This is a genomic window from Paenibacillus xinjiangensis (genome assembly GCF_059686975.1).
Genome location: NZ_JCAALS010000017.1, coordinates 1 through 57,671, shown reverse-complemented (window position 1 = coordinate 57,671; position 57,671 = coordinate 1). Strand labels below are relative to the sequence as shown.

At 47.3% G+C, this 57,671-nt stretch carries 55 protein-coding genes, 1 tRNA gene, 1 rRNA gene and 1 riboswitch (1 of these 58 running past the window's edge); of the genes, 20 read left to right on the top strand and 37 right to left on the bottom strand.

The annotated features are described in order from the left end of the window. From AC6ESP_RS17565 to AC6ESP_RS17545, 5 genes are all read right to left on the bottom strand, one after another. Positions 1 to 941 carry the start of a DHH family phosphoesterase gene (locus tag AC6ESP_RS17565; protein WP_497098030.1) on the bottom strand. Its footprint begins 1,021 nt before the window's first position, so 941 of the gene's 1,962 nt are visible here — the first part of the coding sequence; its start codon is at positions 939 to 941; the stop codon falls past the left edge of the window. A gap of 18 nt (positions 942 to 959) precedes the next feature. Beyond that, entirely contained in the window at positions 960 to 1,850 is an 891-nt protein-coding gene (locus AC6ESP_RS17560; protein ID WP_497098029.1) for a DUF2232 domain-containing protein, read from the bottom strand. Between the two features lie 241 nt (positions 1,851 to 2,091). Further along, positions 2,092 to 4,026 carry an amidohydrolase family protein gene (locus AC6ESP_RS17555; RefSeq protein ID WP_497098028.1) on the bottom strand — a complete coding sequence of 645 codons (1,935 nt, stop codon included), beginning with the start codon at positions 4,024 to 4,026 and terminating at the stop codon, positions 2,092 to 2,094. 131 nt (positions 4,027 to 4,157) lie between these two features. Further along, entirely contained in the window at positions 4,158 to 4,580 is a 423-nt protein-coding gene (locus tag AC6ESP_RS17550) for a CBS domain-containing protein (RefSeq protein WP_497098099.1), read from the bottom strand. Positions 4,581 to 4,633: 53 nt separating this feature from the next. Continuing rightward, entirely contained in the window at positions 4,634 to 5,692 is a 1,059-nt protein-coding gene (locus AC6ESP_RS17545) for an LCP family protein (protein ID WP_497098027.1), read from the bottom strand. Positions 5,693 to 5,897: 205 nt separating this feature from the next. On the opposite strand from AC6ESP_RS17545, the gene AC6ESP_RS17540 reads away from it, so the two are divergent. Next, a complete protein-coding gene (locus tag AC6ESP_RS17540) occupies positions 5,898 to 6,251 on the top strand; it encodes a DUF4870 domain-containing protein (protein WP_497098026.1) in 354 nt (117 codons plus the stop codon). 54 nt (positions 6,252 to 6,305) lie between these two features. On the opposite strand, the gene AC6ESP_RS17535 is transcribed toward AC6ESP_RS17540, so the two are convergent. Both AC6ESP_RS17535 and AC6ESP_RS17530 read right to left on the bottom strand, forming a co-directional pair. Further along, the gene (locus AC6ESP_RS17535) at positions 6,306 to 6,650 is read right to left on the bottom strand and encodes an MmcQ/YjbR family DNA-binding protein (RefSeq protein WP_497098025.1); all 345 of its coding nucleotides are present in this window, start codon (positions 6,648 to 6,650) and stop codon (positions 6,306 to 6,308) included. Between the two features lie 18 nt (positions 6,651 to 6,668). After that, positions 6,669 to 7,442, bottom strand: coding sequence for a DUF1836 domain-containing protein (locus AC6ESP_RS17530; RefSeq protein ID WP_497098024.1), 774 nt, complete (start codon positions 7,440 to 7,442; stop codon positions 6,669 to 6,671). Positions 7,443 to 7,705: 263 nt separating this feature from the next. On the opposite strand from AC6ESP_RS17530, the gene AC6ESP_RS17525 reads away from it, so the two are divergent. After that, entirely contained in the window at positions 7,706 to 9,010 is a 1,305-nt protein-coding gene (locus AC6ESP_RS17525) for a hemolysin family protein (RefSeq protein ID WP_497098023.1), read from the top strand. 278 nt (positions 9,011 to 9,288) lie between these two features. Here AC6ESP_RS17525 and AC6ESP_RS17520 read toward each other — a convergent pair whose 3' ends face one another. The 6 genes from AC6ESP_RS17520 to rpsF all read right to left on the bottom strand — a co-directional run bounded on the left by AC6ESP_RS17520 (position 9,289) and on the right by rpsF (position 13,887). Then, entirely contained in the window at positions 9,289 to 10,437 is a 1,149-nt protein-coding gene (locus tag AC6ESP_RS17520; protein WP_497098022.1) for an AI-2E family transporter, read from the bottom strand. A gap of 165 nt (positions 10,438 to 10,602) precedes the next feature. Continuing rightward, complete coding sequence (locus AC6ESP_RS17515) at positions 10,603 to 11,781, bottom strand: NAD(P)/FAD-dependent oxidoreductase (RefSeq protein ID WP_497098021.1); 1,179 nt, start codon at positions 11,779 to 11,781, stop codon at positions 10,603 to 10,605. A gap of 29 nt (positions 11,782 to 11,810) precedes the next feature. After that, entirely contained in the window at positions 11,811 to 12,242 is a 432-nt protein-coding gene (locus AC6ESP_RS17510) for a helical membrane plugin domain-containing protein (RefSeq protein ID WP_497098020.1), read from the bottom strand. A 487-nt stretch (positions 12,243 to 12,729) separates the two neighbouring features. Further along, entirely contained in the window at positions 12,730 to 13,014 is a 285-nt protein-coding gene (gene rpsR, locus AC6ESP_RS17505) for a 30S ribosomal protein S18 (RefSeq protein WP_497098019.1), read from the bottom strand. Positions 13,015 to 13,032: 18 nt separating this feature from the next. Further along, complete coding sequence (gene ssb, locus AC6ESP_RS17500; RefSeq protein ID WP_497098018.1) at positions 13,033 to 13,566, bottom strand: single-stranded DNA-binding protein; 534 nt, start codon at positions 13,564 to 13,566, stop codon at positions 13,033 to 13,035. A gap of 36 nt (positions 13,567 to 13,602) precedes the next feature. Next, a complete protein-coding gene (rpsF, locus tag AC6ESP_RS17495) occupies positions 13,603 to 13,887 on the bottom strand; it encodes a 30S ribosomal protein S6 (protein ID WP_494848645.1) in 285 nt (94 codons plus the stop codon). Between the two features lie 209 nt (positions 13,888 to 14,096). Here rpsF and AC6ESP_RS17490 point away from each other — a divergent pair, with 209 nt between their 5' ends. Next, positions 14,097 to 14,279 (top strand): YjzC family protein, encoded by a 183-nt coding sequence (locus AC6ESP_RS17490; protein WP_497098017.1) that lies wholly within the window; start codon positions 14,097 to 14,099, stop codon positions 14,277 to 14,279. Between the two features lie 299 nt (positions 14,280 to 14,578). On the opposite strand, the gene AC6ESP_RS17485 is transcribed toward AC6ESP_RS17490, so the two are convergent. Both AC6ESP_RS17485 and AC6ESP_RS17480 read right to left on the bottom strand, forming a co-directional pair. Beyond that, positions 14,579 to 14,932 carry a hypothetical protein gene (locus tag AC6ESP_RS17485; RefSeq protein ID WP_497098016.1) on the bottom strand — a complete coding sequence of 118 codons (354 nt, stop codon included), beginning with the start codon at positions 14,930 to 14,932 and terminating at the stop codon, positions 14,579 to 14,581. Between the two features lie 16 nt (positions 14,933 to 14,948). Continuing rightward, positions 14,949 to 15,071, bottom strand: coding sequence for a hypothetical protein (locus tag AC6ESP_RS17480; protein WP_497098015.1), 123 nt, complete (start codon positions 15,069 to 15,071; stop codon positions 14,949 to 14,951). 352 nt (positions 15,072 to 15,423) lie between these two features. Between AC6ESP_RS17480 and AC6ESP_RS17475 the strand changes: the two genes are divergently transcribed. The 6 genes from AC6ESP_RS17475 to AC6ESP_RS17450 are packed head-to-tail and all read left to right on the top strand — an operon-like array spanning position 15,424 to position 22,650. After that, complete coding sequence (locus AC6ESP_RS17475) at positions 15,424 to 16,614, top strand: amidohydrolase family protein (RefSeq protein ID WP_497098014.1); 1,191 nt, start codon at positions 15,424 to 15,426, stop codon at positions 16,612 to 16,614. A gap of 28 nt (positions 16,615 to 16,642) precedes the next feature. Then, the gene (locus AC6ESP_RS17470; protein ID WP_497098013.1) at positions 16,643 to 17,890 is read left to right on the top strand and encodes an ABC transporter substrate-binding protein; all 1,248 of its coding nucleotides are present in this window, start codon (positions 16,643 to 16,645) and stop codon (positions 17,888 to 17,890) included. 47 nt (positions 17,891 to 17,937) lie between these two features. Then, positions 17,938 to 18,819 carry a branched-chain amino acid ABC transporter permease gene (locus AC6ESP_RS17465; RefSeq protein ID WP_497098012.1) on the top strand — a complete coding sequence of 294 codons (882 nt, stop codon included), beginning with the start codon at positions 17,938 to 17,940 and terminating at the stop codon, positions 18,817 to 18,819. Between the two features lie 25 nt (positions 18,820 to 18,844). Next, positions 18,845 to 20,683, top strand: coding sequence for a branched-chain amino acid ABC transporter ATP-binding protein/permease (locus tag AC6ESP_RS17460; protein WP_497098011.1), 1,839 nt, complete (start codon positions 18,845 to 18,847; stop codon positions 20,681 to 20,683). Then, on the top strand, positions 20,670 to 21,386 hold the full coding sequence (locus tag AC6ESP_RS17455; RefSeq protein WP_497098010.1) for an ABC transporter ATP-binding protein: 717 nt from the start codon (positions 20,670 to 20,672) through the stop codon (positions 21,384 to 21,386). Before AC6ESP_RS17460 ends, AC6ESP_RS17455 begins: the two co-directional genes overlap by 14 nt. A 49-nt stretch (positions 21,387 to 21,435) precedes the next feature. After that, on the top strand, positions 21,436 to 22,650 hold the full coding sequence (locus AC6ESP_RS17450) for an amidohydrolase family protein (protein WP_497098009.1): 1,215 nt from the start codon (positions 21,436 to 21,438) through the stop codon (positions 22,648 to 22,650). 64 nt (positions 22,651 to 22,714) lie between these two features. On the opposite strand, the gene atzF is transcribed toward AC6ESP_RS17450, so the two are convergent. From atzF to AC6ESP_RS17430, 4 genes are read right to left on the bottom strand one after another with little or no spacing between them, the layout of a single operon-like run. Next, a complete protein-coding gene (gene atzF / locus AC6ESP_RS17445) occupies positions 22,715 to 24,448 on the bottom strand; it encodes an allophanate hydrolase (protein WP_497098008.1) in 1,734 nt (577 codons plus the stop codon). Further along, the gene (uca, locus tag AC6ESP_RS17440; RefSeq protein ID WP_497098007.1) at positions 24,448 to 28,056 is read right to left on the bottom strand and encodes an urea carboxylase; all 3,609 of its coding nucleotides are present in this window, start codon (positions 28,054 to 28,056) and stop codon (positions 24,448 to 24,450) included. Before uca ends, atzF begins: the two co-directional genes overlap by 1 nt. Continuing rightward, the gene (locus tag AC6ESP_RS17435) at positions 28,049 to 28,717 is read right to left on the bottom strand and encodes an urea amidolyase associated protein UAAP2 (RefSeq protein WP_497098006.1); all 669 of its coding nucleotides are present in this window, start codon (positions 28,715 to 28,717) and stop codon (positions 28,049 to 28,051) included. The genes uca and AC6ESP_RS17435 overlap by 8 nt, the downstream gene beginning before the upstream one ends. Before the next feature lies 1 nt (position 28,718). Next, on the bottom strand, positions 28,719 to 29,441 hold the full coding sequence (locus AC6ESP_RS17430) for an urea amidolyase associated protein UAAP1 (protein ID WP_497098005.1): 723 nt from the start codon (positions 29,439 to 29,441) through the stop codon (positions 28,719 to 28,721). Between the two features lie 94 nt (positions 29,442 to 29,535). After that, positions 29,536 to 29,642: riboswitch (guanidine-I (ykkC/yxkD leader) on the bottom strand. Positions 29,643 to 29,905: 263 nt separating this feature from the next. Here AC6ESP_RS17430 and AC6ESP_RS17425 point away from each other — a divergent pair. Continuing rightward, complete coding sequence (locus tag AC6ESP_RS17425) at positions 29,906 to 31,240, top strand: APC family permease (RefSeq protein ID WP_497098004.1); 1,335 nt, start codon at positions 29,906 to 29,908, stop codon at positions 31,238 to 31,240. 122 nt (positions 31,241 to 31,362) lie between these two features. Here the strand turns inward: AC6ESP_RS17425 and AC6ESP_RS17420 are convergent, their stop codons facing one another. The 5 genes from AC6ESP_RS17420 to AC6ESP_RS17400 all read right to left on the bottom strand — a co-directional run bounded on the left by AC6ESP_RS17420 (position 31,363) and on the right by AC6ESP_RS17400 (position 33,568). Continuing rightward, positions 31,363 to 31,581: a DUF4181 domain-containing protein gene (locus tag AC6ESP_RS17420; protein ID WP_497098003.1), complete on the bottom strand. Its 219-nt coding sequence runs from the start codon at positions 31,579 to 31,581 to the stop codon at positions 31,363 to 31,365. A gap of 164 nt (positions 31,582 to 31,745) precedes the next feature. Beyond that, positions 31,746 to 31,836, bottom strand: a tRNA-Ser gene (locus tag AC6ESP_RS17415). A 391-nt stretch (positions 31,837 to 32,227) separates the two neighbouring features. Next, entirely contained in the window at positions 32,228 to 32,446 is a 219-nt protein-coding gene (locus AC6ESP_RS17410) for a DUF951 domain-containing protein (RefSeq protein WP_497098002.1), read from the bottom strand. Further along, on the bottom strand, positions 32,436 to 33,308 hold the full coding sequence (locus AC6ESP_RS17405) for a mechanosensitive ion channel family protein (RefSeq protein WP_497098001.1): 873 nt from the start codon (positions 33,306 to 33,308) through the stop codon (positions 32,436 to 32,438). Before AC6ESP_RS17405 ends, AC6ESP_RS17410 begins: the two co-directional genes overlap by 11 nt. A 17-nt stretch (positions 33,309 to 33,325) precedes the next feature. Continuing rightward, positions 33,326 to 33,568, bottom strand: coding sequence for a putative Se/S carrier protein (locus AC6ESP_RS17400; RefSeq protein WP_497098000.1), 243 nt, complete (start codon positions 33,566 to 33,568; stop codon positions 33,326 to 33,328). Between the two features lie 110 nt (positions 33,569 to 33,678). Between AC6ESP_RS17400 and yyaC the strand changes: the two genes are divergently transcribed. Beyond that, on the top strand, positions 33,679 to 34,296 hold the full coding sequence (gene yyaC / locus AC6ESP_RS17395) for a spore protease YyaC (protein WP_497097999.1): 618 nt from the start codon (positions 33,679 to 33,681) through the stop codon (positions 34,294 to 34,296). Positions 34,297 to 34,303: 7 nt separating this feature from the next. On the opposite strand, the gene AC6ESP_RS17390 is transcribed toward yyaC, so the two are convergent. The 12 genes from AC6ESP_RS17390 to rpmH all read right to left on the bottom strand — a co-directional run bounded on the left by AC6ESP_RS17390 (position 34,304) and on the right by rpmH (position 45,447). Then, positions 34,304 to 34,786 carry a DUF4446 family protein gene (locus AC6ESP_RS17390; RefSeq protein WP_497097998.1) on the bottom strand — a complete coding sequence of 161 codons (483 nt, stop codon included), beginning with the start codon at positions 34,784 to 34,786 and terminating at the stop codon, positions 34,304 to 34,306. Between the two features lie 31 nt (positions 34,787 to 34,817). Further along, the gene (locus AC6ESP_RS17385; protein ID WP_497097997.1) at positions 34,818 to 35,990 is read right to left on the bottom strand and encodes an aminotransferase class V-fold PLP-dependent enzyme; all 1,173 of its coding nucleotides are present in this window, start codon (positions 35,988 to 35,990) and stop codon (positions 34,818 to 34,820) included. 111 nt (positions 35,991 to 36,101) lie between these two features. After that, positions 36,102 to 36,962 (bottom strand): ParB/RepB/Spo0J family partition protein, encoded by an 861-nt coding sequence (locus tag AC6ESP_RS17380; protein ID WP_497097996.1) that lies wholly within the window; start codon positions 36,960 to 36,962, stop codon positions 36,102 to 36,104. Beyond that, positions 36,943 to 37,716: a ParA family protein gene (locus tag AC6ESP_RS17375; RefSeq protein ID WP_497097995.1), complete on the bottom strand. Its 774-nt coding sequence runs from the start codon at positions 37,714 to 37,716 to the stop codon at positions 36,943 to 36,945. Before AC6ESP_RS17375 ends, AC6ESP_RS17380 begins: the two co-directional genes overlap by 20 nt. 137 nt (positions 37,717 to 37,853) lie before the next feature. Further along, positions 37,854 to 38,672 (bottom strand): nucleoid occlusion protein, encoded by an 819-nt coding sequence (gene noc / locus AC6ESP_RS17370; protein WP_497097994.1) that lies wholly within the window; start codon positions 38,670 to 38,672, stop codon positions 37,854 to 37,856. A gap of 411 nt (positions 38,673 to 39,083) precedes the next feature. After that, the gene (rsmG, locus tag AC6ESP_RS17365; RefSeq protein ID WP_497097993.1) at positions 39,084 to 39,806 is read right to left on the bottom strand and encodes a 16S rRNA (guanine(527)-N(7))-methyltransferase RsmG; all 723 of its coding nucleotides are present in this window, start codon (positions 39,804 to 39,806) and stop codon (positions 39,084 to 39,086) included. A gap of 3 nt (positions 39,807 to 39,809) precedes the next feature. Then, complete coding sequence (mnmG, locus tag AC6ESP_RS17360) at positions 39,810 to 41,696, bottom strand: tRNA uridine-5-carboxymethylaminomethyl(34) synthesis enzyme MnmG (RefSeq protein WP_497097992.1); 1,887 nt, start codon at positions 41,694 to 41,696, stop codon at positions 39,810 to 39,812. Positions 41,697 to 41,784: 88 nt separating this feature from the next. Continuing rightward, the gene (mnmE, locus tag AC6ESP_RS17355) at positions 41,785 to 43,164 is read right to left on the bottom strand and encodes a tRNA uridine-5-carboxymethylaminomethyl(34) synthesis GTPase MnmE (RefSeq protein WP_497097991.1); all 1,380 of its coding nucleotides are present in this window, start codon (positions 43,162 to 43,164) and stop codon (positions 41,785 to 41,787) included. Positions 43,165 to 43,246: 82 nt separating this feature from the next. Beyond that, on the bottom strand, positions 43,247 to 43,879 hold the full coding sequence (jag, locus tag AC6ESP_RS17350; protein ID WP_497097990.1) for an RNA-binding cell elongation regulator Jag/EloR: 633 nt from the start codon (positions 43,877 to 43,879) through the stop codon (positions 43,247 to 43,249). After that, entirely contained in the window at positions 43,876 to 44,655 is a 780-nt protein-coding gene (locus tag AC6ESP_RS17345) for a YidC/Oxa1 family membrane protein insertase (RefSeq protein WP_497097989.1), read from the bottom strand. Before AC6ESP_RS17345 ends, jag begins: the two co-directional genes overlap by 4 nt. A 191-nt stretch (positions 44,656 to 44,846) precedes the next feature. Next, on the bottom strand, positions 44,847 to 45,206 hold the full coding sequence (gene rnpA / locus AC6ESP_RS17340; RefSeq protein ID WP_497097988.1) for a ribonuclease P protein component: 360 nt from the start codon (positions 45,204 to 45,206) through the stop codon (positions 44,847 to 44,849). Positions 45,207 to 45,312: 106 nt separating this feature from the next. Next, complete coding sequence (gene rpmH / locus AC6ESP_RS17335; RefSeq protein ID WP_497097987.1) at positions 45,313 to 45,447, bottom strand: 50S ribosomal protein L34; 135 nt, start codon at positions 45,445 to 45,447, stop codon at positions 45,313 to 45,315. 536 nt (positions 45,448 to 45,983) lie between these two features. Between rpmH and dnaA the strand changes: the two genes are divergently transcribed. From dnaA to gyrB, 6 genes are all read left to right on the top strand, one after another. Further along, positions 45,984 to 47,336: a chromosomal replication initiator protein DnaA gene (gene dnaA, locus AC6ESP_RS17330; RefSeq protein WP_497097986.1), complete on the top strand. Its 1,353-nt coding sequence runs from the start codon at positions 45,984 to 45,986 to the stop codon at positions 47,334 to 47,336. Positions 47,337 to 47,602: 266 nt separating this feature from the next. After that, positions 47,603 to 48,745, top strand: coding sequence for a DNA polymerase III subunit beta (gene dnaN / locus AC6ESP_RS17325; RefSeq protein ID WP_497097985.1), 1,143 nt, complete (start codon positions 47,603 to 47,605; stop codon positions 48,743 to 48,745). Between the two features lie 41 nt (positions 48,746 to 48,786). Further along, positions 48,787 to 49,002, top strand: coding sequence for a S4 domain-containing protein YaaA (yaaA, locus tag AC6ESP_RS17320; RefSeq protein WP_497098098.1), 216 nt, complete (start codon positions 48,787 to 48,789; stop codon positions 49,000 to 49,002). A gap of 32 nt (positions 49,003 to 49,034) precedes the next feature. Then, complete coding sequence (recF, locus tag AC6ESP_RS17315) at positions 49,035 to 50,144, top strand: DNA replication/repair protein RecF (RefSeq protein ID WP_497097984.1); 1,110 nt, start codon at positions 49,035 to 49,037, stop codon at positions 50,142 to 50,144. 27 nt (positions 50,145 to 50,171) lie between these two features. Beyond that, positions 50,172 to 50,423: an extracellular matrix regulator RemB gene (gene remB / locus AC6ESP_RS17310; protein ID WP_497097983.1), complete on the top strand. Its 252-nt coding sequence runs from the start codon at positions 50,172 to 50,174 to the stop codon at positions 50,421 to 50,423. Positions 50,424 to 50,478: 55 nt separating this feature from the next. Continuing rightward, positions 50,479 to 52,395 carry a DNA topoisomerase (ATP-hydrolyzing) subunit B gene (gene gyrB, locus AC6ESP_RS17305; protein WP_497097982.1) on the top strand — a complete coding sequence of 639 codons (1,917 nt, stop codon included), beginning with the start codon at positions 50,479 to 50,481 and terminating at the stop codon, positions 52,393 to 52,395. Between the two features lie 33 nt (positions 52,396 to 52,428). On the opposite strand, the gene AC6ESP_RS17300 is transcribed toward gyrB, so the two are convergent. Continuing rightward, positions 52,429 to 53,190: a YheC/YheD family protein gene (locus AC6ESP_RS17300; protein ID WP_497097981.1), complete on the bottom strand. Its 762-nt coding sequence runs from the start codon at positions 53,188 to 53,190 to the stop codon at positions 52,429 to 52,431. A gap of 291 nt (positions 53,191 to 53,481) precedes the next feature. On the opposite strand from AC6ESP_RS17300, the gene gyrA reads away from it, so the two are divergent. The 3 genes from gyrA to AC6ESP_RS17285 all read left to right on the top strand — a co-directional run. After that, positions 53,482 to 55,980 carry a DNA gyrase subunit A gene (gyrA, locus tag AC6ESP_RS17295; RefSeq protein ID WP_497097980.1) on the top strand — a complete coding sequence of 833 codons (2,499 nt, stop codon included), beginning with the start codon at positions 53,482 to 53,484 and terminating at the stop codon, positions 55,978 to 55,980. Positions 55,981 to 56,021: 41 nt separating this feature from the next. Beyond that, positions 56,022 to 57,086 (top strand): HD-GYP domain-containing protein, encoded by a 1,065-nt coding sequence (locus AC6ESP_RS17290; protein ID WP_497097979.1) that lies wholly within the window; start codon positions 56,022 to 56,024, stop codon positions 57,084 to 57,086. 497 nt (positions 57,087 to 57,583) lie between these two features. Continuing rightward, positions 57,584 to 57,671 (top strand): 16S ribosomal RNA (locus AC6ESP_RS17285); the annotation flags it as partial.

Genomic DNA, 57,671 nt, shown 5'->3' with positions numbered 1-57,671 from the left:
TCCACGGCATTGGACTTGCCCCCGTAGAAGGACTGCCTGCCGCCTACCTTAACAGCCGCCTGATCGCCGCCGCGGCCGAGGGCAATATCAAGGCTCGATTGCGCCCATTGCCCAAGCTCCACAATCGTCTCAGCACCCGCAGCGAAGCCTATACTGAGCGTGATCGGGATTTTCTGATCGCCTGTCATCTCCCGTACTTCATCGAGAATGACGAACCGGGACTGCTCCAGCTGTCTCAGCGTCTTCTGATTCGTAATAAGGAGGAAGCGATCCGAGGTGAGCCGTTTCAGGTACACCTGATAACGCTGTGCCCACTCCGTAATCTCCGTCGTTACCTTCGACTGAAGAGAGCTGCGCTGATTATCGTCCATCCCCTGAGTAACCTCATCCAGGCTGTCGATCATCACAACCCCAAGGGCAAGCTTCTCTTCATCATATTTCTTGCTAAGCTGCCACAGCTCCGTAATGTTCTGTACGTACAGAATCCGTTCCTTCTGCTTGAATATGAGCTGATAGATGTGATTGCCGACCGTAGCCTCAACCGTTCCTTCACGGTCCTTCACCTGCTGAAGCGTAGGGAACAGTTCAATTAGCGGCATGCCAACAACAGACTCCTGCGCCATAATTTCCGCAATGAACGGATTATGCCACTCTACTGCTTTATCATCATTATACAGAATAATTCCGAAGGGCAGCTCGCCAATGACGTCATTGCCCGCTTTCTTCACCCGATAAGACAATGTACCTAGATAAGACTTCAGATCTTTGCGGAATGCCCGCTCCGCAAGCACCGTATAGACGCCTGCGGCAATCGTGAACAGCAGAGCGATAAGTCCGATTACCCACTCAAACCATGCAAGCGTCACAGTCATCATAACCATTAATACGAAAGCCCAGATTTGATGCATTCCGTGCCAACGCGTAACGAGAAACTTCGGCATTTCCTAATCGCTCCTGTGCTATGATTTCGTAAACGACTTGCGGATCGGAAAAGCAGCATCCAGCACGCCGATCAAGCTAAGCGGCGGGAACAGCAGAACCGGAATAGCGATAAGCACGGGAACTGCTTTGTTCCATTTGCGCTGATGAGCAATGAAGAAGAAGAACCCAACCGCCTGAACCGCGAAGGCATACCGTAATAACGGCAGTAAATTCATCAATGCAACAGAGAAGAATGACGTATCCTCGCTTGATACGAACAAAGCCATCACATACAGAATTAAGTAATACACGACAAGCACCCGCGGCAGTCTCCAATCTTTGGCTGGAGGCACACCCGGCAAGTCCATGCCGCTCGCGTTCAATATTTTACGTGAAAGATAATGTGTAATAATCGTGTAGAGGACCGCTACGATAATCAAAGCCATCGGAATTGAATTGACCATCATCTGAATCACGAGCTCTATGTAGTCGTCATTCAAGACGGTTGAGAAGAGTGGATCCTTAGCAGTTTCATTGAACATCGTGCGTGCTGTCGTCCCCATCTCGTCGATGATCGATATATCCATAATCACTTGGAGAACTAAGAACTCGGCAAGTATTAGCGCTAGCAACGTAAGGATCGTGCGCTTCATAACCGTGGCTGCCGGCAGCCGCTTACGATACATATGTCCCATATAGATTGCTGGAATCAGGAAGAACAATCCAATGATCAAGACAGCGGGGCCTAATATAACGGCAGCGATGATCCAGACGGGTACAAGATGCAGCAGGAACGAACGATTCGACAGCATCGTGTACAGCACCACATAAGGCACCATCAAGAGCAAGACGGTCAATATATTCAATCCAGGTACCGCTACTGACAAAATAAGGAGCAATGCCGCTACGCTCCAAAGTACTGACTTCAAACCAGGCTTCAAACCTTTCACCTCTTGCGCATATAATCGTTAGCTAATTACACAAACTTTCCACACCCCATTATAGCATAAAAGCTCAACATATCACGTACAATCCCATCGCTGCCTGAGTGCCTGCTGCCAAAGTCCTCGAGATACAAGTGTACATACCTTATCCGAATGAAGCGGCAGGGCCGAGACTGCGCAAGCCCGCTTCCCAAGCACCGCTGCTTCCATCCACATCACGAAGCCATTATTCTATGGTCCACACGTCTCCGTCATTAGCTACGTTGTAGCCAAGCCTTGTCAGCAGAGACAATGGTACAAAAGCCCGCTGTCCAATCGATAAAAGCTCAGCTTGAACACCATCTGCCGTTAAGTGATACCCGCGCTCCAGCATTAGCTGTCCGAGCGCGGGGGCTATGCCCGCCCTGCGACCTGCCTCTGATAGCTGCGAGGATTCGCTCTTAGCCGCTGAGAAGGTATGCTGGATGTCATTCCAGCTCAGCTGGTAGCCATGCTGCTCCAGCGCATATACGTCGACATAATGTCCTTCCTTATACGTCACTACCGGATAACTCGTGCTTCCCCATTGAAGCTGTCCAGACTTCTCCGTTAATCGTACAAACTCGCTGCGAATCGGCTCACCTACCCGAATCTGCTTATTCAGCTTGCCATTATCCATTGCCAGCTTGCCACCAATGAAGACATACCGGATTCCTCCTGACAGCTGATCCGGCTTATCTACGGTCGATCGGTCGATTATCGTCTTGTAATCGAACACGACGATATCCGCATCCATCCCCTTCGATAGTCTGCCCTTCTTGCGAAGCAATGGAGCTTGCTTCTCCAGCCGCTGGGCAGGCAATAAGCTCATCTTCGCAATCGCATCCATGAGGGACATCGTTTGCTTCTCCCGCACATACAGCCCTATCGTCCGAGCGAAGGTGCCTGAGGCGCGCGGATGATTGTTCAGCCCCGGCTCCAGAATCGCATCACTGCCAATCATGACATAGGATGCCTTCAGCGCGTCTACCACATCCTGAGCAGGTATAGCATAGGCGACAGCAAGCTTGCCCTCTGAGCGGTATTGGCTGAAGGTCTGCTCCGTCAGTCTCTCCATCGTGCCGGCGATCTGCAGATCCTCGAAGGAGATACGGAACCTCGACTGCCACCCCTTATCGAATCTTGCGGAGTTGAGATAAGTGCCCCAGTAATCATACGGATACACGCAGGCCGTCAGATCCAGCCCCTTCTTGCGCGCTTCGTCTACCAGCTTCAAGGACTGCCCCATCGAGAAAGTCCCGCCCGTGCTGTTAATATGATCAATATGTACGGCTGCGCCCGTTAGCTCTGCATATTCAATCAACTCATTGACTGCCTCGATGTTCGTGCCTGGAGGCTCCATATCCGAATACCGCGCATGAAAATAGACAGGCACATTGTACTCGCTTGCCAGCTCCATAAGCGGAATAATCTCCGCCGCCGAGATGCCCGGCACATATTCCAGGCTGAAGGAAATGCCCAGCGCTCCATCATTCAGGGCTTGCTCGGCCTGCTGCACAAGCAGCCCAATCTGCTCTGGCTGCGCACTGTCATAACGGCCCAGACGGAACTGATTGCGTGCCTGCGTATAGAAGAAGGAAGCGCCGAAGTGCACGGGCGTTTCATTACGCTCGTAATAGCTGTACCACTGCTTGGGTGTGGACGTGCCGCCATGCATAGCGATATTCGCCGTAACGCCATCTCCAATCTTCTGCCATACACCAAGTGGATTCGGGTCATAGGATAGATTGTCGATGAACCCTGGGGCCACAACGAGACCTTCAGCATCAATGATGCGTTTGCCTGTCAGAGGCTGTGAGGTTACAATCGCGATCTCTCCTCCTGTAATCCCCACATTCCAGCCTGTCTTGTCCAGCCCGGACTCAGGGTCCATCACTCTCCCACCCTGAATGACGGTATCATATTCCTTCGCCAGCTCTGCCTCTGTCCATTGCTGCTGGGCAACTAAGGCTTGCTGAGCACTGCTCAGCCTGTTGGAAGCATAGTCACCTCCTGCTGCGCCTCCGCTATCTCCACCGCTGCGATACCAGCCGGTATAGCAAGCAATAATGACGACCGCTAATAAACCAAAAAGACGGAACCTCTTTCGGTTTCCGCCTTTTTGGTGCTCTTTCTCTTTCATGCGAGCCCCTCCTGAAGTTAATTCCGACTATATGACCACATTTTTCCCATATGTAGGAAGAAATATGACCCCATGTCAAAACTTCAGTACCGGCACTCGATTGCTGCTATGCCTAAACAGCTAATCAGCATTTATGCTTCAAGCTTCATCGTACCCTGCATAATCGTCTGGCAGTAATCAATAATTTCACTTCGGCGCACAATACCGATGAATCGTCCCATATCATCAGTCACAGGTACGAAGTTCTGTACCTTAGCCAGCGTAATCAAATCCGCCATGTTGGCGTCAATCTGGACTGAGCGATTATTCAGCCGCAGCGGCACCTCGGACAGCTTGACCTTATTCGTTAACTCGAACGTGAGATCTGCCCGATTCTTCATAAACCACAGCAAATCGCCCTCTGTGACAGTTCCTGCGTATCCACCCTGCTCGTCAATAATAGGAACAGCTGTATAACGGTGGTGCTCCATCTTCTCCAGGGTCTGCCTGAGCGTTGCTTCTTGTGTTACTGTGACCACTTCCTGCTTAGGCAGCAGAAAAAAAGCAATATTCATCCGTCCTTCAACTCCATTCCTCGTCACTTCATATACGTCCTGCATAATAATTCTTAATGTACGGCCCGTTCTGTGCTGCTCTCGCTCGATAAGGATGAGACCGGCTTACTGGATTTCGATACGTACTTGTCAGGCAGGATAAGCTCATTCTTCACTGTGTCCGCATTCATCCAGCTGTCGATCATCAACTGTGCCTTAGACAAGTCCTCTTCATCGGAGAAATAGTACCATGTACCGCCAGCAACAAGCCGGTGCCCGTCACCCTTCAGCGTATGACTGTAGATGGTGCGAGTATCTGTCTGCAGCATCGCCTGTGCCAAGTTAATCATTTGCTCAGGCCGCAGGTCCGTGCTGAAATTATCACCCATGATGTCGATCAATTCAGGAATTTTCGCCCATTGCCCCACTCCAGAAGCTTTATCCAGCATAGCGCCCACGAACTCCTGATGCCTGCCCGTGCGGCTCATGTCACCTCCGGCATCTTCCCGGAATCTCACATAATTGAGCGCATCCGTACCATTATATACACTCTGACCCGCTTTCACGACAAAATGCTCATGATCAGGATCATCATTTACTAGATCTTCTTCAATGGGAAGCGCGATTCCTCCCATGGCGTCAATAACATTCCGGAAGCCCTCGAAATTAATCGTGGCATAATGATTAACCGGAGCAGCGAACAGCTTCTCTACCGTTTCTACTGCCATCTTCGCCCCGCCGAAGGCGTAAGCGTGTGTAATTTTGTCCTTCTTGTCTTTACCCACTATATCCACATACATATCTCGAGGAATTGACAGCATTAAGATAGCCCCATCCTTCGGCCGTATGACCGTGTAGATCATCGTATCCGAACGCCCTATCTCTTTGCCCCGCTGGTCCACACCGAGCAACAGGAGAGAAAGTGGCTGCTTATCTTCCTCATTGCTAACGATGGGAACAGGCTCTCTTCCCTCTATTGGCTTGTACGTCTGCTCCAGCTTAGCAGCTACCGAATCCTCCAGAAACCATTCGAACCCGAGCATGGCAAGTGCCCCGCGATTGAAATAACCCGCTGTGCCAAGCACAACAATAATTGCCGCTATCGTATAGATCCATTTTTGTTTTTTGTTCATCTTCATATAGGAAGCTTGCTCCTCGCTCAATTGTCGTCTAGTGCGAATATCACACACTTCTACATTTTAGACGAGTGAAGAGAGCGGCAGGTTACAAAAGCTTTACAAAATCTGTCTTCCAGTTGTGGGAATAAAAAGGAATATAGGTGCTTGACCACGAATACACTCAATGCAGGAATAACAATAGAGAGGGTGACCTTCTTCTATGCAATCCCCTTCGCTCGAGCCAGATCAATCATCAACTGGACTAGACCCCAAGGTTGTTGGGTTATTATGCTATCTGGGAGTATTTGTAACCGGCATTATATTCATTGCTATCGAGAAACAGAGTCGGTTCGTCAAGTTTCATGCGATGCAGTCTATTGCTACGTTCGTTCCTTTGTTCGTGCTTAATCTTGTATTTCAGTTCATTCCGTTTATTGGGTGGCTGCTGAATCTTATACTAGCGCCCGTGAGCTTCATATTATGGATAGCGCTTATGCTGCTCACCTTGCAGGGCAGAACGTATAAGCTTCCAATTATCGGGGATTGGGCGGAGCAGCAAACGAATAAGTTCTAAGGAATAGAGGCGGAGCCGGTCCAATCGGCATCTGCCTTTTGCAGTTCTTCTAGGCTATGGCCGAAGAACTGACAGCTCGGACCGCGCTGCTTTCGTTAAGCTAGCCACTACAAGCTCGTAAGAATGATCTATCATGCTGCTCAGCTCATCCTCTGTCAGCGAACCGTCGCAGTCGACCGTGTTCCAATGCTTTTTATTCAAGTGGTAGCCCGGCTTCACAGCTGCGTACTGCTCACGCAAATTCTCAGCAATGACGGGGTCGCATTTCAGTGAGATCGAATCTTCATTTAGTAAGGCATACATTTTGCCTGCAACCTTCATCACTAAGGGCTGAGGTCCGAATGGATAGTCCTCATAAGCTCCTGGCTTGCTTTTGCAATACTGTATAATTCTCTCCACTACTACTTGCTCCCCCTTCTATTGCTGCTCCTTAAGGAACAGTGTGGCATTGCAATAGCGCCTTGCTAAGGAATGGAAGTAAGACGTCTGAATCGAGATCGCGGCGATGAATAGAATGTTGCGCAGCGCTTCTGTCTGTTCCTCTGTCAAATGCGGAATTTGATCAACGAAGCGGTCTGCCGATGAACGAATCGCATTCTCTGTAAGGGAATCCTGGTTGCGTCCGCCCTTCACATGACCGACGATATCCAGCACCTGATCATTATTCGCATCCATTTCTTCGAACATCGTGGAATAGGACGCATACAGCTCGAGTGGACCGATGAGATCATCATGCTCGTCTTCGGGCTTGTTGAACAAGATTTCGAATAACTTGCGAATGGAGTCGAAATCCAGATTTGACTTCAGATCTTCAATAACAAACAATAATGCGGCTTGATTCAGCGAATATTTTTTGCCTATTTTCGGACAATCGAAATAAGCCTTGAAGTCTCTCTTCACCCAATTCTGCATAGAGGTAATAGACATATGGGAGTACTCAATTAATTGGCCCAGGGCCGCTATTTCCTGTAGCGAGAAGCCGCGCACCTCATTGCCTTTTATCATCTTAACTAAGACGGGTGGCAGTGCCGTAGACAAAAAAGCCGGCAGCGGCGAACCCGATTCATAGGCGTCACGATGTGATTTTTTCCAAGCCTGCTGCAGCACTTGCAGCGGATTGTCGCTATATCGGCCATGCAGAGCAAGCAGCAGATTAGCCATTTCTTTGCGAGTAAGCGTGAAAGATTGCATGTCGCCTTCCTCCTACATCTGTATTTCAAGTTCAATTGAACTCATCATACGCTCATATACATACCCTTGTAAAGACGAGATATTTGCTAATAATGTGTTCTCAGTATCGTTTTTTGCGTTAAATTCGAAGGTAATAGACTTGTATAGTTAAATAGAGAGATTGCAAAGTATACGATAAGTTCGTTATAGTAGTTCATAAGAACTTAAAATAAAAAAACAAAGGATTGTGAACGAGGACAATGGGTATAGGATTCAGTCTATTTATGATTGCCGTATTAATATTATTGACCGCTTTTTTCGTAGCTACAGAATTTGCTATTATTAGGCTTCGTGCGAGCCGTGTGGATCAATTGGTCCTTGAAGGAAAGAAGAACGCACTTGCCGTACAACAAGTAACAAGCAATCTGGATGCTTATCTGTCAGCGTGTCAACTTGGTATTACGATCACGGCTCTCGGACTTGGTTGGCTGGGTGAACCAACGGTAGAACTTATTCTTCTCCCTTTATTCGAGAATTTCAATGTAGACAGCAGTATCAGCCATATTTTATCCATAGTCATTGCATTCGTAGCTGTAACCTTCCTGCACGTCGTGATTGGTGAGCTTGCTCCTAAATCATGGGCGATCCAAAAGGCAGAATTCATCAGCTTTATGGTTGCAAAACCAATTATCTTGTTCCACAAAATTTTGTTTCCCTTCATTTGGATTCTCAATGGTTCGGCCAACGCTCTAGTTCGTCTATTCGGACTGAAGCCAGCCAAAGAGCATGAAGAGGCCCATTCTGAAGAAGAAATTCAGATCATTCTGAATGACAGCTATCAGAGCGGTAAGATCAACAACACGGAATATGGTTATGTAAGCCGCATCTTTGCATTCGACGAAATGCTGGCCAAAGAAATTATGGTTCCACGCACAGACATGATTTGTTTATACTCCAACAATTCATTAATAGATAATATGGAAATTATTCGTAGAGAACAATATACTCGCTTCCCGGTAGCTACCGAGAGCAAAGACAATATTATTGGTATGATTAATACGAAGCAGCTCTTCCTTGAATTCCAAGAGAACAAAGAGTTCGACTTCAAGAAGCTTGTTCATCCTGTACTGACGGTATCCGAGGTGCTTCCGGTCAAAACGCTTCTTAAGCGCATGCAGCAGGAACGTGTTCATATCGCTATTCTAATGGATGAATACGGCGGAACCTCTGGTCTCATTACGATCGAAGATATTCTTGAAGAGATCGTTGGTGAGATTCGTGATGAATTCGATGGCGACGAACGCAAAGATATTGAGAAGCTTGAAGATAACTGCTACCTGCTCGACGGTAAAGTATCCCTTGATGAGCTCAGCCATCTAACTGGCGTTAATCTTGAGCATGAAGAAGTTGATACCGTTGGCGGCTGGTTATATAGCGAGATTCAAGATCCTAAGCCAGGCAAAGAGCTTCAACATCAAAATATGCGATTCATTGTTCGTGAGATCGGCAAGCACCGCATTAAGAAGGTCGAGCTCATTATTGAGAACGAAGACAATAGCAATGAAGAAGCTATTGTTGAAACAGCCTAATAAGCGGAAGTCATCCGCTTCTCTATATAGTCACCTTAAGGAACTCCCTCGATACGTCTTATAGACGTTCGGGGGAGTTTTTAATAATGAATAAACAAAATGAACGTCATACTGTTTCAAACCCCTCTTGTTCATGCATAACAAAAAGAGCCTGCAACGAAACGATACAGGCTCTCTCATAATAAAGGGATAGAGCTGGCCTGTTATGACAGGCCCCTCCGGTATTTGCTTATTCGATTTGCTTCGTTCCTTATAACACATGAAGCCTTTCACTCAATCTAAGTCTTATTCTCATCCTTATACAACGCAGACTTGGATGTCATATAGCCGAACAAATGATTGAACATCACCTTCAATACAGCATACCCTGGAACGGCAAGGACAACACCGACTACTCCAAATAAATTACCTGCTGTTAGAATAACGAAGATAATCGTAATCGGATGAATCTGTAAGCTTTTGCCCATAATCTGTGGAGAGATGAACTTGCCCTCAATTAGCTGTACAATCGTCCAGATGACGATCATGCTGAGCAGCATGACCGGTGAGGTAACAGCAGCTACGATTACCGCAGGAGTAATCGCGATAGCAGGCCCCAGATAAGGGATGACCGCGGTACAAGCGGCGATCAGCGCCAGCACCAGCGAATATTTCAGGCCAATAATCACATAACCGATATAGAGCAATATCCCGATGCAGAAGCTTACGACGATCTGACCGCGGATATAGCTGCTGATCTGACTATTCATTTCTCCCATTACACGAAGCGTCGGAGTACGCATGGCAACAGGCATGAAAGATACAATTTTGTCTGGAAGCTTCTTACCATCCTTAAGCAAATAGAACAAAATGAATGGAAGTGTAATGATGGCAAGAACGATTTCCTTGAGCGCACCTACGAATGAACCGATGCTGGTCCATGCATTATTAAGCACAGACGTAATTCTGCCAGTCAGCTCTCCCATTACATCGGTTGTATTCACATCGAACCAGCTCTGCAGCTGACTCGATAGAGAGCTACCCATAATAACGTCAAATTCATCTCTAATCTGCTCCGTGTATTTCGGCAAATTGTTAATCAGCTCTGTCACTTGTTCAGAGATAAGCGGAATTACTGCAACTAGAAGGATTGTAATAATGCCGATTATAATAATGAATAATAACAGAATCGAATACACTCGTTTGATACCCTTGCGTTCGAGCAGATCAACCACTGGGTTCAATAAGTAATAGACGATACCTGCCAGAATAACAGGCAATACAATAGTTTTGAGCAGAACTGTAATCGGTGTGAATATGAACGAAACCTTCGTGAAGACCATAATATTCAGTCCGACCAGCAGCAAGACCAGCAGGAATAGAACAAACTTATTATTCAATATGAAGCGTTTGAATCTCCCGGTGCCTGTACGTATGTGATCCTCCATCTAACAACCCCCCTATTTTGCCATAACCTTCAATATGTTAAAGGGTATTATACCATTAATAAAAGTTCAATTGCGAATCAGAGGCGTAATGGACAGCACTGATTCAGACCCAATAAAAAAGCCCCCGTCACGAATGACGAGAGCTTAATCCAATGGATATTGGAATTAGTGTACCAAGGAGAACAATCCGTTAACATGCGACAGGTAGCGCACGTTACTTGCTTCCTTCATAAGGGAAGCTGCTGTTCCTTTGAGACGAAGCTGGCTAGCACCAACTGTTCCGATTCCGTCTTTTCTACCCAAGCTTGCAAGTACGCCCGAGTTAACGAATTGGAATGTCTTCATCGGAATGCCTTTGGAGCTTGCATAGATGTTGTAGCCAATAGCCTCGCCCATTTGCCAAGCGATTTGTGCACTTGGAGGGAACGGACGGCCTTCAGCGCCCATAACGACTGCGTTATCTCCAGCAAGGAAGATGTCTGCATGCGATGTGGATTGCAAGAACTCAGTAACCGTAGCACGACCACGGTTCACTTCGATACCACAGTTCGCTACTACAGGGTTGCCTGTAACGCCGCCTGTCCATACGAATGTGTTCGTCTCGATCGTGTTGCCGTCTTTCAGCATAACAACATTGCCTTTCACTTCTGTAACCGCAACGCCCATGATCAGCGTTACGCCACGTTTCTCAAGGCTAGCTTTTGCACGGTCAACCAGCTCGGCTGGGAAGCCTGCAAGGATGGAAGGACCAGCTTCGATGTTATACAGCTTAATGTCGTTAACGTCAACGCCTCTAGCTGCACACCATTTTGGAAGCATATCTGCGAACTCACCGATAAGCTCGATACCAGTCAAGCCGCCGCCGCCAACAACGATTGTTGCGTCAGCTGGGTTTTTGGATTTGCTGTAAGCTTCGATACGAGCTTGAACATGAGAAGCAATCTTTTTCGCTTCTTCAACGGATTTCAGCGTCATGCTGTTCTCTTCAAGTCCTGGAATACCGAAGAATGCTGTTTCTCCGCCAAGTGCGACAACGAGTGTATCATACTTGAAAGTGCCGCCTTTAGCCAAAGTCACTTGTTTTTTATCCGGTGCGATGTTATCAACTGTATCGATAACCAGATTGATTGATTTGCCTTTCAACAGCTTATCAAGAGGCAATGCAATGTTCTGCTCGTTCAGGCCTCCAACAGCCAGACGGTGCAATTCAGTTACGATCTGATGATAAGGGACGCGGTTAACGACTGTAATCTCCGCTTCCTCAGGTGAGAAATGTTCACGGGACGACAGTGCGCTCAGCAAGCCGCCATATCCGCCACCTAGAATAAGAATTTGTTTAGCCATGGTTATCCTCCGTTCTTGTATTATTGGAATTAGTTGCTTTTACGCTCGGACAATACGCTTAGGAATGATTGCGCAAAACGCAATGTTTTTTGAACTTCTGGATCTTTCAGCATTTTCAACATACCGAAAAGACCAATTGTCGAAGAATCAGCTTGCGCACGGTCAGTAGCTTCAATAGCTGCAGCAGCGATGCCTTTTGCTTTGTCAGTAATTGGCTTAGCGAATTCAGCGATTCCGTGAGTCATGTCATTCATAAGAACTTTGTCGTTAGCTACAGTTGTTGCTACATCATAAGCTTTCGTCATAAGAGTAACCATTTCTGCCAGCTTCGGTAGATTGTCTACCAATACAGTAAGCGACTTCTGAACTTCTGGGTTAAGCAGCTGCTCCAATACATCGACTTGGACAGATGCTGCTTCTACTGCACCATTCTCGGGTTGTTGCGTTACGGTTTCGGACATACGAATTATAGCCTCCCTTTCCCTTGCCTTAATTTAAACTGATGACAACTTCACTTCATGAACAAGTCGAACTGTTGAAAATACGATCCTACGTGAAATATTTCACAGGCACGAGCATACAAACAATTCAGCTTCCCATTTCTATAGTCAATTGTAGTCCTGTTTCACAAAATGTTCAATAACCTATTTTTATGAATTGACACAAAAACAGCTTGAAATTGATTAGTTGACAGGTAATGTCACCAAAAAAACGATGATTACATAGTTAATTCGACATATTTATGAGAAAATGAATTAAAAAACCATTGGTTACAAATGGAAGTCATCCATTACTCATCATTATTTTATAAATAGTATTTCACAATCACCATTAAATTCACGATGCAATTTGTGGTGCTTGATGAAATTCCTTACTAGTCAGCTGACCTGAGCACATAAAAAAGCCTGCAGAGAATAATCTCAGGCAGGCTCTAAAGAGCAGTACATACTACTCAGTTGTATAAGGTAGCAATGCTACTGTACGCGAACGTTTGATCGCAACAGTGAGCAGGCGTTGATACTTCGCGCTCGTACCAGTTACACGACGTGGCAAGATTTTGCCGCGCTCGCTGATAAACTTTTTGAGCAGATCAGTATCTTTATAGTCAATGTGAGTGATTTTGTTTACAGTGAAGAAACATACTTTACGACGCTTGTTGCGGCCGCCTTTACGGTTGCCGAATTTGCGTTCTGGACGTTCTCCATCTCCACCATCTCTTGGCTTAAAGCTCATTCGAATCCATCCTTTCAATTAAAATGGCAAATCATCTTCTGATATATCGATCGGTCGACCATCATCCGAGAACGGATCACGGTTGTCGTTACGTGAGTTATTACCGGACCGGCTACCGCCACCGCTATTAGAAGCGTTGCCGCCGCCGAAAGATCCGCCACCACCGCTATTGCCGCCTGAACCGCCGCCGCTATTGCCACTGCCGCCCTCTTCGCGTGGAGCTCCGCCTTCACGGTTAGATTCCAAGAAACGAACGTTATCCGCTATGACTTCCGTCACATAGACACGTTTACCTTCGTTATTCTCGTAGTTACGCACCTGAATGCGACCTTCTACCGCTGTTAAGCGTCCCTTACGCAAATAGTTCGCACATGTCTCAGCAAGCTGCCGCCAAGTCACAACCGGAATAAAATCCGCTTCGCGTTCGCCCTGACCGCTAGTAAAAGGCCGGTCTACTGCTATCGTAAATTGCGTAACTGCTACACCAGCAGGTGTATAGCGCAATTCGGGGTCTCTCGTCAATCTGCCAATCAGTATTACACGATTCAACATCGTTATAGACCTCCCAATCGATCAATCAAACGTGGACTAAGCGACGTCTCTGACGATCAATGTACGGATAACTTCATCCGTAATCTTCATGATGCGGTCGAGTTCGTTCACAACTTCTGTCGTTGCGTTGAAATGAACCAGAACGTAGTAACCATCACGAATCTTATTGATCTCATACGCAAGACGACGTTTACCGATCACATCAGTCTTAGTGACCTCTCCGCCGTTGTTGATAATGCCATTGAATTTGTCGACGATGGCTTGAACGTTTTCTTGCTCAACATCTGGACGAATAATGTACATCACTTCATATTTGCGCATTTTATTTCACCTCCTTTTGGACTAACGGCCCCATAAATGGGGCAAGGAGCGAGGTTCTTACATACTCGCATCTGTTCATTATATCAAATCGCCTACCTTCTGACAAGTCTTGTTGACTCCCGTTTTCTGGTGTTCATGATCCTCACAGCTGCAGCCCATACTAAAGCTTGGGACAGCATTCGTTTGTCTCTTCGAGGAGGTGAACAAGAATGGGTGAATGGACATTGTTTTCTCCAGGAGATAAAGCTCCGAACGACGGTACTTATATCGAAGACGGCGTGAACTCCTTCCATATGGGCATTAACAACCCTAAGAAGGTGCATCTGGAGAAGGGCCAGCGGTTTCCAGAAACAACGAATCATGAGCGCAAGTGGAAGAAGATGGGTCATTAATCAAGTCATCAGAAAAAAAATAGGTGATATGCTGTATAAAGCCCAAGACCTTCGGACATTATAATTAAGGACGACGCGAAGAGAGGTGTGGTTCCGTTGAACCTTACGGTGCAAGGGCTACAAGAGGATTTAGTCCACTCAGTATAGAAGCGGAGGGTTGTGCCAAAGACACGTTCCGTAACACACGCGCATTCTAGTGCAAGCTCATATGGAAACATATGAAATTGAAGCAGTCGGTTCACGATGAAGCATTAGTGGAATTGTACACCGATTGCAAATAGTTGCTCCATCGATTTCTGTTACCGTGTGAAATCTAATAACTCAAACCAATAACCGCTGTCGTCAGGAAAAGGAGCTCGCAAGAGCTCCTTTTCTGTTGTTTCTATACTCGGTTTAGTCTCTTCTGTATTCGCTTCGCTTGTACAGCTCTTTGGTCTGGGTCTCCGGCTCGATTCAAAGCTCTCTCCCCACCAGCTCCTCGATGCCCTCATAATATAACGCTGCAAGGCTGCTCTATCCTGCAAATTCTCGTATGCCAGGAGCGTATACCGGTAGATCTCATCAGAATAAGGCTCTCTTTCCTGAAGCTCGGTGAGTCGTAGTACAGCCTGAAGCCCCTTCCCGTTAACAGTCCAGCTCCTCCAAATAATCACCGCGATACATAGCGAGCTAGCCTTCATAATCCTGTTTCCGGTCGAATTCAACCTTCATATTGGGTTTCCGATTCGTCAGCATCTTAATCTCCGCAAAATGATCGCCCGCTACCGATGGATCATTAGCATCAATCGTCATGACCCCGTTCTGTTGATAGTTTGATCGGTCGCACCGCCCGTTTGGAATAAGAATTCGATAATGGGCTTCTGATTATCAATGGAAGCTTCCTATTACCCATAAACCAGTGCGGGAAATCCACTTGTGTTAGCTGTAATGAAAGCTCACAACAAGAATGAAGTTTATGTTGTTACATAAGTCCAATGTTTCAGGAAATCTTTGTACGATGAGGACAATGACAGTGTCGACCTCACTATGTATAATTTTGCCATAAGAAGTTCTGTGTTAGATAATATGACATTTTTGTTGGCGGGGTGGACATATGCTGGATTTACTGCTTGAAAATGTTCGGCTTCCGGAGGAGTCTCGTTTCATGAACATCGGTGTGAAGGATGGGGTTATAGCATCAGTATCCGCAATAGGCTCACCCACTCTGGAGGCGAAAGTTCGGGAGCAGGGTCATGGCGGGATGCTCCTGCCAGGTCTGGTCGAGCCTCATATCCATCTGGACAAAGCTTACCTGCTCTCACGAATGGATGGAGAAGCTGACTCTCTGCAGAAAGCCATCCAGATGACGGCAATGATGAAGCATGGCTTCACACGTGAAGATATTCAAGCACGTTCGGAGGCAGTTATTCGACAGGCGATTAGAAACGGTGTCACGCACATGCGCTGTCATGCCGAGGTCGATCCGATTCTAGGACTCACAGCGCTCGAGGCGGCACTGGAGCTTCAGCAGCAGTTCAAGCCGTTCCTTGATTTGCAGGTGGTTGTATTCCCTCAGGAGGGGATATTCGCAAGCCCTGGCACAGCTGAGCTCATGGATGAAGCCATGCGGATGGGCGGCAATGTGGTGGGGGGCATTCCTTATCAGGATCCTGATCTCGTGGAGGAGCATCTGCAGTTCGTCTTCGATCTCGCAGAGAAGTATCACAAGCCGATTGACTTCCATGCTGATTTCTCGGATAACCCGCAGCAGCTAGCCATTAAACAGATTGCGGAGCGTACGATTGCCGCTGGCATGCAGGGACTTGTCTCCGCTGGTCACGTTACCTCGCTTGGATCACTGCCCTATGAGGAAGCAGCTAACATGGCTGATTTCATTCGTACAGCGGATATCCATGTGATGTGCTTACCGGCAACGGATTTGTATATTAACGGGAGAGGGGACCGCGAGAAGCATCGACGGGGACTTACACCAGTGAAGCTGTTGCTGGAGCGCGGCGTGAATGTAACGATCGGCGTGAATAATGTGCGCAATCCATTCACCCCCTTCGGCAAAGTAGATCCGCTGGAAGTCGCTTGGCTGCTTGCCGTTACCGCTTATATGGGAGGCGACTCAGATGCGAGGCAGCTGCTTCGCATGCTGACGGATGGAGCAGCAAGGGCGCTGGGACTAGCGCATTACGGCATTAAGACTGGTGCGTCAGCTGATATGGTGCTGTTCCCTGTATCATCTGCTCGTGATGTCCTGCTTGATCGACCAGAGCATCGAACGGTCTGGAAACGCGGCCTGAAGGTCGCTCAAGCCCAATCTGAGTATGTTCCACTGGGTCTACACTAAACAAACAAATAAAGGGAGCTGGGGAAGAATGAAAGGAATAATGTTGAAGAAATGGTCACTAGTCGCAATGATGGTTGTTATGGCATGGACATTGGCTGCTTGCGGCAGCACGAATAACAACGCGGGAACGACGACAGCTAACACCACAGGAGATACCACTGCACCAGAAGTGAGCACCGACCCAATCTACATCGGGATGTCTACAGAAGCTACTGGCGATAACGCGATGAACTCCGTCAACCTCTATCAGGGCGTGCAAGTAGCTGTTGATCAAATAAATGCCAAAGGCGGCATTCATGGACGTCTGGTTGAGCTAGTGGTTCGTGACACGGAGCAGAATCCCACACGCGGCATTAGCATTATCCGTGATTTTGCACAGAAAGAAAAAGTGCTTGGCGCGATTGGCGGTTTCCACAGTACCGTTATGCTGGCACAATCACCTATTCTAATTGAAGAAAAGCTTCCGTTTATTGTGGCGACCTCTAACGTTCCAGCATCGGTTGAGAGCGGAATGCCTTGGAGCTTCGGCGTTCGTATGAATGCTAATATTACCGCCCAATATGCATTGAACTTTATTAAAGAGCACTTCAGTACAACAAAGATTGCAATCTTGCATGAGAACGGTGGTTACGGCAAAGGCGCCGCTGCGGCAATGACTACAGTACTGGAAGCTGAAGGATTGAAGCCTGTTGCAGTAGAGTCCTTCGATAATGCCAAAGACAAAGATATGACTGCACAAGTTAACCACGCTAAGGAAGCTGGTGCAGAAGTTATTTATCTATTCGGTCAAGGTGCTGCCAATGGCTACGTGCTGCAAGCGATGGATAAGCTCGGATTCAAGGTTCCTGTTGTAGGTGAGAATGGTATGGCTAACAAGGGCGCTCAAGAGGTTGGCCAAGAGCTGGCTGAAGGTACCTTTGCTATTCAAACGGCGAACTTCAATGTAGAGCAGACACGTGAGCCTGCCAAAGTGTTCCTCGAGGATTTCACAGCTAAGTTCGGTCATATCCCAACGACCTTCGCTTCTGCTGCACAAGGCTATGATGGTGCAATGATCCTGTTCCAAGCGATTGCCAAGTCAGAGCTTACGGGCGATTTGGGTAAAGACCGCGAAGCGATCAGAACGACTCTTGAGTCTGGCCTTGGCGCTTATAACGGTGTTATTAGAGGCTGGGATGAAGTATTCACAGCAAAGAATCACGATGCTATTGATGTTAACTCCTACGTGATGTGTGTATGGAAGGACGGCAAGCTTGTCATCTCTGAGCTGCAATAAGCAATTAACCATCATCAGCAACTACTACTACGAAAAGAGGGATGGCCATGTCGCTTATCCTGCAGCTCGTTATCAGCGGGCTCTCGGTTGGATGTCTCTACGCTCTAATCGCCCTCGGCTATAGTCTAACGTTTGTCGTGAATGGGACGCTCAACATGTCTCAGGGACAACTGGTTATGTTAGGAGGAGTACTCATGTTCAGCCTTGCTGGGCATGGGGAAATGCCTTTTCTCGTCGCATTCGCTATCGCGGCCGGGTTAGTCGGGCTGCTTAGTATCGGTATTGAGAGGCTGGCGATTCGCAAGTTCAGTAAAGATGCCAATTCTATTGAATGGGTGCTCAGCACCATTGCAGTTGGCATTATTATTCAAGACGTTGCTCTCTACTTCAACGGACCGGATGAGGGAGTAACTCCCTCGCCAGTAGGCAATGACATGCTCCGAATATTCGGAGCGGGCATTTATTGGAAGGAATTTATTTTTCTTCCCGTAGTCGGTATCCTGCTTGCGCTGTTAATTATGTTCTATAAGAAATCCTATTGGGGCTTATGGCTAAGGGCGACGGCAGACAATCGGACAGCGGTTGAAATGATGGGCGTGAGCAGCAACAAGGTAGTGGCCGTTGCTTATGTGCTCAGCGGTCTGCTCGCAGGTATTGGTGGGGCTCTTATGTCAACCAACTACGCGGTTTCTGTCGACATTGGTCTTCCATTAGGTCTGAAGGCCATCTCCGTTGCTATTCTTGCAGGTGTTAACAATCCGAAGGGCATTGTTGCGGCGGGACTCATTCTTGGTGTAGCAGAAGTATTTATCGGACAGTATATTTCCACTTCGTTCCGCGAAATGTTCGTGTACGGAATGGTCATACTCGTGCTGTACTGGAAGCCGATGGGACTATTCAACGCACGCCGAACAGTCGTGAAAGTATAAGTAGGAACGAAGAGGGGGGCGCAAGATGAGTGTACTCGTACAAAAAGCAGTGAACAGCAGGGGCCCATTGGCTGCAATAGTCGCGATAGCGGCTGTTGTCCTTCTAGCCGCCATGCCTTGGCTGACGGATACGTACTATTTGAATCTGCTATTTATGATTGGCATATTTGTAATCACATGCACAGGGATGAATATATTAATCGGCTATTGCGGCATTGTCTCTATTGGGCATGCTGGGCTGATGGCGATAGGCGCTTATGTATCAGCATTCCTGAGCACCAAATATGAGCTTTCCTTCTGGATCGTTGCCATAATTGGCGTCTTCGTATCCTTATTAATTGGAACCTTGATTTCGATACCAACCATCCGCGCAGGCGGCGTCTATCTATCGATGATTACCATCGCCTTCGGCGTCGTCATTCACGAAGTATTAATTCGATGGGATGCTTTCTCTGGCGGGCCATTAGGTATTTCTGGCATACCTAAGCCGACTATCGGCAGCTATGCTTTTACTCTCAAGGATATGTACCTGCTTGTTCTAGGCGTCTCCGTATTATCGATGCTTCTAGCTTGGAACCTGCGTCGTTCTGCATGGGGAAGAGCAATGATTGCATCCAAGGAAAATGAAATTGCAGCAGCCTCACTGGGAATACGTAAATTCGCCGTTCAATATGCTGGATTCGCGATCAGCTCCGTCCTTGCAGGACTATCAGGCGCAATCTATGCTCATGCGAACAGCTTCGTAAGCCCCGACACTTACGGATTCCAGACCTGTGTACAGCTGGTCCTCATCGTCATTCTTGGCGGTGCTGGAAGAGTGCTCGGTCCAGTTATCGGCGCAACCATCATCGTCTTTCTTCCAGAAGTTCTTCATATGGAAAAGCTTCGTATGGCATTGTACGGAGGTATTATGTTCGCTGTGCTGTATTTCATGCCCAAAGGTATCGTCGGCACAATCGCCTCAATCTTCAGCAGCAAGCTGAGCTTTAAGTTCACCAAACCGGTCGGACCCGCGGGTCGTGGCCGCAATGTCGTAAAGATTGATGAATCGAAGCTATTCACTGCATCCATTCGGACGGCGGAGAAGCAGATTCTTGTGCTTGACGATGTGAATAAGCATTTTGGCGGGCTGCATGCTTTGAAAGATATCAGCTTCACCATCCATTCTGGAACGGTTCACTCTTTAGTTGGACCTAACGGTGCGGGCAAAACCACACTGCTCAACGTGATATCTGGCTTGTATGAATCAGATGGTGGCTCCATCAGCTTGAGAGGGAAGGCATTCGTACCGCGTTCCTTATCCGGAGCTGCTCTACAAGGCATTGCACGGACGTTCCAGCATTCCAGATTGTTCATGGAGCTCTCTGTACTCGAGAATGTAATGACAGGCATGACAACGAGGGAAAGAGGCGGGCTCGCACAATCCCTCATTCGCACACCTCAGGTTATCCGCCAAGAAAGAAAAATGCAGAATCAAGCACAAGCGCTGCTGGATCTAATTGGCTATGAAGGCGATCGTCATATTCCGGCCAGCCAGCTTCCTTACGGACATCAGCGAATGGTCGAAATTGCACGGGCACTCGCCATGGAGCCAAGCCTGCTGCTGCTTGATGAGCCCGCGGCAGGTATGACATCTTCCGAGATCGAACAGCTGGAGCGACTGATTAAGAAGCTGGTTGGACATGGAATGACTGTCATTCTAATTGAGCATCATATGGACTTCGTTAAGCGCGTATCCGATACGGTCACTGTACTCGACTTCGGAAAAGTTATAGGTACGGGTGAGCCGGAGCAGATGCTGAATGATCCTCGCGTTATTGAAGCTTATTTGGGCGAGGAGGTGGCTGCTGATGCTGCAAATTAAAGGTCTAGATGTACGATATGGAGCTGTACACGCTCTTAAGGGTATCGACCTGGAGCTCCATGAAGGCGAGATTGTTGCTGTTATTGGGTCGAATGGGGCCGGCAAGTCTACACTGCTGCAATCCATACTGGGACTTGTGAAGCCGCATGCTGGAGAAATCCGTTATGATGGCCGGATCATTACGAATATCTCCGCGAGCAGAACATCCAATCTTGGCGTCTCGCTTGTTCCAGAGCGAAGAGAAGTATTCGGTACATTGACTGTGCTCGAGAACCTGCGTATGGGACTGAAGAAGAAGATTGGCTCTGTATCGAAGCAGCAATTCTATCGCGAGCTGGAGCTTGTATTTGAGCGGTTTCCTAGGCTGCATGAACGGCGTGATCAGCTGGCATACACGCTAAGCGGCGGCGAGCAGCAGATGCTCGTCTTATCCCGGGCGATGATTAGCAAGCCGAAGCTGCTCTTGCTCGATGAGCCCTCACTCGGTCTGGCGCCCATCATTGTTAACGAGATCTTCGAGACGATTCAGACGTTGACACATGAGGGAACCTCTATTTTACTCGTAGAGCAGCTAGCGCATAAGGCATTATCGATTTCCAAACGCGGCTACGTGCTGGAGAACGGTAAGGTTGCCTTACAAGGTCATTCCGCCAAATTATTGAATGATGAGCGAATGGTTAAAGCTTATCTGGGAGCACATTAACAGCCTTTTAGCAGGGGATGACAAAATACGAGATAAAGGATGACTCAGCATGGATATAGCAAAACTTAATCAAGTTCGTATTGGTGCAGATTTGTTCGATTTAACACTTGATCTAACCATAGGAACGATAGCTGCAATTGTACCCAGCGGGCAGGACGCTAGCGAGGAGCCATCCATTCCGTCCATCGACGCGGCTGGACTGCTCTATCTGCCAGCACTGTCCGACCATCATATTCATCTGGACAAACATTTTCTTGGTGAGCCATGGAAGCCGCTTCAGCCATTCATTACCTTAGAAGGCCAGCTGCGATTCGAGAAATCCAAGCTCGCTGAGCTGCCTACTACAGCAGCCGAGCGGGCGCGTCGATTAATTGAAGTGCTCTTAAGCTACGGCACCACCTCGATTCGCACTCATATTGATGTTGATCCTAGCATCGGCATCAAGCACTTGGAGGATGTCCTGGAGGTGCGCGAGGAGTATAAGGACCGCATGAGTATGGAGATTGTGGCATTCCCGCAGCAAGGACTTCTTCGCTCCGACTCCGTTCAATTAATGAAGGATGCTCTTCGAGCAGGAGCTGATCTGGTTGGCGGTGTAGACCCTGCAGGTCTGGATCGTCAACTGGAACGCAGCCTAGAGGCCATGTTCGAGCTAAGCAGTGAGTTCGATGCTGGTGTGGATCTTCATCTGCATGATGGCTCTCATCTTGGTCTTTATACGATTGACCGCTTTATTGATCTGACAGAGCAAGCTGGCAAGCAAGGAAGAACGGCAGTCAGCCATGCTTATGGCCTTGGCCGTGTATCGGAATCGGAATCACTGGAATTAGCCCATCGTCTTCGCGCACAGGATGTAGGAATTATTACGAGTGTACCGATTGATCGTCCTATGCCGCGTGTCGATCAGCTCATTGCAGCGGGTGTTAGAGTCGGCGTTGGCTGCGATAACATTCTGGATGCATGGAGTCCGTTCGGCAATGGTGACTTGCTGGCACGCGGCTCACGTCTGGCGGAGAAGCTTGGCTGGACGCTTGATGACACCTTACTGAAAGTCTATCCATTAATCTCCAAAGGCACGCTAACACCCCAAATTGGCGACCGTGCCGACTTTATCCTAGTGGATGCCTTGAATGCGCAGCACGCGATAGCGTCTGTGCCTAAGCGGGAAGCCGTGTTCGCCAAAGGACGCTTAGTCGGCGGTACATGGCTGAATGCTAGCGGTGTAATTAATGCACCACATGTGGAGCCCGTTCAAAGTCATTAATATCTGGATACAACCAATAACCACATGGCTGCTCAAGCCCATGTGGTTATTGGTCTTCATCGTCTTATTCCTTCGCCATTGCTGCACGCCAGCCGCCTGAAGCGGTTACATTGATTGCACCCTCCGTGGCAAAAGCCTCACATACAAACCCGGAGACGAATGTCCCGTCGCTTAATTCAATTCGGCCAATACCAAGTGGAGACGGAATAGCAGCGGTAAAGGCACCGAAGGCTGCAGCAGACATTCGCCACAGCTCCACCTTAATGGAAGCTCCACCGTTCTGTACTCTAACAAGTCCTGGCTTTATTGGAGACGTTGCCAGCTTATACAGCTCATACTTCGCTGCGGTTGCTGCCTCTTGAACAAAAACAGCACCTAAGCCGGTCATTTGCGGTTCCAGCCCGAGGCCTCTCATATGAAGCCCGCATACCGCTACCGTAATCTGATCCTGCTGACGCATGAACAGCGCTGCCGCCGCAAGCAGATTAGCCTCTTCCTTCGGCAAGGCAAACAAGGTTACTCCAAAAGGAAGCTGCTCTGCCGCATCAGCTGCTGGAATAGCGATGGCACTCAGATCAAGCAGATTGCAATGATTCGTATACAGCCCCATCAGACTGTTCGTCTTGATTGGATCAGCCATTACCTGCTCGCGAGTCCATGTTCCTCCGCTAGTCGGCAGAACGAGTACAGCACCCCGCAGCAACTGCTGGGTTAGACGTTTAATCTCCTGCATGCGATGCTGCGCCCTGAATAACGATGCCGCGTCGAAATCCGGATTGGCGCCAGAGCGTAGTATCGTTTCAGTAACAGGTAACGTTTCACCGGGATGCTCTTCCACAAAGGAACTCAAATCCGACCATCTTTCCGCGACTAGCGGACCTTCATACAGCAGTGCAGCTGCTTCTTGAAGCAAGGAAACGTCCACTTCTGTGACCGCTATGCCTGATTGTATAACGGCTAGCTTGGCATTCTCCCACGCTTTCTCATACTCCTTCGCATAAGGTCCGAAGAAGGTCAGCGGTTCATTCGGCAGCAGCCATGTGCTGGGCTGCATAGCATGCGCTAGTGGACGATCCATCGAATAGGGATCGTCCTCCAGCAAGCCGCGAACGGCCGAATCAACGGCCGCTGCGTCAGCAAGATTGCGTGTGAATACCGTTACGCAATCGATGCTTCGGCAAGCCGGCACAACACCTTGTGTCGGCCATGCCCCAACTGCAGGCTTGTAGCCTACAAGCCTGTTAAGCGCTGCAGGCACCCGGCCGGAGCCTGCGGTGTCTGTACCGAGCGCGAAGGCCGCCTGCCCCCGCGCCACGGACACAGCTGAGCCGGAGCTGGAGCCTCCGCTAATAAGCTCAGATCGCAGCGCATTATGCGTATCTCCGTAAGGGCTTCGCGTTCCGACCAGTCCGGTTGCGAACTGGTCCAGATTGCTTTTACCGATTGGAATTGCCCCTGCTGCTATCAGTCTATCGACAACAGCACTATGCTCCTGAGGTGTGTACTCGAATGCGGGACAAGCGGCAGTGACCGGCCAGCCCGCGACATCAATGTTATCTTTTACAGAGAAAGGGATTCCCCATAATGGACTTGTCTCAGGATTAAGCTTCATCAGCTGGTCCAAGTAAGGCTGTATTCGATCCATGGATGGCGGCGTTATCCAGATGTTCATTGCCTCATCCCTAGCTGCCCGCTCCACAATGACCTCAATAACTTCTTCCGGCGTGAAGGCTTGGAATAGGTAGCCCTGCCTCAGTGCTTCAATAGATAGCTCGAATGGAATAGCCTGCTTCGTCATTAGACAAGCGCCTCCTTCCGTGGATAGATGGCCGCAATACAGTCGCCTGCCCGCACCTGATCTCCTGCTTTTACATAAATCGATGCAATGACGCCGTCCATAGGAGCGCTATGAGGGAACTCCATCTTCATACTTTCTTCTATTAGAATAACATCGCCTTTGCGAATCTCCTGCCCAGGTGTCACTAGTACCTTCCATACGCTGCCGGACATTAGACAATTAACGCCTTTACTCCCTTCTGGCAAAGCCTCTTGCTCTTCAGAGGAAGCACCTTCTGGCTCAGATACATGCTCTGATATGCCAAGCTCCTTCCAATAAGCCCGCTCCTCTCTAAAAGCACTCTGCTGCTTGGTTCGGAACGCAGCTGATCCTTCCTGTATGCTGTCCAGCCAGCCAAGATAATCCCCTAGATTGAACGTTGTTTCCTCTACTTCAACGACAAACTCACCGCGGGGGAAATCCTCTCTCATCTGAAGCAGCTCATCCTTAGATACCGGATAGAATTGAATTTGATCGAAGAACCTGAGCAGCCAAGGCTTGCCTTGCTCGAAGTTGGCTGTAGTACGGTGCTTGTTCCACATCTGTACAGTACGTCCGACGAACTGGTAGCCTCCGGGGCCTTCCATTCCATATACACATAGATAAGCGCCGCCAATTCCGACTGCATTCTCTGGGGTCCATGTACGAGCAGGATTGTATTTCGTTGTCACCAAGCGATGCCGTGGATCAAGTGGAACGGCAACAGGTGCTCCTAGATACACATCACCAAGACCCATAACGAGATACGAAGCATTGAATACAACCTCAGCGACTTCCTCCAGCGAGCCTAGACCATTCATCCGTCGAATGAACTCCAGATTGCTCGGACACCAAGGCGCATCTGGACGAACATTTTGCTGGTAACGTTCAATGGCAAGCTGCGTTGCTGGATCATCCCAAGATAACGGTAGCTTGACGATCCGCGAAGGAACCTCAATCGAATCCAGAGGTGGCAAGCTAAGATCGATTTGTAGCACAATAGCAGCTGCTTCTTTTACCGTCATGCGAGCAGGGTCGAGATGAATTTGCAGCGAGCGGATACCCGGTGTTAACTCAACAAACGGAATGCTTCCACTATCTTTAATCGCCTGCATCAGCACGTACACTTGGAAGCGATACAGGAGATTCAGCTCCCGATCTCCGTATTCCACCAGCAAATTCTCATCACCGGAGCAGCGAACTGCAATTGGGAAGCGACGTCCTTCCTCTTCATAAGCGATTAGCGGCATATAGTCACCACTGGAGCCTTCAGCAAGGGCTGGCAGCGTATGACCACTATGAATATTAATTAAGAACTGCTCTTGCTCATATCGCAGCTGCTCCGCTTCTTCCACCGTAATAAGGACGAACCGAACCGTATCACCGGGATGAAGCTGCCCGATCTTCCATAGCTCGGCCGAAGCAGTCGTTACTGGACAGACAAATCCTCCGAGACTCGGGCCATCCGGGCCTAGCAGAATGGGCATATCACCCGTTAGATCGAGCGCACCAACCGCATAGGCATTATCGTGAATGTTCGATGGATGCAGCCCAGCATCTCCTCCGTCCTCACGAGCCCATAACGGCTTCGGCCCAATCAAGCGTACCCCCGTTCTCGAGCTGTTAAAATGAACCTCCCAAGCCGTCTCCGTAAGCTGGTCCAAATACGCAGGCAATAAATATTCCTCCGTGCAATGCGGCCCAGGAATGACACCAATTGTCCATTCTTTGCTAAGCACAGGACGGGATACTTCAGCCAGTGCCGGCTGGGGCTCTGCCGAGCCTTCGCGAACTCGAAGCACGGCGCCGGGACGCAATGTGCCTCCAGAATGACCGCCGAACCCGCCAAGGGTGAACGTCGCTGCACTTCCAAGCGTCATTGCCATATCGAAGCCTCCGGCAATAAGCAGGTATGTCCGCATCCCCGCGGCTGCTTCTCCCAGTGTCAGGATAGCTCCAGCCTCTGCTCTAATCGGTGTATATAAAGGAACAGCAGCATCATCCAGTGTTGCTCCCATATCTGCACCAGTCAGACAGAATACCATCGTATCTCTGAATTGATAGGAGCCGCCGCGCAGCGTCATTTCCAGTCCAGCTGCCTGCTCATCATTACCGAGCAGTCGATTGCCCATACGGAATGACAGCCGATCCATCGGACCTGAGGGTGGAACGCCAATATCCCAATAGCCTACTCGGCCCGGATAATCCTGAATCGTCGTCTGCACCCCTCCGTCCAACACCTCAATAGCATGCTCATTGGGACGGAATGCTTTCAGCATATTGGTGTATACATTCCCCTCTTGAAAAGGAGCCGTATTCAGAAAAGCTTCTATATACATCTGATTAGTCGTCAGTCCATATACTCGCAGCTCTTTCAGTGCCGCGAGCATCTTAGTAATGGCTCCTTGGCGTGTATCGGCGTGAACGATGATTTTGGCAAGCATCGGATCGTACAGCGTAGTCATGTGAACACCCTGCTGAATCCAAGTTTCTACACGTGTACCCGTTGGGAGAATAAGTTGGTCAATCATGCCGTCGCTCGGACGGAAATCACGCCCACAATCCTCTGCATATAACCGAACCTGCAAGCTATGCCCTTGAGGCTCGGATACTAGCGAAGACAGATTCGTTAACGTGCCAGCAGCCTCCTTCACCATCCATTCTACAAGATCGATTCCGAGTACCTCCTCGGTTACGCCATGCTCCACCTGCAAGCGAGTATTCACCTCGAGAAAATAATAGTGCTCCTGCTCGGGGTCATACAAATATTCAACCGTACCCGCACTCCGATAACCAGCCTCTTGAGCAAGCTTCTGTGCACTTGCCTGCATGTCGTGACGAATGGATGCCGGGAGCAGCGGCGCCGGCGTCTCTTCTATAATCTTCTGGTTGCGGCGCTGTACCGAGCAATCACGCTCGCCTAGTGCAATTGCCTCTCCATAGCCATTACCGAAGATTTGGACCTCAACATGGCGGGCACGAGCGATATATTTTTCTATAAAAACGCCGCCATCATTAAAGTTTGTAAGGGCTAGACGAGTAACGGAGTGGAAGGCTTCACGTAGCGTTGCCTCATCTGCGCATATCCTCATGCCGATACCGCCGCCACCTGCCGTGCTTTTCAGCATAACAGGGTAACCAATGACAGCCGCACTCTCAATGGCTTCATCTAATGTGGCAATAAGCTCCGTTCCCGGAAGAAGCGGTACACCTGCCTGCATAGCGATGGAACGTGCCGTATGCTTCAAGCCGAACAGCTCAATATGCTCAGGAGCAGGTCCAATGAACGTAATGCCATGCTCGGAGCAAGCTCTTGCGAATACTGCATTTTCGCTCAGAAAGCCGTAACCGGGATGAACAGCATCCGCCCCCATCTCTATGGCCGTCTTTAAGATCAGCTCCGCATTCACATAGCTTTCCTTGGCAGGGCCTTCTCCAATGAGAACAGCCTCATCCGCTAGTTCCACATGCAGACTGTCACGATCGGCTGTCGTGTAGACGGATACCGATGCTATTCCCATGCTGCGAAGGGTACGAATAATGCGGACGGCAATAGCGCCGCGATTGGCAATGAGTACTTTTTTAAACATCATCCCCACCTCCTACAGTATCCCATACGATTACTTGTGCTGGTGTCGGGTTGTACGCATTACATGGATTATTGAGCTGTGGGCAATTACTAATCAGTACGGTTACCGGTGCAAGAGCCGTCAGCTCCACATATCTCCCCGGACCAGACACGCCGTCGGCGAAAGTCAGCTTACCCTCAGGTGTAACCGGTACGTTCATGAAGAAGTTCACATTCGGCGCCAAATCCTGCTTCGTATATTCGCTTCTGCCAGCCAGCATGAGCATGAATGTATCACGGCAGTTGTGCATCGGTAGAGTGTCATGGGAATAACGGACCGTATTGCTCTGAGCGGAGCAAGCCCCGCCGATTGTATCATGCCTGCCGCATGTATCAGCTGTAATCGCCAGCAGCTCTCGACCCGATTCCGCTACAAGCACGGAGCCTGTCGTCAAATACAGATTGCTCTGCCTTGTAATCGTGCGAATGGCGCTGTAACGGTCTGCTGGATCTTCTGACGAATAGAACAACGTGTCCACGGCTTGGTTGCCTTCTACATCTACGATGCGAAGCATCTGACCTGGGAGCAGATCATACATCCAGCCTTCGCCCGCAGGAATAGTATGGTTATAGATAGCGTCTGCTTCATTACGTTTACTTATGGTTGGTTGTAATATGCTCATGTCAGTAAGCCCCTTTCGTTAACGCATAAGCGTTCCATGTATTCTCGAAAGCTCGTTTGTTCTCCCCGCAGTGGTTCAGACAACGATCATCTTCCCCTATCGGCTCAGCATCTGTAATGAGCAGCTCTACCGCAGCATCTGGGTAGATAACTCCAGGGTCCATCGCATTCGGTGTATTGGAGAAGACGATGAGCAGATCCATCTCCGTCCGGAGCGTCACTCTTCGGCCAGCCGTAGGCTGCTCTTCATAACGCAGCGTTCCATCCAGCTCGCATACTACCTTGGAGAAAAAGTTAATCGGAGTTGTCATATCTCTTGCCGTCAGATTGTGACGGAACAGCTCTACAGTAAGATTCTCTTCTGCACTGCGCAGCCAATCATTTCGTTCACTCTGGTAAGCTGTCACACCATATTGGGCGTCAATGCTTTGACGGGTTGTATAGCCAGAGAGCGTATCATGCCAGCCGACCGCATCCTCCGTAATCGAAGCCAGCACCCTTCCCTGATCACTCATCAGCACATGACCGGCTGTTAATAACGCAGTATGCTGTGCCTTTAACGTATCGGGCATGTTATAGCGCTCCGAAGGATGTGGTGAATGATAGAGCAGACAGGCTAGATTGGCTCTATCCCCCGTTGCCGTTAAGCGAATAGACTTCCCTCTGCTTACGTAGGCTGACCATTTGCCCCCAGACCCGATTGTGATTGAATAAGATGCTGCCATATGAATTCCTCCTCAACAAGGTATAAGCGAATGATCGGTTATATAAAAAAAGGAAAAAAGCCCGGGAGAATATCAAAAGTAACCTTTTGATTCATTCTCCCGGGCTTTTTTCCCGCCGTGTACATCGGTGCATGCATCGATGCGTCTTCTCTCGGACCAGTCAATCGCTTGCCGCGATTCGGAACCCTAGAAAACTTTTATATGCCGTTTTGAACTTTATGTTATGAATTATGACATGAGAGTTGATTTTAATCAACTACCTTTTCAAAAATATTTTTTTCAATGCCATAATTAGCCGAAAAACGCTTATAAATTCAGGTTTTTTAAACTCAACTGGACCAAAATCATCATTTCCCGCTCAAAAACCCCTCTTGTTTTTCTGAAAATTACCTGCAACAATGTGAGGTAACATGACGCTGTCCGAAGATTTAGATTTGTTGGGAGCAAAAAGGAGGAAGAGAATAATGCAACAGCCTGCTGAGTTAAAACGGAATTTGTCTTTATTCCACGTCGTTACTATGGGGCTTGCCTGGATGTCACCTATGATTTTTTTCACTAGTTTTGGTGTTCTGCACGAGAGCTCAGGGGGTATGCTGCTTGGTGCTTACGTGTTGGCCTTTATTGCTATTATCTTCACGGCGGCAAGCTACGGCCAGATGGCCAAGGCATTTCCCGTGTCAGGCTCGGCTTATACGTATGTGGCGAAATCGATGAATCCGGTTCTCGGATTTCTTGTAGGATGGGCTATTCTACTCGACTATTTATTCTCCTGTATTATCGCGGCACTCATGTTCGGTATTAACCTCCATGCTCAGTTTCCGTCCATACCGACCTTCATTTGGGTGATTTTATTAACCTTTGTTGTCATGGTTATCAATATTATCGGCATAAAAACGTCTGCTAACGTCAATAAAGTGTTTGTTATTCTGCAAGCCCTATTCATTGCCGGCTTCTGTGCTTTGCTCGTCTATCAAGCTATGAAGCATGGGCTAACTGCAGGATTTAACCCTATTCCAGTAGACAAAGGAGTCTCCCTATCGACCCTATTAGCTGGTGCTTCTCTCGTCTGTTTCTCCTTCCTTGGGTTTGATTCCATTACAACGATGGCAGAGGAAACCAAAGACCCGAAGAGAACGATTCCACGTGCTATTATTATTATCGTGCTCCTGGCAGGAGTAATGTATTTCATCACCTCCTATTTGATCCAACAGATGTATCCCACATTCTTGTTCAACAATGTTGATGCTGCTGGATTTGAGCTTATGCAGACAATCGGAGGAAGCGTACTAGCTGCTGTTTTCACCTTCGTCATCATTTTCTCTATCCTATCTCAAGGCATGTCCTCCTTGACAACCGTATCACGGCTGCTCTTCGTTATGGGTAGAGCCTCCTTACTGCCGAAGGCTAAATTCGGTTCCGTGCATCCCAAATACCGCACACCTGTATTCAACATCGTGTTAGTAAGCATCATTACATTGTGCTCGCTCTTTATCAGTCTTGAATTAGCTATTAAGTTCGTCAGCTTCGGCGCTCTGACTGCCTTCTTCTTCGTTAACCTGTCCGTTATCTTTCACTATTTCATAAAAGAAAAACAACGCAAACCCAAAGACCTTCTACTCAGGCTACTATTCCCTCTAATCGGTGCCGCCTTCGTCTTTTATTTGATCACTCTACTGGATCATGCATCCTTACTTCTAGGCTCAGGATGGCTGCTGATCGGCCTCTTGTATTATGCAGCCAAGTCATTGAAGAAGCCGGAGCAATCGCTATCCATGGGTGAGCTCGAGAAAGTCATTTGATGCATCAACAGCCCTAACTTAGCACAAAAGGGACCCCTCCCATCAGCTGTGGAAGGGGTCCCTTTTGTATAAAAATACACTTACTTATTAGATAAGAAAGTAAACGCTAGTTACACCTATGATCAATACCATAAGTGAAGCGAAGCGATATATTGCTTCGAGCCCTTGAGAAACTTCCAATCTAAGAAGGACTGAAAGCCCAACCCCACTATAATAAATAACATCAACAATTGTTTGACAACCTTAACCTCTGCGCTGTCTACATCAACAACAGACAAAAAAGTTATAATGACAATGATTGCAATTATAAACCATGAGGTCTTTTTAGGATGAAATCTCAACTATAACTAACTCCATAATTCTACCATATATTCTAATGGAAGCTCCTTCTTGCGTCCCACACTCTTACCTTCTTACTGTCTTCCAGCATAGCCAAAGCCAACATAAAAAATCACAACAAAAAAACCTCCTACAAATCATAGGAGGTTTGAATTAGTTATATAAGTGGCGGAGAAGGTGGGATTCGAACCCACGCACGCTTTGACACGCCTAGCTGATTTCGAGTCAGCCCCCTTGGGCCTCTTGGGTACCTCTCCGCGAGTGTCAAGCAAAGTTTATATTATCATATTGCTCGTCTTATTGCAACATGTTTTTCACTCTTTATAAGCCTAATCTGCTGCACATCTGCCTTACTCTATAGTCCTATATAGGTTAGCGATCCCCCATCGTATTCTGAACAAGCACAACGATACCAGAACCACCTTGTCCGCAGCCTATAATACGTCAGGCTCTACGCTTCATCTCTTACCTGTACAGACACCCTGCTTGCCCTTGCAGCGCTCTAACATACTCGTACGCTTCCTAGTCTATTACCACGACCTGTATTCGCTCTTTCACCCTTCACCCTGACTCACCTCAAACCTAACAATAGCCCCCTGCAGCTATGTGCAGGGGGCTATTGTTAGGTTGTATTCATGCTGAGAGCGATTATGCCTCTTGTTCATCATCTGTCGAAGCGGCGGAGCGGAGTACTTTCTTCATGTTCTTCTCGAACTTAACCCGTGGAATAAGAACACTATGCTTGCAGCCTACACATTTGATCCGAATATCCATGCCCATTCGTATGATCTCCATCTCATTGGACCCGCATGGATGCTGCTTCTTCATCATCACTATATCTCCAAGCTCGAACTGCTTACGTTCCATCCTTCTCCCCACCCCTCTCATCACGATGATACGTCACCATACGTGGATAAGGGGTATCTATCCCATGCTCATCCAGCGCTTTTTTAATAATCAAATTCATCTGCCTTGCTACAGCGAAGTGTGTATTCGGCAAGCATTCAGCGATAACTCGGATTTTCACTTCCGAAGTACCGATCATCTGAATACCCAGCACCTCTGGCGTCTTCACCAGATTAGGATCTGCCAATTGATTAACAGAATCACGAATAATCTGAGCTGCATAATCCATGTTCTCTTCATAGCTTATCGATACGTCAACGAAGGCAATCGAATTATGAACAGAGAAATTAGTAACTTCGATGAAGCTGCCATTCGGAATAATATGGACCTCGCCAGTCCAGCTTAGTATTCGTGTCGTTCGAAGTCCGATGACCTCAACCGTTCCTCTGAATTGCCCCGTCTGAATGACATCCCCTACAGCGAACTGATCCTCGAATATGATGAAAAACCCTGTAATAATGTCCTTCACCAGACTCTGTGCACCGAAGCCTATCGCTAGTCCGATCACACCTGCTCCTGCGAGCAATGGTGCTAATTGAATGCCGAACTCCGACAGAATCAGCATGCCAATAATGAAATACCCTACATAGGACAAAACATTTTTCATCAGCTTGCCAACTGTCGTCATCCTTCTTGCTTGCAGGGCTAGCCGCTTGGACTCCCGATTCGTCACGACACGATCAATCGTTTTGCCGCCAATCCATATAATGATCTGTCCAACAATTAGAATAAACAAGATTCGAACGATCGATTCTGCGAAATCTGTCCAAGTATCCGCGTTCGTAATCCATTCTATGAACTGCGTATACACCTGTAAATTCATCCGAATTCACCATCCTTTTATAGCCCAACCTGCTCATAGCCTTTATCTACTGGTTTGAATATTCCTCGTATGTCCACGCTTTCCGTAGCAATGACATGCTGCACCGTCTCGTAATCCTCTTCTGGGAAATGGATCGACAATGCACATCCCGCTGTAATCTCTTTCGGCGTAGGACAGATGTCGATTTCAACCTCAGCGTACTCCAGCAGCATCTCTGCTCGAAGCGCCTGCTGCGTCGAATCAAACGCAATTAATAGCATGCTCTCGCCTCTCCCTCTTTTATAAAAGCCAAACTATTGCGTTCTCCGTGTATAAAATGGTTGTCCCATCCATATACTAGTATCATATTGGCATTTATGGAGGGGATTCTATGAAACTATCATTTATGATGGATGTACCATTGAAGGTTCCTTACACGGAGACGAATGCAGCTGGACAAATTGTTAACCGTCTTTCATTAATGATTAATGAATTGTCTGGAGGTCGTCCTGTTGTAGTCGTCTGCGTAGGTACGGATCGTTCAACCGGTGATTCACTCGGTCCTCTAATCGGCACCTCACTCTCCAAGCACCAAAGTCCCCACTTCTCCTTGTATGGCACACTAGAAGAACCTGTCCATGCGATGAATCTGGAAGATACGCTTCTGCAGATCAATCGCAATCATCGTAAGCCGTTCATCATTGGCATCGACGCTTGTCTTGGCCAAGTAGCCAGTATTGGGTCCATTCATGTAGGAACAGGTCCGGTTCGTCCAGGAGCCGGAGTCAATAAGGAACTCCCGCCTGTCGGTGATATTCATATCACAGGCATCGTGAACGTTGGCGGCTTCATGGAATACTTCGTCCTCCAGAATACTCGCCTTCATCTCGTGATGAAGATGGCCGATATAATTGCCTGCAGCTTATACTCTGCAATTACTAACAGTATTTATGCTTCTTTATCCAAAGAACAAGCTGCAGCTCTCGAACAATCTTCAGAACGATTCTAACACTCGCTCACTTCGCTTCAGCAATTGCTTTGCGCTCTTCCGGGGTAAGCGGATAGGAAGATTCCCCTTTATCCAACGGCTTAGCATATACATAAGTATTATCACGACTATGAATACCAGACAGCACTACTCCGTCCTGCGAAGCATTGACAACTGCGATGGAGAAGCTTAAGTCACTTCCTTGATCAGAAAATGCATTGTACCGCAGTACGCCGACACGCCCCTTTTCATCCATCTGTTTTTTCTGCACCTCATTCAGTTGATCTTGCAGACGCTGTGTTTGTTGTTGTCCAGCTGCGATTGTCGATTTGAGCTCGATAATGACATCTTCTACATTCACAATACCTGTATTGCCCATCACTTCAACGTATTGCTTTCTCAGCTTTTTCAATCGACTGCCTATAACCAATACTCTAATAAAAAAAACGATAAACAACAAAGCAAGCACAACTGTTACAGCATTCATCGGGTTATTCGTCCACTCGTCCATCTCGTCCTATTCCGCCCCCAAGTTAGTTAAGTCACAATGCATAATGCTTTCTTATCTCTTTCACAGCATGAATGAGTGCTTCAGCTTCTTCGTCAGTCGTGAAACAACCTACACTTGCTCGTACAGCGCCGCTCTCTATCGTACCTGCCGAAGCATGTGCAAGCGGTGTGCAGTGAAAGCCAGCTCGCACCGCTAGGTTATAATGCTGATCCAGAACAAATGACATCTCCGATGGATCAATACCTTGAGCAACAAATGACACGATACCTGTTCGATCCTCACCTAGCTTTGGCCCCAGAATACGGACACCATCAATGCCCATCAGCCCTTCCATCATCCGCTGAGTCAGTTCCCATTCCTTAGTATGAATCTTATGAACAGACTCATTCAGAACATACTCTACACCAGCCTTGAGCCCCGCCAAGCCAGGCGTGTTCTGCGTACCTGCCTCATACTTATCAGGTCGGATATTAGGCTGCTCAGGAGCCTCAGATTGACTCCCTGTCCCTCCATGCAATTGTGGGACTAGATCAACATCCGGATGGATGTACAACCCTCCTGTGCCTTGTGGACCGAGCAGACCCTTATGCCCTGGGAAGGCCAGCATATGTATACCCATTGCCTCGACCTCAATATCCAGTATCCCCGCACTTTGCGCAGCATCGACTAGAAGCTTTATCCCTCTATCTCTCGCTAACTCTCCAATAGCCGCTATCGGCATTATTGTACCCAGAAGATTAGAGCTGTGATTAACAATGATTAGGGTAGTCTTATCTGTAATGAGATCAGCTATTTGCTCCACCGCAATGCGTCCCTCTTCATCGGCTTCTACATAACTTACTTGCACACCTGCCGTCAGCTTCAGGAACTCAAGCGGTCTTCTTACTGAATTATGTTCGACCGATGTAGCTATAACATGGTCTCCCTCTTTTACAAAACCCTTTATAGCCAAATTCAACGCTGCCGTCGTATTAGCTGTGAACGCTATATCATTCGGATTCTTAATCCGAAACAACTTACTCAGTTGTTTACGTGTATCAAACAGAATTCTACTCGATCTTACCGCCATTCGATGGCTGCCCCGACCAGGGTTGGCCGCATCGAACATCATTGCATGCTGGACCGCTTCTATAACAGAATTCGGCTTCGGCCACGATGTTGCAGCATGGTCCAAATACACAATTGACTCCGTCTCATTCCCCATTGCCTTCCCCTCCCTGGCTCATCTGTCGTTATAATCATAAGAATAGCATACCTTAGTTTAATCTCTAGAATCAAAGATTACAACTTCGGTATGCTATGTTTCTTCTATACATCACGCCATGTATTGGAGCAACTCTAACAATCTCTCCAAATCCTGTTTGCTATAGTATTGAAGCTCAATTTTACCTTTATCTTTTTGCTGTTTAATCTTCACTGTCGTCTTGAATCGATCCCTCAGAGATTCTTCCAGGCTCTCTATATACGGATCGCGTTTCTTCGACTTCGCCTTCACTTTGTTATCCTCGTCCGCCGATTCTTTCTCCTCTAGCTTCTGAATCGCCTCTTCCAATTCACGAACGCTCCACCCTTGGGCGACGATCAAGTCTGCCAGCTCTTTTTGAACCGGTCCATCTTTGATACCAGCAAGCGCTCTAGCATGCCCCATCGAGATTGTTCCACGTGAAACATTGTCCTTGATCTCTGTTGGCAATGCAAGCAGTCTTACAAAGTTCGCAATATGCGATCTCGACTTGCCTACCTTCATGGAAAGTTCTTCCTGTGTAAGCTTGAATTTATCCATCAGCCCTTGGTAAGCAATAGCCACCTCAATCGCATTCAGATCCTCACGTTGAAGGTTTTCTATTAGAGCAATTTCCATTACCTGTTGATCAGAGAAAGCCCGAACAACCGCTGGAACCGTTGCATTGCCGCATAGTTGAGAAGCACGGAATCGCCGTTCGCCGGCAATAATCTCATAACCCTTCAATACAGTTCTTACAATTATTGGTTGGATTACACCGTGCTGCTTAATCGACTCTGCTAATTCACGAATAGAATCATCATCAAACGTTTTACGAGGCTGATACGGATTCGGACGCAATTGAGCCAATGGGATTTCAATAACTTTGTCATCTTCGCTTACTGAAAGCGATGGAATAAGCGCATCAAGCCCTCTACCTAGCCGCTTGCTCATACATAATCACTTCCTTCGCGAGTTCAAGATAAACTTCTGCACCTTTTGATCTCGGATCATAAGTAATGATTGCTTGTCCATGAGAAGGCGCTTCGCTCAAACGAACATTACGCGGTATGATCGTCTGATACACCTTTTGCTGAAAATACTTCTTAACCTCTTCTATAACTTGAATGCCTAGATTCGTTCTAGCATCCAGCATTGTGAGAAGAACACCTTCAATTTGAAGGGTAGTGTTCAGATGCTTTTGAACCAATCTCACTGTATTCAGCAATTGGCTCAAGCCTTCAAGCGCATAATACTCACACTGAATAGGTATGATGACAGAATCAGCAGCTGTTAATGAATTAATCGTAAGCAGACCGAGCGAAGGTGGACAATCGATGAGAATATAATCGAACTGATCCTTCACCAAGTGAAGTGCCTTCTTCAGACGAAGCTCACGCGATATCGTCGGTACCATCTCAATCTCAGCCCCTGCGAGCTGAATGGTCGCGGGTATAATTTTCAGACCCGGTATCGCTGTCTCCGCCATCGCATCCTTCGGATGGACGTCATTAATCAGAACATCATAAATACAATTCTCTACATCCGCTTTGTTTACGCCTACGCCGCTCGTAGTATTGCCCTGTGGGTCAATATCAACTAGCAGCACCCGGCGTCCTAGAGAGGCTAGACAAGCCCCTAGATTAACCGATGTCGTCGTCTTGCCAACGCCACCCTTTTGGTTAGCTATTGCTATAATTTTAGACAAAACTTTTCACCTCTGTGTGTAAAAACTTTTTCTCGCATGATGCTTGTCTCATAACAACAACTTTACGTATAAACGGATTCGCCGTCCCCAGCAGGGACGGCATATAGCAAGCGCTATTATTAGACTAATATATGAGTCTATCTTTTAGGTATTTGAATAACGATTTCGTAGTGATCTTCATGATCCTTCTCGTTAGTCTTAATCTGCAAGCCCGATCCAGACACCATTTCAATCGATTGACGAATCGTGTTCAAAGCAAGCCGTACATCTTTCGTGAAAGATATTCGCTTCGCTTTCTTCATTTTAGTCGTTTCTTTCAAGAAAGCAATGCGCACTTCCGTTTGTTTCACATTTAAACCTTTAGTAATGATTTCCTCAAGCACTTGATGCTGCAAATCTTCAGTGTCTAGGGACAGCAGTGCACGAGCATGACGTTCCGTTATTTTACGCTCAATCAGAGCATTCTTAACGATGTCGCTTAGTGCCAACAGACGAAGCTTATTAGCAATCGTAGATTGACTCTTACCTAGACGTTGCGCCAAGCTCTCTTGTGTTAATGAATGCAGCTCAATCAGCTTCTGATAGGCAACCGCTTCTTCAATAGCGGTTAAGTTTTCACGCTGTAGGTTTTCGATTAATGCGATAGATGCAGTCTGAGAGTCATTAAATTCACGAATAATTGCCGGAATCGTATCATGACCGAGCTTGGTAACCGCACGCCACCTGCGTTCACCCGCAATAATCTCATATCTATTATTACGAATACGAACGACGATAGGCTGAATAACACCATGGGTTTTGATCGTTTGACAAAGCTCTTCAATACGATCATCGTCGAATATGGTTCTCGGCTGAAACGGACTCGTGTCAATCTCTTGAATTGGAATTTGCCGAACTTCTTCATGACTACTGCGTTGATCGTTAAGACCGAACAAACGAGAAAGTTGTTCTTTCATATTATCTACTACCACCCGACCAAGAAACCAATCTCACCTCAAGAATTGGTCTCAAAGATGTGCTGCTATGTGTAATCGAACATCTTCTTCTAGCTCATCCAGAAAAAGATTCCGCTACTACCATTTTATCCTTACTGGAGTACATAAACAACTAAAACTAATAGAAAAGCTTCTTATAGAATAGAACCGTTACTAGGCAGTGATTTGCATCTGTACCGAGTCATCTTCTTTACTAACATAAATTCGCCTCTCACCATCTGATCTCCTGCTTGACAAACCTTCTCCTGTATATAAATAAACGAAATTATTCCAATATATTAATATAGTAATATACAAAAAAAGACATCCATTGTTTCACGTGAAACAATGGATGTCTTAGGTTCAGCCAAGAAGGCCTTCGTGTACTTCCTCTTATACAATCGGCTGCTTGATAGGTGTCCCTGCCTTGCGTGGATATAGTCGTGGTGTAGCATCAAGCTTCTGGATAAGAACAATATGACGTTCGGATTGTTCGAATGGAAGCTTGAAGGCATGCTGAGAGAGAACCTTGCTCTTCAGTTCCTTCAGACTTCTGGAAGCTTCCTTCACTTCATCCTCACTCTGTGAACCCTTCATTGCAGCAAAAGCACCCTGCTTGCGAGTGAAAGGTAGACAGAATTCATTCAACACATTTAACCTGGCCACTGCCCTAGCTGTAACCAGATCATATTGGTCTCTGTGCTCAGGTAATCTTCCGATATCCTCTGCACGACCATGTACGCACTGAACATCCGAGATTCCCAATTGTTCAACTAAATGATTGAGGAATTGAATCCGCTTGTTCAAAGAATCTACAATGACAATCTTTAGATGAGGAAAACAGATCTTAAGTGGTATGCTGGGAAAACCCGCTCCTGACCCTATATCTGCTATTTTATCAACTGCCTGCATATCTACGAAGAATGATAAAGCAACAGAATCATAGAAATGCTTCTCGTATACCGCTGCTCTCTCCGTAATGCCTGTAAGATTCATTCGTTCATTCCAATCAACCAATACTCTGAAATACGTATCGAATTGATGGAGTTGCTCAGAAGATAACAATATCCCCTTCTCCTCCATCAGCTTAACAAACCAATTATTTGTCTCTTCCATACCTTATCCTCTCGCTGCCGTCACTCGATTATAATGTTCCAGATACACGAGCAGAATAGAAATGTCTGCCGGTGTTACTCCAGCGATCCGTGAAGCTTGACCAATGGACAATGGCCTGATAGCTGCGAGCTTTTGCTTCGCCTCAGAAGCAAGTCCATGAACATCAGCGTATTCGATGTCATCCGGAATTTTTTTCTTCTCCATTTTGTTCAGTCGCTCAACCTGCAGCAGCTGTTTCTCTATATAACCTGCGTACTTAATCTGGATTTCAACCTGCAGCTTCATTTCCTCTGTCAGCGGAAGCTCAGATGGAACAACCGTCTCCAGCATAGCGTAAGTAAGCTCTGGACGACGAAGCAGTGACAACGCATCAACACTGTTCGTCAGTGCTGTAGACTCAGCAGCTTCCAGCATAGCAGCCGCTACATCTGGTCTTACCTTCGCTGTGCGAAGACGCTCTACCTCTTGTGCCACGATCTCTTCCTTCGTCAAGAACGCTTGATACCGTTCTTCCGAGATCAAGCCTATCTCATAGCCAGTTGGCGTTAGACGCTGGTCCGCATTGTCATGACGCAGCAATAGGCGATACTCCGCACGAGAGGTTAGCAAGCGATATGGATCACTTGTACCCTTAGTGACTAGATCATCAATCATAACGCCAATATATCCTTGCGAACGGCCAATAATAACCGCTTCTTTACCCTGTACCTTGCGTGCTGCATTAATACCCGCAATAATACCTTGACCTGCTGCTTCTTCATAGCCGGACGTCCCGTTGATCTGTCCCGCTGTGAATAAGCCATCAACGACTTTTGTCTCAAGCGAAGGCCACAGCTGTGTAGGAACAACTGCATCATACTCAATCGCATAGCCATTACGCATCATCTCAACCTTTTCAAGCCCAGGTATCGAACGCAATATGCTTAGCTGTACATCCTCAGGCATACTAGTCGATAACCCTTGGACATAGTATTCGGACGTGTCTTTGCCTTCTGGCTCCAAAAAGATTTGATGCTTCGGCTTGTCAGCGAAACGCACAATTTTATCTTCAATTGATGGGCAGTACCGCGGACCTGTTCCCTCGATAGCTCCAGAGAACATCGGTGCACGATGCAGATTATCATTAATAATTTTGTGGGTAGCTGCTGACGTATACGTCAGCCAGCATGGCAATTGCTCATTATTGGATGATACCGTCTCATGTGAGAAGAACTTCGGCTTATCATCACCGGGTTGAATTTCAGTTTTGGAGAAATCAATCGTATCTTTGTGAACACGCGGAGGTGTACCCGTCTTGAAGCGAACAAGCTCGAAGCCATGCTCCTTCAGGCTTGCGGATAATTTAAGTGAAGGCTGTTGATTGTTAGGGCCGCTCTCGTACATCAATTCACCCATGATGATCTTGCCGCGCAAGTAGGTGCCTGTCGTAATAACAACTGCCTTAGCTCGGTAGATTGCACCTGTCTTCGTCACGATACCCGATATCTTGCCGTCCTCGACAATGAGCTCTTCAGCCATTCCCTGGCGAAGTGTCAGGTGGTCAGTCTCTTCAATTGTTTTTTTCATAGTATGCTGATAGGAGAACTTATCCGCCTGTGCACGCAGTGCATGCACCGCTGGACCTTTGCCCGTGTTCAGCATCCTCATTTGAATAAACGTTTTATCGATGTTACGGCCCATCTCTCCGCCAAGTGCATCGATTTCACGTACAACATGCCCTTTTGCTGGACCGCCGATAGACGGATTGCAAGGCATGAACGCTACCATGTCTAGATTGATTGTGAGCAGCAGCGTTTCAGCGCCCATTCGCGCTGCAGCAAGTGCTGATTCGCAGCCTGCATGGCCCGCTCCTACGACAATCACATCATATTGACCTGCTTCATAAGTCATTCGTTTCACCCTCCTGGAGTGACTAGGCTATAGAACGGAATTCACACCGCGTACTCTACTCATCTCGTCACTTATAAGTCTTGCTTGCTTACTTGCCCAAACAGAATTGGGAAAAAATTTGATCTATTAATGAATCGCCTGCCTCATCACCAAGAATCTCCCCTAGCGACTCCCAAGCCGATCTTACATCAATCTGAATCAAGTCAATCGGTATACCTGCATCCGACGCTTCAATGGAATCCAGCAAGGATTGCTGCGCTCGCTTCAACAAAGAAATATGACGAACGTTGCTGACATAAGTCAGATCACCTGAGTCCAGCTGCCCCTCGAAGAACATTTGGCTGATTGCCTTCTCCAGCTGATCAAGCCCTTCTTCCTCAAGCACGGACATATGAACGATGGCTTCCGGCTTGAAGCGTGCTTCAATCTCACTCATATCGAGATTGCCGGGCAGATCCGTTTTATTAATAATAACGATTATTTGCCGATCTTGCACCTTCTCCAGCAGCATACGATCATCATCATGCAGCGGTTCATTGTAATTCAGCACGAATAAAATCAAATCCGCATCCTCTAGAGCAGAATGAGAACGCTCAACACCCATTCGCTCCACAATATCATTCGTCTCACGAATACCGGCTGTATCCAGCAATCTAAGCGGAATATTGTTAAGCGTTACATACTCTTCTATTACATCACGGGTCGTCCCCGGTATATCTGTTACGATCGCTTTATTCTCTTGCGCGAGTGCATTAAGCAGCGAAGACTTCCCAACATTTGGCCGTCCGACGATTGCTGTCATAATGCCTTCTCTTAATATTTTGCCTTCGCTTGCCGTTTTTAACAGCTTGGCAATTTCTCCAAGCGCACTACCACTCTGCTCCCGAATATAGGCGCTCGTCATTTCTTCAACATCATGCTCTGGATAATCAATGTTCACTTCAATATGAGCCAGCAGCTCAATAACGGTCTGACGAAGCGCTTTGATCCGTCTCGACAGTGTTCCCTCTGCCTGCTTCCTTGCAATGGAGAAAGCCCGATCCGATTTGGAACGAATAAGATCGATGACCGCTTCCGCCTGCATGAGGTCAATACGCCCATTAATGAACGCTCTCTTCGTGAACTCTCCGGGCTCTGCGAGTCGCATGCCCTCTTGTCTCAGAACAACATCAAGCACCTTCTTGACAGCAACAACGCCTCCATGCGCATTTATCTCTACAACGTCCTCAGCTGTGAAGGAACGCGGCCCTCTCATCAGCGTGACGATGACTTCTTCAACTTGTTCACCGTTAACGGGATCCACAATGTGCCCGTAATGAACGGAGTGGGTTGCCGCCTCACGAAGATCTGTTCGTGATTGGAATATGTGTGCAGTACCTGCAATCGCATCCGGACCGCTTACACGTATTATCGCAATGCCGCCTTCTCCGATTGCTGTCGAAATAGCTGCAATTGTATCTTGTATCACCTTGTGTCAGCACCTCTCAAATGGAAAAACAGCAATGACCACGAGAGCCATTGCTGCGAATTAATGTAGCGTCATCCATTATTTAAATCTGCTTGTCTCTTAAAGCTATTACGACTCGCCGGTTCGGCTCATCGCCTTTACTGTACGTTTTCACTCTAGGGTGGTTCTGCAGTTGGGAGTGAATAACCTTGCGCTCATGCGGTGACATAGGCTCCAGTACAACTTCTTTTCTTGTACGGATTACCCTTCCCGCCAAGCGCTCAGATAATTCTCCAAGCGTCTTGCGGCGCCTCTCGCGAAAATCCTCTGCATCAAGCACGACACGCAGATGACTGTCGGAATACCGATTAGCCACAATGTTAACCAAGTACTGCAGCGCATCGAGCGTCTGCCCGCGGCGCCCAATCAGCATGCCGAGATCTCCCCCGCCCGATATGGACAGATGAGTGCCTTCTCTCGTTTGTTTCTGTTCGATAGCTACATCTATGCCCATCGTACTTGCCACTTCACGAAGAAATTGCTCTGCTTCACTTTTTGGATCAGGTATAAGCTCAAGTTCCACTTTTGCTTCTTTCACGCCGAATAAGCCGAACAACCCCTTAGCAGGCTGCTCCACTACCGACACCTTAACGCGATCCTCGGTTACATTTAATTGTGACAAACCACTTCTGACAGCATCCTCTATCGTCTTTCCTGATGCAACGATTTTCTTCATTTCGCGAGGGCCTCCTTACCCTTGTCAGAATTACGAACATACATGAAGTAGTTCTGAACAATTGTATAGATATTACTGAATATCCAATACAGCGGCAAAGCGGATGGGAAATTCAAAGCCATAACGAAGATCAGAACTGGGAAGATCGCTAGCATCATACCCATACCTGGCATCGTTTGCGTCTGCTGCTTCTGCATCATCTTCGATTGTACAAAAGTTGTTGCGGCCGCAATGAGCGGCAGGAAATACCATGGGCCTGGTGCACCCAGCTCCAAGCCTAAAAACTCATGCGTACGAACATCCGGATTCATATAAATCGCATTATACAGCGCGATGAACACCGGCATCTGCACGATCAGCGGTAAACAACCCGCCATCGGATTAACCTGGTGCTGTTGGAACAGCTTCATCGTCTCTTCCTGCTGCTTTTGCGGATTATCCTTATATTTCTTCTTAATCTCAGCCATTTGCGGCTGAATAGCCTGCATCGCCTTCGAGCTGCGATACTGCTTGAGCGTTAATGGCAGTATTGCGGTTCTCACGATAATCGTAATGAGCAGAATTGCTAGCCCATAGGATCCATTGAACCAATCCGCGAACGTATCAAGGGTAAGTGCAAAATAATAAACGACGTTCTTCTGCCAGAAGTTACCGTGCTGCAAATCTTCGGTACTTGTCGTCTGATCAATGGGTGTTCCGCATCCTGCGAGAACGGCCATCATCAGTGCTAAACCTAATACAACTAGCGTTTTGCGGTTAACATTCCGAAACAACATGAAATCTCCTCTCTAAGAGCCAGTACATTACAACCAAAACAGAAACGAATCGCCATCTTAAGATGAAGACGAACTCGCTTCGGGCAGCTGTTATAGATAACTGTACAGTCCAATACTAATTAGACTTTCGTATCCTATCAAACTATACCATAATTTATAGGACAAAGAAACATTATCCACATGCTAATCCTTTAGCGTTGTAACCGCTCTTCTTTTTTCAATAAACCTGCCTTTTTCAGCACATGCATAATGCTCTTTTCCAGCTGTTTCGTCTCCATTGCAGCAGCTGGTTTCCTTACTATAAGAATAAAGTCGATATGAGGCACAATTCTCTCCCCATTCAATCGAACAATCTCCTTAATTACCCGCCTCATCCGGTTACGGACTACTGCATTGCCAATCTTCTTGCTTGCAGAGACACCCAGTCGGAACGGTTCCGCCACTGGCTGCTTCGACCAATAGACGACAAACTGCCCATTAGCAAACGATTTGCCTGCTCGGTAAATACGGTTGAAATCCGCACGACTCTGCAGGCGCAGTTTTCTTTGCACGACTAGGTTCACCGTTCTTTCCTTATAAATAATAAATAATAGCTAATCTATACAAGCAGTATCGCCAGCAAGGCAAAAAAAAAGACCACCCGACGTGGTCTCTTGCTTATGCGCTAAGAACTTTTCTTCCTTTAAGACGACGCGCTGCCAAAACTTTACGTCCGTTTTTCGAGCTCATGCGTTTGCGGAAGCCATGCACTTTCGCACGTTTGCTTACATTCGGTTTAAATGTAGGTCTCATTGATCTGCACCTCCAATACTTGAAACAGAAACGGCATAGGCCGCCCTCTTTTTTTAAAAATACGCTTTTTCAATTAAACCATGTGGGACTCAAAAAGTCAATAAAATGAGCATCCACCAAAAATTGTGGATAAAGGTATGAAACCATCCCCTTATTCGGCAAACTAGTAACATGTGCATAGTTTTTTCCGGTCCACGACGAACTTTGTCGAAATGGTAACATGATATAAACAATATATAGTGTTGTCCATAACTTCTATGCACAAGTTCTTGAATTTGTGGATAAAATATCGCAATCCGTTGAAATACAAGGGATCTTTTGCTATGATTATTATGTTTTCCGTGTGGATACCCATACCTATTCCACAATCTTATTAACAGCCTGTGGATAGAATTGTGCACAAACTTATCCCCTACTTATAACTCAACTTTCTATAATCCTTTATATTGTGGATGTATTTCGGTATAAAACCCATTCATTCGACATTATATGGCTTAATTGCGCCTATTCGGCGATTCTGATAAGGAGTGACGTCTGTGGACAGCCATACCTACGATTTATGGCAGCAAGTGTTGTCAATCATCCAGACGAAGCTGAGCAAGCCGAGTTTCGATACTTGGTTTAAAGCGACGAAGGCTTCTTTTGTCAATGATTCACTGCTTGAAGTTACGGCACCGACAACATTTGCCGCTGAATGGCTGGAAGGCCGTTATACAAAATTAATCCGCACAACCTTGTTTGAATTTCTCGGCAGACAAGTCGACGTCCGTTTTTCGATTGAAGAGGCTAAAAGCGCGGAACCTGTTCCTGCATTCCAGCCTAATATTATGGATGTGCCTGTTATTCAGGAAGAAACGCATTCCCATATGCTTAATCCAAAATATACGTTTGAAACCTTCGTAATCGGTGCGAACAATCGGTTCGCGCATGCTGCGTCGCTGGCGGTAGCGGAAGCGCCGGCCAAGGCCTATAATCCACTGTTTCTCTATGGGGGAGTAGGACTCGGCAAGACACATCTTATGCATGCAATCGGCCACTATATCATGGACCACAATCCCAGCACGAAAATTATGTATATTTCATCCGAGAAATTCACCAATGAGTTCATCAATGCGATTCGCGATAACCGCGGTGAAAGCTTCCGTAACAAATACCGTAATATCGACGTGCTGCTTATCGATGATATTCAGTTTCTAGCCGGCAAAGACGGGACGCAGGAAGAGTTCTTCCACACGTTCAACGCTTTGCATGAGGAGCGGAAGCAGATTGTCATCTCAAGTGACCGTACGCCCAAAGAAATTCCAACGCTTGAGGAAAGGCTTCGTTCGCGATTCGAATGGGGATTGATTACCGATATCCAGGCACCGGATCTGGAGACGAGGATCGCCATTCTTCGCAAGAAAGCCAAGGCCGAGAACCTGGATATTCCGAATGAAGCAATGGTCTATATTGCAAGCCAGATCGACACTAATATTCGTGAGCTAGAGGGTGCTCTCATCCGGGTTGTAGCCTATTCCTCGCTCATTAACCAGGATATTTCGTCCCATCTGGCAGCTGAGGCGCTGAAGGATATTATTCCTTCGAGCCGGCCCAAAATGATCACCATTAACGATATTCAGCAGAAGGTGGGCGAGTTCTACGGACTTCGTCTGGAGGAGTTCAAAGCTCGGAAGCGGACAAGAGCCGTCGCTTATCCACGTCAAATTGCGATGTATTTATCACGTGAGCTGACTGACTATTCCTTGCCGAAGATCGGTGAAGCTTTCGGCGGACGCGATCATACGACAGTCATCCATGCCCATGAGAAAATTACGCAGCAGCTGAAGGTGGATCAGGAATTGTTCAAAATTCTGCAAAATTTAACCGAAAAAATAAAAAACCACACGTAGCCGTATGGTATGCTCGCAAGATCCCGGGAAAACGTGTAAAAGTTATTCACTTTCATAAGAAATAAGAAGCAAGCCTATGCACACTCTATACACATGTGGATAGGCTTGCTTTATCGGTGTTTTGAACACTTATCCACATATTCAGGCCGCCTACTACTACGACTACTATATTTTTAATAAAAAACATCATCAATACATGGCCGAAACGACTGCGTCGCTCGGGTACAAAAACGATTCGATCCTACACGGATTTTAGGAGTGAAACCATGAAATTAACGATTTCTAAACATGAATTGAACGAAGCGATCCAACAAGTTGCCAAAGCAGCATCCTCACGTCCCACCATTCCGATTCTTGGCGGTATCAAGATCGAAGTTACACATCAAGGGGTAACCTTAACAGCCAGCGATACAGATATATCTATTCAAAGCTTTATTCCCGTAGAACGTGAAGGAATAATTAATGCACATGTGGATAAACCCGGAAGTGTTGTGCTTCCAGCTAAATTTTTTGTGGAAATCGTTAAAAAGCTCCCTTCCGACAATGTTGAGATCGAAGTTAGCCATCAATTCCAGACACTCATTCGTTCTGGCTCCACGGATATCCAAATGGTGGGACTTGATCCAGAAGAATTCCCGATCCTGCCATCTATTGAGCATAATGAATTGTTCCAAATGCCAGGCGATCTGTTGAAGTCGATGATCCGGCAGACGGTACTAGCTGCTTCAGTCAATGAACAGACTCCGATTCTAACCGGTGTGTTATGGAGTCTACAGGATAAGCAGCTGAAGTTCGTGGCGACTGACCGCCACCGCTTAGCAAGCCGAAGCGCCAATGCTGATACGGATTCGGAATACCGGTTCAACAATGTCGTTATCGCTGCCAAAACGTTAGTCGAGCTGTCCAAGCTTGTCCCAGAGCAAAATGGTCTTGTTGATATCGTTGTTGCGGACAATCAGGTCCTCTTCAAAATCGGCAACGTGCTCTTCTACACAAGGATGCTGGACGGGACTTATCCCGACACTTCCAAAATTATTCCGACCGTATTCAAAACAGAACTGGTTCTTGATACCAAAAATTTAACGGATGCGATCGACCGCGCCTATCTGATGTCTAGAGAAGAGAAGACGAATATCGTTCGTCTTGTTACACTTGATGATGGCTCCATTGAGGTTTCTTCAAGCTCAACTGAGCTCGGACGTGTCAAAGAGCAGCTTGATGCCAAAGAATTCAACGGCGAAGCGCTTCGCATTGCATTCAACTCCAAATATATGCTCGATGTGCTGAAGGTTATTGACAGCGAACAGATTTTCATCGGATTTACAGGAGCCATGAGCCCGATTGTCATCAAACCGATCGACCATGCTTACAACATGTATGTGATTTTGCCTTACCGGACGACTGCCTAATAACAGCAGCGTACGTAACAGAGAGGAAAGTGAAAGAACGGATGAAGGAAATCGCCATTCGGACCGAATATATTACGCTCGGACAGTTTCTAAAGCTGGCTGATTGTATATCCACAGGTGGACACGCTAAATTTTTTCTACAGGAAACGAAAGTTGAAATTAACGGAGAAGCCGATAACCGCCGAGGCAGGAAGCTGTATGTCGGTGATCGCGTAGAAGTAGACGGTTGCGGCGTCTTTACGGTTACCGGTAATTAAGAGGATTACGAGAGCCGGGGGGACGAGCATAAGTGTTTCTAAACAGTATTCAACTGCAGAACTATCGTAATTATGAGCAGCTTGAGCTGAAGACAGACAATAAGGTTAACTTGTTCGTCGGTCCTAATGCGCAAGGGAAAACCAATCTGCTGGAGGCGATCTTCGCGCTCGCCATTACGAAATCGCATCGTACATCCAAGGATAAAGAGCTGATCGGATGGGAATCTGACTCAGCTCGTATTCATGGTGAGGTCGAGAAGCGTTACGGAACGGTGAAGCTGGATCTGCTGCTGTCCACACAGGGCAAGAAAGCGAAGATCAACGGACTTGAACAGCGCAAGCTAAGTGACTTCGTAGGATCGCTTAATGTCGTGATGTTCGCTCCAGAGGATCTCGAAATAGTAAAAGGCACGCCGGGTGTGCGCAGACGGTTTCTTGATATGGAAATCGGTCAAGTGCAGCCCGGCTATTTGCATACGCTGCAGCAATACGGCAAAGTGCTCGTGCAGCGCAACAATTTTTTGAAAATGACGACACCAGGAAGCGCTCAGCAGACCATGCTGGAGGTATGGAATGCGCAGCTCGCTGAGCATGGTGTTAAAATCATGAAAAAAAGGAAACACTTTATACATAAACTACAACGGTGGGCAGAGCAGATTCACTCCGGCATAACAGCAGGCGGAGAACAGCTGACAATCGAGTATCGTCCGTCCTTTGATGGCGGCGAATCCGAAGATGAATCTGTTTTATTTGAGCAATTTATGATAAAGTTAACACAGGTGAAAGATCAGGAGATTCGCAGAGGGGTATCGCTCGTCGGGCCGCATCGGGATGACTTAGCCTTCTTCATTAACGGCAAAGAAGCATCCGTATATGGTTCCCAAGGTCAGCAGCGCACAACCGCTTTATCGTTAAAGCTGGCCGAAATCGAGCTTATTTGCGAAGAAATCGGGGAATACCCACTACTGCTTCTCGATGATGTGCTATCGGAGCTGGATCAGCATCGTCAGACACAATTGATCGAGACGTTTCAGAGCAAAGTGCAGACCTTCATAACGACAACTGGGCTTGAGAGCGTGAATATCAACAAGCTCCAGGATGTTGGGATTTATGATGTGCGGCAAGGCCGAGTGACGCGCTGATAAGCGCATATACGGGAGGCGGAGAATATGTATATCCATTTGGGCGGCGAGAAAATTATTCGGGCTGCCGAGCTGGTAGCCATTTTCGATATATCAATAGAGCAATCCTCCAAGCTATCCAAGCAATTCGTTGCGGGTGCCCGCAAGCGCAAAGACGTTGAGACGATAGGGGAGGAAGATCCCAAGTCTATCGTTGTGACGAAACAAAAAATATATTATTCGCCGATATCATCCTCTACCTTGAAGAAACGAGCCCATCATTTTGTGGCGAACGGTTAACCAATAGCTAGCCAAGGCGATCAGGAACAGCAGTTGAGAGGAGCAGTGAGCAAGAATGTCTTTAAATCCGCAGCAGAATACGTATGACGAGAGTCAGATACAGGTTCTGGAGGGCTTGGAAGCTGTACGCAAGCGTCCAGGTATGTATATTGGCTCCACAAGCGGCAAAGGTCTTCACCATCTCGTATGGGAGGTCGTTGATAATAGTATTGACGAAGCTTTAGCTGGTTATTGCGATAAAATTACGATTACCATTCACGAAGACAATAGTGTTACGGTTGTCGATAACGGACGCGGTATTCCTACCGGCGAGAATGTGAAGCTTAAGAAATCGACACTTGAAGTCGTTATGACCGTACTGCACGCAGGCGGTAAATTCGGCGGCGAGGGCTATAAGGTATCCGGCGGTTTGCACGGGGTTGGTGTATCCGTCGTGAACGCGTTATCTGAGCATGTCGTCGTCACTGTTAAGCGGGAAGGCAACGTCTATCAGCAGGAATATCGCCGCGGTGCGCCGCAGTATGATATTAAGATCATAGGCGAGTCCGAAGAGACAGGGACGACTGTACGGTTTAAGCCTGACCCAGAGATTTTCACGGAAACGACCGTGTTCGAATATGAGACGCTGCAGACGCGTGTTCGCGAGCTGGCGTTCTTGAATAAAGGCATTGAGCTTGTTCTTACAGATGAGCGTACGGGAGTAAGCAATTCGTTCAAGTTCGAAGGCGGTATTATTGAATTCGTCAAATATTTGAACCGCAACAAAGAGGCTCTTCACGAGGTTCCGATCTATGTGGAAGGCTCCAAGGATCATATCCAAGTTGAGGTATCACTGCAGTACAATGACGGATACAGTGAGAACCTGCATTCCTTCGCCAACAACATCAATACGCATGAGGGCGGTACGCATGAGTCCGGCTTCAAGAGCGCATTGACCCGTGTAATCAATGATTATTCTCGGAAGAACAGCTTGATTAAGGACAACGACAACAACTTCTCCGGAGATGATGTTCGGGAAGGCTTGACGGCGATTATTTCTGTCAAAATTCCAGAGCCGCAATTCGAAGGGCAAACGAAGACGAAGCTTGGCAACAGTGAGGTTCGCGGCATAGTCGAATCCTTCTTAGCTGAGAAGCTTCAAGAGTTTCTTGAGGAGAATCCTTCAGTTTCACGTAAAATCGTGGAAAAAGGACTGCAAGCCGCTAGAGCACGAGAAGCCGCTCGCAAAGCACGTGAGCTGACACGCCGTAAGAGTGCGCTTGAAGTAAGCTCCCTGCCTGGTAAGCTGGCAGACTGCTCTTCCAAGGATGCAGCGATCAGTGAATTGTACATCGTAGAAGGTGACTCCGCAGGTGGTTCCGCTAAGCAGGGACGCGACCGTCACTTCCAAGCGATACTGCCGCTTCGTGGTAAAATATTGAACGTAGAGCGTGCTAGACTTGATCGTATTCTTGGCAATGCCGAGATTCGCGCGATTATTACAGCGCTTGGTACGGGGATCAGCGATGACTTCGACATTTCCAAAGCCCGTTACCACAAAGTGATCATCATGACCGATGCCGACGTCGATGGCGCTCATATCCGGACACTGATGCTGACGTTCTTCTTCCGCTACATGCGGAAAATTATCGAAGCAGGCTATGTGTACATTGCACAGCCGCCGCTCTTCAAGGTGGAGCGCAATAAAGTCATCCGCTATGCACAGTCGGAGCAGGAGCGCGACCAGATTATTGCTGAGTTCGGTGAAGGCGTTAAAGTGAACGTACAGCGGTATAAAGGTCTTGGAGAGATGAATGCTACTCAGCTGTGGGAGACAACTATGGACCCCGAGAGCCGTTCTATGCTGCAGGTTACAATCGATGACGCTATTGAAGCAGATGTAATCTTCGATACGCTGATGGGTGACAACGTAGAGCCGCGCCGTGAGTTCATTCAACAATTTGCGAAGAATGTTAAGAACCTGGATATATAGTGTTTGCTAGAGAAAAGCCGTCCCGAGGGACGGCTATTTCTTTTTATAGCGGCCATAGGCCACAGCGTAGCGATAGATTTTACGGAAAACAGCTTTGTCCTTCAGCTTGAGAAAAATATACGGGTCGGGGCAAGTATTGACCTCAAGAATCCAAGGATGCAGCTTCGTATCAATGGCGATGTCGACTCCGATTTCTTTTATGCCTGGGTAGGCTTGCTGCATTTGATTCACGATAGCTAGGCTGAGCTTGTTGAGCCTGATTCGATAGGCAGCTTGCTCGTCTGCGGATAAGTGGCCGGTCATTAAGCGTTCGAAGGCCATAGGTGTGCCGCCGCTATGATAGTTGGTGACAATCTTCCCAGGATGGGAGAGGCGTCCGATAATGCCGGTTGCTTCCCACTCATTCTTGGGATTCTTCTGAACCATAACCCGAATATCGAAGCGACGGTTCTGATGCTTGAGCAGATGAATCCCTTTTTGAACGAGATACTGTTTACGCTTGGTGCGGGGCAATAGACACTGATATAGAAGGTCTAAGGTAGCAAACGTTCTAATGGTTGTACCTAGCTGATACTTGAATCCACTGCTTGGCGCGCTTAAGCGCTCGACTCTAGTAACGCCGCTACCATACGTGCCATTCACCGGCTTCACGTATACCATGCCGTAATCATGCAGCATATCATGCAGTACATCGTAGCTGAAGGTCTTGGTAGAGGGAATATAATCTCGCAAATAATCAGATCGAAGAAGCACTTTCGTTTTTGCTAGCTTGCTTTTAACGCGTTGAATAGCCAAGTCGTTTCTCCTTTCCTAAAAGTCTCTGTCATTGTCATTGGATTGTAATCCAGCAGGAGACAGACTTTGGATTGAGTGGTATAATGGAAGTTGGGTCTGTTTATTTTATGGCAGCAGGACAGTGATCGAAAACGGTGATTTACCTATTTTTTTGTCGATGAATGACTAGATTTTAAGGTTTATGTACAAAAAAGGTGTGCGAGGGTTTAGCAGCACCTAATTTGTGAAAGTAATATAATGGGTTAATGTGATTTATAGGTTTGCAGATAGATGACGTCAGGGAGGTAAAACATGGCGGAAGATCAACAACATTCACAAATAAAAGACCGTGAGATCGGTACGGAGATGCGTGATTCCTTTATGGATTATGCGATGAGTATTATCGTCAGCCGCGCTCTTCCAGATGTAAGGGATGGTCTTAAGCCAGTGCATCGCCGTATTTTGTTTGCGATGTCAGAGCTGGGTATGTCGTCGGATAAACCTCATAAGAAGTCTGCGAGGATCGTAGGCGAAGTTATCGGTAAGTATCACCCACACGGTGATTCATCCGTTTATGAAGCAATGGTCCGGATGGCACAAGACTTCTCTATGCGTTATATGCTCGTTGATGGACATGGCAACTTCGGTTCCGTCGATGGAGATATGGCAGCAGCAATGAGGTATACGGAAGCCCGTCTATCCAAGATTGCGATGGAAATGCTTCGTGACCTCAACAAAGAAACGGTCGACTTTATTCCCAACTATGATGGTGAAGAGAATGAGCCAGCTGTATTGCCAGCAAGGTTCCCTAACCTCTTAGTCAATGGTGTAACAGGAATTGCTGTTGGTATGGCTACGAATATTCCACCGCATAACTTGAGTGAAGTCATTGATGGGGTACAAGCGCTAATCCGCAATCCTGATATTACGCCTCTTGAATTAATAGACTTTGTGAAGGGTCCAGACTTCCCGACAGCAGGTTTTGTCATGGGGCGCCATGGTATTCGCCAAGCTTATTTGACAGGACGCGGTACGGTAACGATGCGGGCACGGGCTATCATCGAAGAGAATGGCAACAAAGCTCGTATCATTGTCTATGAGCTGCCGTATCAGGTGAACAAAGCTCGTCTAGTAGAGAAGATCGCTGAGCTCGTTCGTGAGAAGAAGATTGATGGCATTACTGACCTGCGTGATGAATCAGATCGCAATGGTATGCGTGTCGTCATTGAGCTTCGTCGTGACGTTAATCCAAGCGTAGTCCTTAATAATTTATATAAACAAACACAAATGCAGTCAAACTTCGGCATTAACATGCTCGCACTCGTTAACGGCGAGCCCAAAACGCTGAATCTCCGCGATATGCTGTACTACTATTTGCAGCATCAGATCGAAGTTATCCGTCGTCGTACGGAATACGAACTGAAGAAAGCAGAAGCGCGTGCACATATCCTGGAAGGCTTGCGCATCGCGCTTGATCATCTGGATGAGGTTATTGCGTTAATTCGTAAATCTCAGACTGCTGACGAAGCAAGAGAGGGCCTGATTAGTCGCTTCGCTCTTAGCTATGAGCAGGCACAAGCCATTCTCGATATGCGCTTGCAGCGTCTAACAGGACTTGAACGTGACAAGATTGAAGCGGAATATGCAGAGCTGCTGAAGAAAATAGCAGAGTTCAGAGCCATTCTCGCTGATGAGCAGCTGGTTCTTAATATTATTAGCGAAGAGCTAAGCGAGATGAAAGATCGTTTCGGTGATGAGCGTCGTACTGAAATTACAATGAGCGACGAAGAGATTATGGACGAGGATCTAATTCCTCGTGAGGATGTTATTATCTCGATTACTCACACTGGCTATATCAAGCGTCTGCCAGTAACGACCTATCGCAGCCAGAAGCGCGGCGGTAAAGGCGTTGTCGGTATGGATACGAAGGAGCATGACTTTGTCGAGCATCTATTCGTCTCTAATACACATCACTACTTGCTCTTCTTCTCTAATAAGGGCAAGGTGTATAAGCTGAAGGCCTACGAAATTCCAGACCTCAGCCGAACGGCGCGCGGAACGCCAATTATTAACTTAATCCAGATTGAGCAAGGTGAAACCATTAATGCGGTTATTCCTGTGCCTGATTTCGATCCGGAACGTTATCTGTTCTTTGCAACCCGTCAGGGCGTTGTGAAGAAAACGCCGCTCGATGATTACATCAACATCCGCAAAGTCGGATTGATTGCAATCTCGCTGCGTGAGGATGATGATCTGATCGGAGTGAAGCTGACGGACGGCAACCAGGAGATCGTAATGGGTACTGCTCAGGGGATGTCTATCCGCTTCTCGGAGCAAGACGTACGCTCGATGGGACGTTCTGCAACAGGGGTCAAAGGTATTCAACTAGACGATGACGATATTGTCATTGATATGGATGTCGTTGTTCCGGATAACGATGTGCTTATCGTAACGTCCAAAGGCTATGGCAAGCGGACGCCGATGAATGAATATCGCATTCAGAACCGCGGTGGTAAAGGAATCAAGACCCTCAACGTGACGGATAAGAATGGTCCGATTGTCAGCCTGAAGGTCGTCGTTAATGATGAGGACTTGATGATCATGACAGCCTCCGGGACGTTGATCCGTACAAGCATGGAGGGTATCTCATCCATGGGACGGAATACGCAAGGGGTTAAGCTGATTAATACTCGCGATGATGATACGGTAGCTACAGTGACTCGTATTGCCCGCAGTGAAGATAGCGAAGATGAGTTGGAAGACGGCGACTTAGCCGAGTTCGATTCAACAGAGCCGGAAGCAACAGAGTAAGAGGTCCAACACGGAAGTAACGTACAGGGGAGGGGACCGTTGTGACAACAGTCACTTTATCACAAGTGAAGTTAGGCGATAAGATCGGCGAAGATGTCCTCACCCCACTTGGCGGTGTTTTGCTCCACAAGGGTAAGGTCATTACTCCTCGAGAACTTGAAATCATGCAAGCTTTCCTTGTTCCCACGATAGCGATTGAATCGCTGCCTGGAATTGCAGTACAAACGAAGGAAGAGAAGCAGGTAGACAACAAACCAGTGATGCCGGCTTCTCAGCTGCATGATGAGTATGACAAAATGGTAGCTTTGCTGAAGAAGGTATTCAATAACTTCTCATCCGGACAAGGGATGCCAGTAATGGATATTCGAACGCAGCTGGAGAATTTGCTGCAGCATGTGAAGAGCTACAGCGTGCTGACATTCGCTCCACGCAACTTCATCGAAACTGACTACCTGATTCACAATAGTGTGGCATGCGGGCTAACCTCCTATTTAATTGCACAGTGGGTTGGACTACCTCAGAAGGATTGGATGCAGGTTGCTCTGGCTGGTCTTCTTCATGACGTAGGCAATGTTAGAATTGATCGTACGATTCTGATGAAGCCAACTGCACTAACCATCGAAGAGCAAGAAGAGATGAAGCGCCATACTGTTCTAGGTTATCAATTGCTCAAGAACGTTGCAGCTATCAATGAAGGCGTTAAGCTATCTGCTCTCCAGCATCATGAGAAGGTAGATGGAACGGGCTATCCGCTGGGCATTGATGCAACAAAAATTCATCCGTATGCCAAGATTGTGGCAATCGCTGATATCTTTCATGCGATGACGCTCAACAAATCCTATCGTAAAGGCGTGTCTCCTTACTTCGTATTAGAACAAATACAGAGTGATTCATTCGGCAAGCTTGAGCCATCTTACGTTCGTATATTCGTGGAAAAGGTAACTCAATTCCATAATGGTACGATTGTGAAGCTAAGTGACGACCGCATGGGTGAGATCGTATTCTCTGATCAAGTTCATCCAACGAGGCCATGGGTATCCGTTGGAGGTACGATCGTGAACCTCACTGTAGAACGTCATTTACATATCAAAGAGGTCATTCGCTAATAAGAGTATAGAGACCGCCAGGATGTGTTCCTGGCGGTCTCTATTTATAGTGGTGCTTGCTGATCGACAGCGCACTCCAAGGTAAGGCTTATTGAGTGCTCATTATTCACTTCAACATTAAGCCATCAAATCGTAGTGATTACCGCCCGCTACAATAGTATTAGAAGCAGGACAGTCCACTCAATATCCGTCTATGCTATGTATGAGTAATAGGTGTAGCAACATACTGCATCATCATAAATAGTAGGTTTAAACATGGTTATGTAGAGAATAATCAAGGTTTTGATAAAAAAACGAAAAACTTTTAAAAAAGTACTTGCAATCGTCTAGGCGCCTGTGATATATTATATGAGTCGCCGCTGAGACATACGGCGAGAACGAGAGAAACAAAACAAGAAGAATTGTTCTTTGAAAACTGAACAACGAGCGAAACTGCCCCATAGATTCCACGGAATTTATGGAGAAGCAATAAACAAGTAATGAGCAAGTCAAACACCTAAATGGAGAGTTTGATCCTGGCTCAGGACGAACGCTGGCGGCGTGCCTAATACATGCAAGTCGAGCGGACTTGATGGAGTGCTTGCA

What these genes read in the sequence shown, in the direction of transcription:
- AC6ESP_RS17465 (WP_497098012.1), top strand. Translation starts at nt 17,938, where the DNA reads ATGTCGCTTATCCTGCAGCTCGTTATCAGCGGGCTCTCGGTTGGATGT.
- AC6ESP_RS17405 (WP_497098001.1), bottom strand. Translation starts at nt 33,308, where the DNA reads ATGAATTTACAGGTGTATACGCAGTTCATAGAATGGATTACGAACGCG.
- AC6ESP_RS17530 (WP_497098024.1), bottom strand. Translation starts at nt 7,442, where the DNA reads ATGCAATCTTTCACGCTTACTCGCAAAGAAATGGCTAATCTGCTGCTT.
- AC6ESP_RS17520 (WP_497098022.1), bottom strand. Translation starts at nt 10,437, where the DNA reads ATGGAGGATCACATACGTACAGGCACCGGGAGATTCAAACGCTTCATA.
- AC6ESP_RS17390 (WP_497097998.1), bottom strand. Translation starts at nt 34,786, where the DNA reads ATGGACGAGTGGACGAATAACCCGATGAATGCTGTAACAGTTGTGCTT.
- AC6ESP_RS17430 (WP_497098005.1), bottom strand. Translation starts at nt 29,441, where the DNA reads ATGGCAGCATCTTATTCAATCACAATCGGGTCTGGGGGCAAATGGTCA.
- AC6ESP_RS17545 (WP_497098027.1), bottom strand. Translation starts at nt 5,692, where the DNA reads ATGAACAAAAAACAAAAATGGATCTATACGATAGCGGCAATTATTGTT.
- yyaC (WP_497097999.1), top strand. Translation starts at nt 33,679, where the DNA reads ATGAAACTATCATTTATGATGGATGTACCATTGAAGGTTCCTTACACG.
- uca (WP_497098007.1), bottom strand. Translation starts at nt 28,056, where the DNA reads ATGTTTAAAAAAGTACTCATTGCCAATCGCGGCGCTATTGCCGTCCGC.
- AC6ESP_RS17400 (WP_497098000.1), bottom strand. Translation starts at nt 33,568, where the DNA reads ATGCTATTAATTGCGTTTGATTCGACGCAGCAGGCGCTTCGAGCAGAG.
- noc (WP_497097994.1), bottom strand. Translation starts at nt 38,672, where the DNA reads ATGAAAGAACAACTTTCTCGTTTGTTCGGTCTTAACGATCAACGCAGT.
- AC6ESP_RS17460 (WP_497098011.1), top strand. Translation starts at nt 18,845, where the DNA reads ATGAGTGTACTCGTACAAAAAGCAGTGAACAGCAGGGGCCCATTGGCT.
- gyrA (WP_497097980.1), top strand. Translation starts at nt 53,482, where the DNA reads ATGGCGGAAGATCAACAACATTCACAAATAAAAGACCGTGAGATCGGT.
- AC6ESP_RS17480 (WP_497098015.1), bottom strand. Translation starts at nt 15,071, where the DNA reads ATGACGATTGATGCTAATGATCCATCGGTAGCGGGCGATCATTTTGCG.
- AC6ESP_RS17385 (WP_497097997.1), bottom strand. Translation starts at nt 35,990, where the DNA reads ATGGGGAATGAGACGGAGTCAATTGTGTATTTGGACCATGCTGCAACA.
- AC6ESP_RS17380 (WP_497097996.1), bottom strand. Translation starts at nt 36,962, where the DNA reads ATGAGCAAGCGGCTAGGTAGAGGGCTTGATGCGCTTATTCCATCGCTT.
- AC6ESP_RS17435 (WP_497098006.1), bottom strand. Translation starts at nt 28,717, where the DNA reads ATGAGCATATTACAACCAACCATAAGTAAACGTAATGAAGCAGACGCT.
- remB (WP_497097983.1), top strand. Translation starts at nt 50,172, where the DNA reads ATGTATATCCATTTGGGCGGCGAGAAAATTATTCGGGCTGCCGAGCTG.
- AC6ESP_RS17510 (WP_497098020.1), bottom strand. Translation starts at nt 12,242, where the DNA reads ATGTCCGAAACCGTAACGCAACAACCCGAGAATGGTGCAGTAGAAGCA.
- rpmH (WP_497097987.1), bottom strand. Translation starts at nt 45,447, where the DNA reads ATGAGACCTACATTTAAACCGAATGTAAGCAAACGTGCGAAAGTGCAT.
- rsmG (WP_497097993.1), bottom strand. Translation starts at nt 39,806, where the DNA reads ATGGAAGAGACAAATAATTGGTTTGTTAAGCTGATGGAGGAGAAGGGG.
- AC6ESP_RS17425 (WP_497098004.1), top strand. Translation starts at nt 29,906, where the DNA reads ATGCAACAGCCTGCTGAGTTAAAACGGAATTTGTCTTTATTCCACGTC.
- AC6ESP_RS17540 (WP_497098026.1), top strand. Translation starts at nt 5,898, where the DNA reads ATGCAATCCCCTTCGCTCGAGCCAGATCAATCATCAACTGGACTAGAC.
- AC6ESP_RS17475 (WP_497098014.1), top strand. Translation starts at nt 15,424, where the DNA reads ATGAACATCGGTGTGAAGGATGGGGTTATAGCATCAGTATCCGCAATA.
- ssb (WP_497098018.1), bottom strand. Translation starts at nt 13,566, where the DNA reads ATGTTGAATCGTGTAATACTGATTGGCAGATTGACGAGAGACCCCGAA.
- AC6ESP_RS17455 (WP_497098010.1), top strand. Translation starts at nt 20,670, where the DNA reads ATGCTGCAAATTAAAGGTCTAGATGTACGATATGGAGCTGTACACGCT.
- AC6ESP_RS17555 (WP_497098028.1), bottom strand. Translation starts at nt 4,026, where the DNA reads ATGAAAGAGAAAGAGCACCAAAAAGGCGGAAACCGAAAGAGGTTCCGT.
- atzF (WP_497098008.1), bottom strand. Translation starts at nt 24,448, where the DNA reads ATGACGAAGCAGGCTATTCCATTCGAGCTATCTATTGAAGCACTGAGG.
- dnaN (WP_497097985.1), top strand. Translation starts at nt 47,603, where the DNA reads ATGAAATTAACGATTTCTAAACATGAATTGAACGAAGCGATCCAACAA.
- AC6ESP_RS17450 (WP_497098009.1), top strand. Translation starts at nt 21,436, where the DNA reads ATGGATATAGCAAAACTTAATCAAGTTCGTATTGGTGCAGATTTGTTC.
- AC6ESP_RS17470 (WP_497098013.1), top strand. Translation starts at nt 16,643, where the DNA reads ATGAAAGGAATAATGTTGAAGAAATGGTCACTAGTCGCAATGATGGTT.
- AC6ESP_RS17345 (WP_497097989.1), bottom strand. Translation starts at nt 44,655, where the DNA reads ATGTTGTTTCGGAATGTTAACCGCAAAACGCTAGTTGTATTAGGTTTA.
- yaaA (WP_497098098.1), top strand. Translation starts at nt 48,787, where the DNA reads ATGAAGGAAATCGCCATTCGGACCGAATATATTACGCTCGGACAGTTT.
- AC6ESP_RS17410 (WP_497098002.1), bottom strand. Translation starts at nt 32,446, where the DNA reads ATGGAACGTAAGCAGTTCGAGCTTGGAGATATAGTGATGATGAAGAAG.
- rpsR (WP_497098019.1), bottom strand. Translation starts at nt 13,014, where the DNA reads ATGAGCTTTAAGCCAAGAGATGGTGGAGATGGAGAACGTCCAGAACGC.
- AC6ESP_RS17525 (WP_497098023.1), top strand. Translation starts at nt 7,706, where the DNA reads ATGATTGCCGTATTAATATTATTGACCGCTTTTTTCGTAGCTACAGAA.
- AC6ESP_RS17490 (WP_497098017.1), top strand. Translation starts at nt 14,097, where the DNA reads ATGGGTGAATGGACATTGTTTTCTCCAGGAGATAAAGCTCCGAACGAC.
- AC6ESP_RS17515 (WP_497098021.1), bottom strand. Translation starts at nt 11,781, where the DNA reads ATGGCTAAACAAATTCTTATTCTAGGTGGCGGATATGGCGGCTTGCTG.
- AC6ESP_RS17550 (WP_497098099.1), bottom strand. Translation starts at nt 4,580, where the DNA reads ATGAATATTGCTTTTTTTCTGCTGCCTAAGCAGGAAGTGGTCACAGTA.
- gyrB (WP_497097982.1), top strand. Translation starts at nt 50,479, where the DNA reads ATGTCTTTAAATCCGCAGCAGAATACGTATGACGAGAGTCAGATACAG.
- mnmG (WP_497097992.1), bottom strand. Translation starts at nt 41,696, where the DNA reads ATGACTTATGAAGCAGGTCAATATGATGTGATTGTCGTAGGAGCGGGC.
- rpsF (WP_494848645.1), bottom strand. Translation starts at nt 13,887, where the DNA reads ATGCGCAAATATGAAGTGATGTACATTATTCGTCCAGATGTTGAGCAA.
- jag (WP_497097990.1), bottom strand. Translation starts at nt 43,879, where the DNA reads ATGAAGAAAATCGTTGCATCAGGAAAGACGATAGAGGATGCTGTCAGA.